We start from the raw sequence: 55,992 nt of genomic DNA, 5'->3' as shown, positions 1-55,992 counted from the left end.
GGTCACCAGGTGTACTCGTTCGACGGTCGGATACTGGAGATCTTCGGCAACTACCCCAAACGCTTCCACATCCGTCACATGCACCTGCGCATCACCGGCCCCGACCGGAAGGGGAAGCGGACCGTGGAGATCGACGCCCCGGGGACGCACAGCACCTGGCACTACACGGCCGCGGAGTGGGAGCAGGCGCCCGGCCTGGCCGCGCTGCTGGAAGCGGTACAAGCGGGCATCGACTCCGCGCCGGGGCAGAGACCCGGGTGACGGCTACTCGGGCAGCGGCCGGTCCTGGGCCCTACCGCGTGCCGGCGGACACCCACACCCTGGCCGGGCCCGGCAAGAGCGATCCGCCGCTCACCGTGCGACGGACCCTGGGCCACTCCACCGCGAACGCCGCCGTCCGGCAAGCCACCCGGGACAACCGTCTGGCCAAGGCCACCGAGGACCTGAACAAGCTCACCGCTGCGGCCGGCGGACGCCACTGCAAGACCCGGGAGAAGACCATCGCCCGGATCGGTGGCATCGCTGCCAAGCGCCGTGTCACTTCTTGTCTGCGCTGGACCGTCACCGAGAACGAGGACGGAACCCCCGGTTCTGGCCTGGCACTTCGACACCGGCGCGCTGAAGGCCGAAGCTGCTGTCGATGGCCGGTACGCACTGCTGATGTCCGTCCCCGCCGACCGTGCGGACGCCGGGTGGGCCCTGATCCACTACAAGGGCCAAGGCGTGGTCGGGCGCCGCTCCCACGGCTCAAGGGCCCGCTCGCGGTCGCACCGCTCTTCGTGCAGCACAACCGGCGCGCGACACGAGCATTACTGATTTCGGCTCGTCAGGGTGCCGTTGTTGTGCCGAGGGGCAGACCGGTGCCGACTATGAAGCCGTCGAAGGTGTCACATGGGTGTCCGCCGGTCCCGCACCCTTGTGTATAGGCGGGCCGCGAGAGCGTACCGGCGGCGGACGGGGCGCCTGGCGGTGCCGTATGAGCACCGGGAGCTGACGCCGAACGGACACTCCGCGCCGTGCGCCGCTGGGCGTCTTCAAGCAGGCGGTGCCCGTGCCGTGCTGGTTCGTCGACGGCACCCGGCTGGGCCGACTCGCCCGGGACAACGGCATCTCCGTGCCGACCGCCTACCGCTACCTGCATGAGGGGCTGACCGCCCTGGCCGACCACGCACCCGATCTGTCCACTGCTCTTGAGCGGGCGGTGGCCGCCAGGTACACCCGCCTCAACCTCGACGGCACCGTCATCCGCACCGACCGTGTAGCCGCCGCCGACCCCGACAAGGCCGACCCTAGTCGAATGCTGAGTTGCCGGACGATCGCCGGTGGATGGCCGAGCACCGGTACCGCGCGGTGATGCAGGTATTCGATGGGGTTCCGCTTTCGGATGCGGCTCGACCAGAGCGGTGCCTCCGCTTCGAGCCAGCCGCCGCGTCGCCTCCAACGGCCGCCGCAAGGGTGAGAGAACGGGGGCGGCCGGCGCGGGCGGTGGCGGGGCCCTCCCAGCGGACCACGCGCTCGCTGTCGGGACCGAGCTGGTCCAGTATGCGGGTGACGATGTGGTCGATCATGCCGTCCACGCTTGCGGGGCGGTTGTGGAAGGTCGGCATGGGAGGTAGCAGCGTGACGCCGATCCTGGACAGGGCCAGCATGTTCTCAGCTGGATGGTCGGCAGGGGGAGTCTCGCGTACGACCAGGACCAGCCTCCGCCGCTCCTTCAGATGGACGTCGGCAGCGGTCTGCGGACCTGGCCGCATGTGACCGTAGCGGCGCTGGCCGCCCGCGAGACGGGCCGTCCGGCGAAGGTCGTACTGAGCCGCGGACAGCAGTACTTCGGGACGGGCTTTCGGCCTGCGTACAAGTACCAGGTGCAGTTGGGCAGCGACAGCAACGGCCGCGTGAGCGCGATGACCCGGGTGAACGGCGCCGACATGGCGAGCACCACCGTTCGGCGTGGATGGGGGCGACGGCCCGGGCCTACATCGCTTTTGCCGTCAGCGCGGTAGCGCCTGCGAGTTGACCCTCACCCGACGGTGCGGGACCACCCTCTGGCCGTACTCCGTGGTCGTACACGGTGACGGGTATCTGCCCGGCAGTTCGTTGTCCCCGCCCGGCTCCGCCTCCGCCACACCGCGGCCGAGAGCCTGCCGGTGTCACCCGCGGACAGGCGCCGGAGGGCGGCGGACGCATTGGATCGGAGACGGCCGGGCCACCGCACTCGGGGCTCCTGCTCCCGTGCGTCGCGTCCGGACTGAGGCGACGAAACCTGGAAGCGGCCGTCCGTGTGCTCGTAGCGGCGGTGGAAATCCGCGGAGTCGGGCACGCCGGTCCGCACAGGCCGACTGCCGGGACAGCTCCCCAGGCCCCGATCACCGGAGGAAGGATCATCCCGCGCGCGGGGAGTGCACTCACTCACCCGCATTCTTCCCGGCCGGAACATCAGCGACGGGGAAATTCTGGTGGAACACGTTGTCGGGATCGATCTGCTTCTTGATATCACGTAGCCGTTGGAGCGTCGTGCCGGGGAATGCCTCGGCAAGTCGTTCCGGCGTGAAAGCCGACTCGAAGCTGAGAGCGTGTCTGAGATCGGCTACGGGATGGTTTTTCGTAGTGGGTGGGGGCCTTGGCGTACGGCGGGTTGGCCTCGGGTGAGCCGGCGGAGTATCACGTCGGTCATGGCCCAGCGGATCATGGTTTCGGAGTGTGCCGGACCGCGTTCGTAGTCGCAGGCCAGGCGGCGTCGCATGGTGATCCACGCGAAGGTGCGCTCCACCGCCCACCGCTTGGGCTGCACCTTGAAGCCCCGTTGCCCGGGATCCTTGCGGACGATGTCCAAGGCGCGGCGCAAGACCGTGCCGCACCACTCGACGAGCCTGCCTGCGAAGCCCTGGTCGGCCCAGATCCTGCTCACGGTGGGGTGGTCCAGGCGGGTCCACAGCAGGGAGCGCCTGGCGCCGTCGCGGTCCTGGACGTTTGCGGCCAGCACGTGCACGGTCAGCAGGAGACCGAGGGTGTCGGTGACGATGAACCGCTTGCGGCCCTTGGTCTTCTTGCCCGCATCGAAGCCGCTGGTGGCCTTGGGTACGGTGTCCGCGGCGCGCACCGACTGGGAGTCGACCAGGCCGGCGGACGGTTCCGGGTTGCGGCCGTCGGCCTGGCGGACCTTGACCCGCAGGGCGTCGTGGACCTTCTCCACCGTGCCGTCGTCGTGCCACCAGGTGAAGTACCAGTACACCGTCGGCCAGGGCGGAAAGTCCTTGGGCAGGTACCGCCACTGGCACCCGGTCCGCGCCAGGTACAAGATCGCCTCCACGATCCGCCGACGCGGGTGCTTCTCCCGCCGCCCGCCCTTCCGGCCCGTCCTCGGCGCGGGAAGCAGCGGCTCGATCAACGCCCACTGCTCATCGGTCAGTTCAGACGGATAGTCGTCCTTGCCAGCACTCACACACCACTCAACGAGCCACCCGGACGGCCGATACGGCAGATCTCAGACACGCTCTCAGAGAAGTACCGGGGCTTGCGGAGCGCCCGTTGCGTTGAGAGGCGCACGGCGGGTGCGGGAAGCGGTCCGGAGAAACGGCTCGGTCGAAAGGCCGGGACCGCGCTCCGGGCCGACTTCACGCCATGGAGCTGGACGACCCCGGGTTCCATCACAGCGTGCTGGCCGATTTCCGCGATCGTCTCGCCGAAGGCGACGGTGCTGACCGCCTCCTCGACCTCGCGCTGGCTCGCCTCAAGGAGGCCGGCCTGGTGCACGAGCGCACCACTCAGCGCACCGACTCCACCCATGTCCTGACCGCAGTGCGTGACCTGACCCGCCTGGAGCTGGTCACCGAGGCGGTCCGCGCCGCACTGGAAGAGGCCGCCGGCACCTCCCCACACCTGCTGGACGAGCTGGTCGATGAGGACTGGGGGCGCCGCTACGGCCGACCGGTCCGCCTGGGCAAGAACCCCACCAAGCCCAAGACCAGGATCCTTGCCACCGGAAACGACGCCGTCCGGCTCCTGGAACACCTCAACCGGCACGGAGCAGACCGCACCTCCGGTCCTCGCATCCAGGCCCTGCGCCAGATCATGGTGCGGAACTACCACGGTGACACCGCAGGACACCTGCGCTGGCGCACCACTGAGACGGAAGACGGACCCGGGCTGCCGCCCTCGTCCCGGGCGGTCGTATCGCCCTATGACACCTCGGCCCGCTACGCACGGCACGGACACATCAAGCTGGAAGGGGTTCTCCGCTCACCTGACCGAGACCTGTGCTCCCGACGACCCCAACGTGATCACGGACGTGGCCACCACCGCGGCCACCACCCACGACAGCAAGGTCCTGCCCGGCATCCACACCCGCCTCTCCCGCCGCGGACTCCCGCCCGCCGAGCACCTGGTCGATGCCGGCTACACCTCCCTGTCCCACCTGGAACAAGCCACCCGTGAACACCAGGTCACCGTCTCTGGACCACTGCGGAGCAACCCCACCCGTCAGCACCGCCGGGACGAGGGCCTCGCCCGGGACGACTTCCACATCGACTACGACCGTCAGCAGGTCACCTGCCCCCAGGGCCAGGTCAGCCAGGGCTGGCACGGCCCCTACCCGACCTCCTCACCCACAGCGGCTCCGCTGATCGTGGCCAGGTTCACCAAAAGCCAGTGCCGGCCCTGCCCGGCGCGCACCCGATGCACCACCTCCCGCGAAAGCACCCGCACCGTGGGCTTTCCCCTACGAGAACTCCGCGACCTGCACCTTCGCGTCCGCACCGAGCAACAGACAGCCGAGTGGAAGACCCGCTACGCGGTCCGCTCCGGAGTGGAGGGCACGGTCAACGAGTTCGCCCACGGGCATGGCATGCGCCGCTGCCGTTACCGAGGACAGAGAAAGGCCCACATCCAGCACGTCCTGATGGCCATCGACGTCAACATCGAGCGCCTCTACGGACTGCCGCCAACCGAGGAGACCCACACGCCGCGCCGACCGACTGCCTTCCAGAACTACCTCGACCAGCGCGAGATACCCCGGCCGAAGTCCTGGCGAACCCTGGGCAGCCGACTTCGGCGGCTCCAAGATCCCCGACAGAGTCAAGCTAGCGGGTGGGCCCCGGCTCGTCCGGGGTGTTGGCCCCCGTCATCGTCGTGGCGCTGTCCGACAGACAGCGGATCAACGTCTGGGCGGCGGGGCTCAGCCAGCGCTTCTTCGACAGCGTCAAGCCGACGCTGTGGCCCACCAGTTCCAGCGGGACGGCCAGCCCAGTGAGACGGGCGTCTTCCCGGGTGATCAGGCTCGGCAGGGCGGCGATGACGTCGGCGTCCAGCAACAGCTGCCGCACGGTGAGGAACGACGTGGTCTCGACGCGATTCGCGGGTAGGGAGATGCCGTGCCGGGCGAAGAATCCCTCGAGTTCGCCGCGCAGGCTCGTTTCCCTCCCCGGCAGGATCCACGGGTACTCGGCCAGCACCGGCACTTCGACGTCCGTCCGGCCGGCCAGCGGATGCGTGGCGCGGACCGCGAGCTCGATGGACTCGTCGTAGAGCTTCTGCCGCTCCCAGCGATCGTCGGACGGCGCGGTGAGCCGGCCGACGATCAGGTCGACGCGACCTGCCTCCATCTCCACCAGCAGCGCCTTGGGAGATGCCTCCCGCACGACGACAGTGAGGTGGGGGCGCTGCTGCTTGAGCATCGCGATCGCGTGCGGCAGCAGCACGTTCGAGCCGGCCAGGTGCGTGCCGACCACGACCGTGCCCCGGGCGGCATCGGCCAGCTCGACGATGTGCCGTCCCGCCTCCGACGCCTGCGCCAGCATCGCACGGGCGTGTTCGGTGAACGCCTCACCGAACACCGTCGGCGTGATTCCGCGTGGGCCGCGCTCGAAGAGCTGGACGCCGAGGATTTCCTCCAGCTCGTGCAGACCGCGGGTGACCACCGGTTGAGTGATGTGCAACTCGGCCGCGGCGCCGACCACGCTGCGTTGCCGCGCCAACGCATCAAGCAGTACCAGATGGCGGAACTTCAACCGTCCGTCCAAGAGCCGCGGAACCTGCATTCGCTCACCTTAACGGCTGGAACCGGTCACTGTTCGGGCCTATGCGGGGACAGGTCGAGGGCGACGTCGGTGATCATGTCCTGCTGCCCGCCGACCATGCGGCGACGGCCGACCTCGACCAGGACGGAGCGGGTGTCCAGGCCGTAGCGGACGGCGGCCGCCTCCGCGTGCCGGAGGAAGCTGGAGTACACGCCCGCGTAGCCGAGGGTGAGCGTCTCCCGGTCTACGCGCACTTCGCGGTCCTGGAGAGGTCGTACGAGGTCGTACGAGGTCGTCGGCGGCGTCCATCAGCGGGAACAGGTCACAACCGTGCTTCCAGCCCATCAGGTCGGCGACGGCGATGAATGCCTCCAGCGGGCAGTTGCCGGCACCCGCGCCCTGGCCCGCGAGCGAGGCGTCCACACGTACGGCGCCGCTCTCGACGGCCACCACCGTGTTGGCGACTCCGAGGGCGAGGTTGTGGTGGGCATGGATGCCCAGCTCCGTGCCGGGGTCGAGGACGTCGCGGTAGGCGCGGAAGCGGTCGCGGACGCCGTCCATGGTGAGCCGGCCGCCGGAGTCGGTGACGTAGACGCAGTGGGCACCATAGGATTCCATCAGCCTGGCCTGCCGGGCCAGTTCCACGGGCTCGGCCATGTGGGACATCATCAGGAAACCGACCACATCCATGCCCAGCTCTCTGGCGGCGGCGATGTGCTGGGCGGCGATGTCGGCCTCGGTGCAGTGGGTGGCGACGCGCACCGACCGGATGCCGAGGCGGTGGGCCTGCTGCAGGCCGGCGAGGGTGCCGATGCCGGGGAGCAGGAGTGTGGTGGGAACGGCGCTACCGACGGCGCCGACGACGGCCTCAATCCACTCCCAGTCGGTGTGGGCCCCGATGCCGTACGTCATGCTGGATCCGGACAGGCCGTCGCCGTGGGCGATCTCGATGGCTCCCGCACCGGCACGGGCCGATGGCGGCGCAGGTGAGGTCGATCACGGTGCGGCCCGCGCCGCGTAGTACCTCGTCATGGCGCCGGTGCGCGCCCGCGGAGGTGGTGTCGAAGACGGTTTCCACGTCTGCGAACTCATCGCGGCCCGTCCAGAGAGTCGGCGCTGCTGCCGGCGGAGACCTTCTCGCCGCCGCGGGTGAGGATCGTCCACACGCTGCGCAGATCGACGGCGGTCAGTGGCACGGGCGCGCCGCCCAGCACGAACAGGCCGCTGGAGGCGTTGTCGGCGACGGTGTCGACGAGGGTGATGTCCCAGTCGGTGATGCGGCTGTCCACATCTCCAGCGCGGGCAGCGCGAAGGACGGCACTCAGCACGTCGGCCACGGTCGGCTCGACGTGCGGCAGGTCGGCGCCGAGCACAAGGGCGACCTCCGCCTCCACCTTGGGCTGCAGCAACTTTCCGGCCGGCACGACGCCACCGTCGGGTACGGCCATGTCCGACAGCAGCGCACCGAAGTCAGGCTGGTCGACGCCGAGTTGCCGCTGGACGGAGGGTGAGGTCAGCCGATCTTGCGGCCGACGACGCGGCGCCCGGGTGCGGCGGCCAGGCGGCGTTCGAAAGGCGATTTCCGTCCTCGGCTGCTTCCGACCCACCGGTGGTCCGTATTGCCTGGCGGAACTCTCTCGGCGCACAGGACTGACCAAGACCACGGTCCACCGCATCGCCGCCGACCTGGTGCGGCTCGGCTACCTGGAGCGCGACGGCGGTGAATTCCGCCTCGGGGGACGGCTGTTCCAGCTCGGGACCCTGGCGCCGCGCCGCCACGGGTTGCGCGAGACCGTCCTGCCGTTCCTGCAAGACCTCTACGAAGCCACCCACGAGACCGTGCACTTCGGCGTCCACGAGGGCCACGAGGTCGTCCATCTGGAGCGCATCCCCGGACACGACACACTGTCGCTTCCCTCCCGGGTCGGCGGCCGACTGCCGCTGACCTGCACCGGCGTCGGCAAGGCGCTGCTGGCCTTCTCCGGCCCCGAGTTGATCGATGAGGTGCTGACCGCTCCACTCCCCGGCTCACCTCCCACTCTCCGACCGGCCCGCGGCGTTTGCGCACCGCCGTCGAGCAGGTGCCGGCCTCCGGGCTCGCCTACGATGAGCAGGAGGCGGCGCCCGACGTCAGCTGCATCGCCGCACCGGTCTTCGACGGCGGCGGCATCGCCGCCTTGTCGGTCGCCGTGCCTCGCATCCGCTTCCACCCCGCCCAGGCCGCGCCTGCCGTGCGCACGACTGCGCTCGGCCTGTCCCGCGCGCTACGCCGTAACAGCTGAGAGGCCAGCCGTCGTCCGCGGCCCCGCGGTGCGCCTACCAGCCCTTCGGCAAGGAGCAGCGTCCGGGCGAGGAGGGGCGCTGCCTCGCGGCGCTCGGCTCCCCCGGACGACCGCGGTGTCGAGGAACGGACACACCGGACGTACGGCGGTGCGTAGAGGAGGGTCTCCTCGCGGGCTGCGGCGCCGTTGAGCCGCAGTGCCGCCCAGTCGTCCCACTCCCCGGCCCGTAAGTCCGGCTTCCGCCGGGCGGAGGCACGCAGCGTCTGCGGCATGAGCGTGCGTCCGTCGGGGGTGCGCCACCCGTCACCTGCGCTCCCAGGCCGGCCGCCGGTTCCAGATGGGTGGCGGCCATTCCCGCGATGGCGGTGGACAGCGTCGGGCTGTCCTCCGCCACCGGTGCGGGCCGCGCGAAGTGCCAGGTCCGCGGCCCGCCCTGGCACACGTGCTGTTCGAGGCCCCCGTGCGCGGCGACCCTGGCGGCGAACGCCGTGTCCTCCGTGCTCGCAGGCTCACTCGCGTAGGTCACCGCGCGGACCGGGCGGCGCCGCGCGGCGAGCAGTACCACCGACGACGAATCGAGCCCCCGGACAGATCCGCCCCGACCTCCTCGTGCGGGCAGGCTTGTCCCCCGGCCGCCTTCCCGGGGAACAGGCCCCGGGCACCGGCCGGATCACCGGCCACGAACGTCCGCTCACCATGGGACGCCACCACCCGGTACGAGCCCGCCCACCGGGCCGGCGGTTACCGGACAACCCTTCAGGTCAGGCCGAGGAAACGCGCCGCGTTCGCATGGCTGATCAGGTGCCGTGCCGTGTCGTCGAGGAAGGCGCTCTTGCGCACGACGTCGCCGACCGGCCGTTCCCCCAAGGGGTAGGGGTAATCGCTGCCGACCAGGACGCGGTGCGCACCCACGGTGTCGACGAGGAGCCGCAGCGCGCGCTCGTCGAAGACCACCGAGTCGACGTGGAAACGCCCGATGTAGTGGGAGGGCGGAAATTCCGATGTGCCGATGACATCGTTCCGCCCGTGCCAGGCGTTCTCCACGCGGCCGAGCCAGAAGGCGAACGAGCCGCCACCGTGGGCGAAGCAGATCTTCAGGCTCTCGTCGATCCGGTCGAAGGCGCCTCCCAGGATCAGCGAGAGGATGGACAGGTGCGTCTCCGCGGGCATCCCCGTGAGCCATTGCGCCATCCATCGGTCCAACCGCGGCGAGCTCGGCATGTCCCAGGGATGTACGAAGACGGGCACACCCAGCGCCGCGCAGTGCTGGAGGAAGGTCACCACCCCCGCATGGTCGAGGTCGTGGTCGCCGATGTGGTTGCCGATCTCCACTCCGCGATGGCCGTTGGCGACGCACCGTTCGAGCTCGCGGCAGGCCAGATCGGGGTCCTGCAGCGGAACCTGGCAGAACGGAAGGAGTCGGTCCGGCGCGTCCGCGACGATGCCGAGCGCCAGGTCGTTGAAGACTCGGGAGATCCGCGATGCCTGTTTGGCCGTGCGCCCGTAGTTGAAGAAGGCCGGGGTGGGTGACACCACCTGGGTCTGCACGCCGTCCGCGTCCATGTCGGCCAGCCGGGCCTCGGCGTCCCAGCAGTTCGCCTGGACGCGCCGGAATTCGCGGGTGCCCATCATGATCACCGCGTCGAGCTCGGATTCGATCTTCAGCCAGGGCGCCTCGGTGCCGGCGTCCGCGGTCAAATCGGGCCAGCCGCGCGGGACATAGTGGGAGTGGACGTCGATCATTCCACCCATCTCATCCGACCCCGGGGTGGAGGGCGCCGCACTTCGGGCAGGTCCGAGCCGACTCATCGGCGTAGAACCGGTTGAACACCGGGGGGAGATCCGCGACGATGTCGCGCACCTGGAGTTCCGTCTCGTAGATCAGCAGATCGCAGGTCTGGCAGTACCACTGGAACTTCTCCAGTGTGCCTTCTTCGCGGACCCGTTCGATGACCAGGCCAATGGATTCCGGGTCGGGGCGCTGCGGGGAGTGCGGGATGTTGCCGGGCAGCAACCAGACCTGCCCCTGCTTGATGTGTACGGCTTTCGGGCCGTTGTCCGTCATCAGGTTGACCTGGATGTCGCCCTTGATCTGGTAGAACCACTCCTCGTAGGGGTCGACATGGTAGTCGGTGCGCTGGTTGGGCCCACCGACGATCTGCACGATGAAGTCCTTGCCCAGTTCCATCGTCCGGTTGTTCACCGGTGGTTTGAGCAGGTGTTCATGCTCCTCGATCCAGCCCTGAAAGTCGATCACTGGAGGGATCTCGGTCATCTGGCATCTCCGGGAGTCGGGCGCGCGGCCGGCTGGCCGGCGCTGCGTCTGTGGTGGTTGGGCCGCAAGCACCGACTACGGCTGGTCGCGCCGTGGCACATGGGCTACCGCCTGGATCTCGATGAGCAGGTGTGGGTGCGGCAGCTGGTGCACCGCGACGGTTGTCCGGGTCGGGCCTGACTCGTCGAAGTACTCGCCGTAGACCTCGTTGTAGCCGCCGAAGTCGTTCATCGACACCAGAAACGTGGTGATCTGGACGAGGTCGCCGAGCTCGGCGCCGACCTCCGCGAGGATCGCGCGGAGGTTCTCGATCACCGCCTGGGTCTGCACCCTGATGTCCAGATTGGTCGTGCCCTGTTCGTCCGCCTCGGCGCCCGCGAGCGTGTCGTCCGGCCGGCGCGAGCTCGTGCCGGAGATGAAGACCAGGTCGCCGACGACCTTTACGTGCGGGAAGCGGCCACGTGGTCGTGCCCGCCCTTCGATGACCCGTGACGTGTGCACTCAGACTCCCTTCAACGACACTGTGCCGAGCCCGGCGACCGCTGCCTCGACGCGCCCAGGCCCCAGCGGGACGGCCTCGGTAGCCGCTCCGGCAAGCACGATCTGCCCGGCACGCAAGGGAATGCGTCGTCGGCCGGCCAGCTCCAGCAGGGCGTGCAGGGCGCGGGCGGGGTCACCCAGGATTGCCGCCGTGGACCCGAACACCTCACGGTCGCCCACCCGCAGGCGCACCTCTCGGTCCGAGACGTCCTCGACCGGTCGCCATGTCCCGATCGCGAATCCGGCGGCCGAGGTGTTGTCGGCGATGACATCGGTGTATGTGAACCGGAAATTCAGGTATCGCGAGTCGATGATCTCGATGGCCGGTGCGACGGCGTCCACAATGGAGGCCACATCCGGCGCCGGCTCGTCCGGGTCGATGTCGCGCACGAGCCGGTAGGCGACCTCCGGCTCGACCTTCGGGTGGATGAACCGGCGCAGGTCGGCCTCGCCGCCGTCGGCGACGCGCATCGCGTCGGTGAGCTGCCCGGCGATCACTTCGGAGACACCCATCTGCGCCATCTTCGCCTCGCTGGTGAACCCCAGCTTGACGCCGACCACGCGCTCACCGCGTCCGGTCCTGCGGGCCAGCAGCTCCTCCTGAACGGAATAGGCGGTGGCTACGTCGAGCGTGGCCGTATCGACGAGACTCGGTGTCTCCGTCCGTTTCCGCTGGGCGTCGTCGAGGCGCCGGGCCAGCGCGTGGATCTCCCCGTGATCGGTCACGACGCGCCGCCAGGGGCGGTCCGCGCCTGCCGCGGGGCGAGATCGAGGGCGATAACGGCGATCAGCTTCACAGGAGCACGCACACATTCGTGGGTTGGGTGTAGAAGTGCAGGGACGATTCGCCGCCCTCCCGGCCGATGCCGGACAGGCCGACGCCGCCGAAGGGCGAACGCAGATCCCGGAGGAACCAGGTGTTCACCCAGGACATTCCGACCTTCATGCGCTGGGCGACCCGGTGGCCCCTGCGCAGGTCGTTGGTCCACACCGAGGAGGCCAGGCCGTACTCGGTGTCATTGGCCAGTGCGATTGCCTCCTCCTCCGTGTCGAAGGGGATCAGCGCCGCGACGGGACCGAAGATCTCCTCACACACCGGGCGGTCCGCATTCGACAGTCCGGTCCACAGGGTCGGCTCGACCCACGAGCCGCCATCGAGCTTCGCTCCGAGCTCCGGTATGTTTCCGCCGGTCAGCACCTTGGCTCCGGCCTCCTCGGCGAGGGTGAAGTGGCCGATGACCTTGTCCCGGTGCGCCTGGGAGATCAGCGGCCCCGTCGTGGTCCGCTCGTCGCACGGGTCGCCGAGCCGCAGTGCCCGCGCCCGGTCGACCAGACCGGCGGCCACGTCCTCGAAGATGCGCCGGTGGACATAGACCCGCTCGGTGCACAGGCACACCTGCCCGGTGTTGGTGAACACCGACCTGCTCAGCCCGGTCAGCGCCTCGTCCAGGTCCACATCCTCGAACACGATCGCCGCGTTCTTGCCGCCCAGTTCGAAGGAGACCGGACGCACCCGCGGCGCCACCGTCGCCATCACCCGGGCGCCGGTCTCGGACGACCCGGTGAAGGTCACCCCGTCGATGCCGGGATGTGAGGTCAGGAACTCGCCGGCGGAGTCGGCACCGAACCCGTGGACCACGTTGTAGGCGCCGGACGGCAGGCCGGCCTCCGCCAGCACCTCGGCCAGCAGAACCGCTGTCGACGGGGTCTCTTCGCTGGGTTTGACCACGACCGCGTTGCCGCAGGCCAGCGCAGGCGCCACCTTCCACGTGAGGAGGAGCAGCGGCAGGTTCCACGGCACGATCACCGCGACCACGCCGAGCGGCTTGCGCACCGCGTAGTTCAGCGCCTGACGGCTGCCGGGGAGATCGGTGACAAAGGACTCCTGGCCCGCGGCGGCGACGACGTCGGCGAAGGTACGGAAGTTGGCCACCGCCCGCGCCACATCCAGCTCCCGTGCCTGGACGACCGGCTTGCCGGTGTCCGCGACCTCGGCGGCCACGAACTCGTCGAAGCGTTCCTCGATGCGGTCCGCCACCCGGCGCAGCAGGGCGGTGCGTTCCCGAACCGGGGCCTCGGCCCAGCCGCCGTGCAGCGCCCGCCGCGCCGATCGCACCGCGCGGTCCACCAGGGACCGGTCGGCCTCACACACATAAGCACATACCTGCCCGGTAGCCGGGTCGATGTTGTCGAAGCCCTTCGTGTCGTCGGGATCGACGAACCGTCCGTCGACGAAGTTGCGGATCCACCGTAGGTCGTGTGTCGCCATGTGCCCGCTTTCCGTTTCTCGACTCGTGTCCCGGTCCGCCGTACGCCGTCCGTGGCCATGTCGCACGGCCGGGCCCAGTCATCGTCACGCCGCCGGCCGAGCCCGTCCAATGCGCACTTCGTCGGCAGCCATGCCTGTTCAGGCATGTGCTGAACGCGTTCACCTCGGTATTGCTCAACCGTGGTTTCGTAGTTCACGCTGTGGCGTAACGACGCCGGTGGCCCGGTGGCCGACCATGCCCATCGGTTCAATCGGCGACTCGAGGAAGGTAATGGTCACGATGACGACCGCCCCCTGGTCGAGCGGCCCAGCGCCGGAAGTCGACGCCCACCCCCGACCCCGCATGATATTGACCCCGTCCAGGGCGGTCCCGTTCCGCAAGGTCGCCACTGGTCAGCTCCAGCAGCGGCCGGCGTATCTGGTCGCCTCGGTCGACAACGCCCTGCGACTGGTGCAACTGCTGCGCGACGAGGGCCGGATACAGCTCAAGGACGCCGCACGAGAACTCGGGGTGGCGCAGTCGACCGCCCACCGGCTGCTGTCCACGCTCGTCTATCGCGGCTTCGCCATCCAGGACGAACACCGCGCCTATCTGCCCGGCCCGGGGATGGGGAACGGGCCCGCCGGACTCAGCTGGGTCAGACAGCTGCGCAACCTGGCCGCGCCGCACCTGGAGAACCTGTCCAGCCAACTGGACGAAACAGTGAATCTCATGATCCGGGGCCGCACCCGAGTCCGGTTCCTCCTGAGCATCGAGGCCGACAACGTCTTCAGGATCGGCGACCGGCAGGGGGCCGTGCTCCCGGCGCGGCACACCGCCGGCGGCAAGGCCCTGCTCGCCGGACTCGATCGCCCCACCCTCCAGGGTCTCTACCGCGGCACCAGCACCGAACTCGCCGGCGAACAACTCGACGAACCGACCTTCCACGCCCTGCTCGCCGAACTCGATCTCATCCGCCGCAACGGACACGCCATCAGCGTCGAGCAAGCCGAGGCCGACGTCGCCGATGTCGGCATGGTGGTCATCGCCCACCGCCCGACGGTGATGGCCGCATTCTCCGTCGCGACTCCCAAGACCCGGTTCCGCGCGCTGTTCGAGAGCAACGCGATCGAGCTCATGCACAACACCCGACGCGAGCTTGAACGCGAACTACGCGCCTGCGGGATCGGCGTCACCGACTGAAACCGGAGCGGGCCAGGCCGACTTTCCCGAGAGCAGAATATTGGTCACCGGCCAGCGGGCGGAGTCGTAGCGTCGCAGACAACGACCCGTGCCACGCTTCGGGCCGGCACCGTTGACGCATCGGGAGGAACTGCCCGGTGAAAGCTGATCGTGACCCACTCGGTGCCGCAGGTTCGCGCGGTCGGGCCCCGAGTTAAGGAGTCACATGACATGGGTTTGCCCATTGACCTGGCCTGCTGGAACTACGACCGCACGCGGGCACTCAGCGACGGGCGCGTCACTGTAGAGGGCGTCGACCTCAACTACCTTTCGATGGAGATGCCCGAGAGCTTTCATCGCATGTTCCGCCATGCCGAGTTCGATGTGTCGGAGATGAGCCTCGCCTGGTACCTCGGGTCGTTCTTCACTCAGCGGCGGCACATGGTCGCGATTCCAGTCTTTCCTTCCCGGATGTTCCGCCACTCCGCGATCTACGTGAACGCTCGCAGCGGCATCAAGGAACCATCCGACCTGGTGGGCAAGCGCGTCGGGGTGCCGGAGTACCAGCAGACGGCCGGCGTATGGATCCGCGGCATGCTCGCCGACGACTACGGCATTCCCCTCGACGCGGTGAGCTATCACCAGGGCGGACTGACCGAACCGGGCCGTCTGGACAGCGCGCCGCGCCGGCCCGAGGGCATCGACCTGTCGCCGATCGGACCGGACGACACGCTCTCCGAACTCCTGGAGCGAGGCGAGATCGACGCGATCTACACCGCGCACGCTCCCGTCGGGTTCGGGGAGGGGGCGGCGCACATCCAGCGTCTGTTCCCGGACTACCGGCACGAGGAGAAGGCGTACTACCAGCGGACCGGGATCTTCCCGATCATGCATACCGTGGTCATCCGCACGGACGTACTGGAAGCCCACCCGTGGCTCGCGCGCTCGCTCATGAAGGGGTTCGAGGAAGCCAAGGCGATCGCCCTTCATGACCTGTTCGAACCGGCGGCCGCCAAGTGCACACTGCCCTGGCTGATGGCCGAGGCCGAGGAGACCGAGCGGGTCTTTGGCACCCGGGACTTCTGGCCGTACGGCGTGGACCGCAATCGCCACACCATCGAGACGTTCGTGCGCTACGCCCACGAGCAGGGGCTCATTCCCGACCGCCCCGCCGCGGAGGACCTGTTCCCGGCCTCGACCATGGCCGTCGCCCGTACCTGATGAGGGGGAAGCGGTTCGTCCCCCGTCACGCCCATCAGTCGCAGCACGACAGGAGAGAAACGATGCCCCCTACTGATTCCAGCGCGTGCCCGTACCACAACGCGGTGACAGACCCCGCGACGATCAACCCGATCACGAGTTTCCGCGATGTTGAGGAGATCTTCCGGTCGCAGGTGATGGCGCCCTTCCTCCACGACGGCACCGAGGGCTTCCGCGGGGAGACGGTGCGGCAGATCGACGGGCCTGAGCATCGCGCCCGGCGACGGGTGATGGGCCGGCTGCTGCGTGGTCAGGGCGAGCGGCGCTTCCGGTCGGAAGTGCTCATGCCGACGGTCGAACGCAACCTTCGGCTCGCCCTCCAGGCCCCGGGCGACGATGGCGTGCCGCGCGCGGACATGGTCCTGTTCGCCCGCGTCGCCTTCTTCCAACTGGCCGCCGCCCTGATCGGGTTGGACGGGGTGGACACGCTTGAGGACGCCGAACGGCTGCGAAAAGCGGCCGACCCGATCCAGGAGGCGATGCGTTCGTGGTACATGCAGGGAGACCGCGGACCGGTTATGGCCCGGGGCATCGAGGCGCAGGAGGACTTCCGCGTCCGGTACTTCGAGCCGGCCTTCGCGCGGCGCGTCGAGCTGGTCAAGGCGGCCACCACGCCGGAGGCGGAAGCTGCCCTGCCCAACGATCTGCTCACCCTCATGGCCCGCGAGCTGGATCCGGCATGGACCGGTGACCAGGGGTTGCAGCTGCGTGAAGCGGTCACCGACTTCATCAACGCCGGAACATTCTCCAGCTCCTTCACGCTCGTCAATGCCCTGGATGAGTGCCTCACCTGGCGCGAGCGGCACGCGGACGGCGCCGACCGTCTCAGCGACGAGAGGTTCCTCGCACAGGCGGTCGCCGAGGGGCTGCGGCTGCACCCCATCGTCCCGCTGTTCTACCGGACGGCGACCGAACCGGTGACGCTCACCTCGGGCAGGAAGCTGTCCGCGGGTGAGCATGTCGCCCTGGACATCGGGGCCGCCAACCGCGATCGGGACGTGTTCGGCCCCGAGGCCGACACCTTCCTCCCGGGCCGGCCGCTTCCCGACGGAGTATCGCCCTATGGAGTCGCTTTCGGTGCCGGACGCCACATGTGTTACGGCATGCCGGTGGTCGTTGGCGGCGACGGGGTGAACGGCAGCCATGTCCAGACCCTCAAGGCACTGTTCTCGGCCGGGGTTCGCCGTGATCGTGACCGCCCCGCGGTCAGGAACGACCGGCTGGGCCGGATGAACGGGCTCTGGGACTCGTATCCGATCGAGTTCGCGCCGACCGGACAGGGGGCCTGAGATGAGCCTGCACCGGGTGCCATTGGGTACAGACCTGCACGCGGGGGGCCTGCGCGGCGTGGTCGTGGCCGGGCGGGCGCTGTGCGTGGCCCGCACGGACGACGGGCGCCTGTTCGCCGTCGATGACCAATGCAGCCACGAGGAGGAGTCGCTCAGCGAGGGTGAGCTGCTCGGCTGCGAGATCGAGTGCCCATGGCACTTCGGCCGATTCGATCTCACCACCGGGGCGGCGGTCGCCCTTCCCGCCATGGAGCCGATCCGTACGTACCGGGTTTTGGCGGACGGCGAGGATCTGCTGATCGACATGCCCGAGGCGTAGCCGCCACCTGACGAGGAGTTCTCGTGCACACAACCCACGACGAGACCGATCTGCGGCTTCGTGTCGTCAGCCGGAAGCAAGGCGCGGAGGGGGTCGTGATCCTTGAGCTGGCGGATCAGCTCGGCGCTCCTCTTCCGTCCTGGTCCCCGGGAGCACACATCGATGTCCTCCTGCCCGGCGGCATGGTGCGGCAGTACTCGCTGTGCGGCGATCCCGCCGAGCGGTCGGCATGGCGGATCGGCGTTCTGCGGGAGCCTGACGGGCGGGGCGGCTCCGTCTTTCTCAACGACCGGGTGCGAGTGGGCGACGAGCTCGACGTCCGCGGCCCGCGCAATAACTTCGAACTCCTCCCGGCCGCGCGCTACGTGTTCATCGCCGGCGGCATCGGCGTAACCCCGCTCCTGCCCATGGCACATGCCGCCCACCGGAGCGGAGCGGAGTGGGAGTTTCATTACGGCGGCCGCAGCCGCGTGTCGATGGCCTTCCTCGACGACCTTGACGCGCTCCAGAGCGGCAACGATCAGCCGGCACGGGTCACCCTTTACGCCCAGGACGAGGTGGGGTTGATCGACCTGGACGGCGTTCTCGCCTCCCCCCAGTCCGGCACGCTCATCTACTGCTGCGGGCCGGAACCCCTGCTGGAGGCGGTGGAGCAGCGTTCCGCGCGGTGGCCTTCCGGCACATCGCATGTGGAACGGTTCGCGCCCAAGGACGTCGGCGAGCCAGTGTTCTCGGACCCATTCAGGGTGGAGCTTGCGGCAAGCGGAATGACCCTCGAAGTGCCCCTGGACAAGTCGATCCTGGAGGTGGTCAGGGAAGCCGGGGTGTCGGTGCCTTCGTCCTGCCAGGAAGGGACTTGCGGGACCTGCGAGACTCCCGTGCTGGAAGGCGCGGTCGACCACCGCGACAGTCTGCTGTCGCCGGAGGAGCAGGCGGCGAACGACACGATGCTCATCTGCGTGTCCCGGGCCGCCTGCCCACGTCTGGTCCTCGACTTGTGACCGGGGCGCCGCTCCGGGCACCGGCTGCCACGACCTGCTGAGCGGAGTCGTCGGCACTGGAACGCCCGCGGGGCGGCGCCCGGCGCCGTCGCGGGGGCGGGGAAGCTGGTTCTGGCACCAACGGGTATTCAGCCTGGCCGACGGCGTGAAATCGCGCTGCGGGAAATCCGGCCGCTTGCCCGCGTGCGGATCCGCGATGGTGGTACGCGTGCAGCGTCTCGGCGGCCGCGCCGACGACAGCCTGCCGAACGGGTCTGTCACTCGAAGCCGGGTGCTGCACCGCCGCGATCTCGCGGTGCATCCCGCCGGAGGCGGTCCGCACCTGGCGGCGCCGTTTCCTGGAGAACAGCCTGGACGGGCTCGGCGACGAGCCGTGGCCGGGGGTCCTGCGGAAGACCGACGCTGATGTCGACCGGCAAACTGTCGACGGATCCGCTGTTCATCGACACGGATCCGCTGTTCACCGACAAGGTCCGCGACGTCGTCGGCTTCTGTCTCGACCCGCAGCGGAAGGCGCTGGTAGGTCCTCGGGGGTCGCCCTGCAGCGGGAGATCCCAAAGGCGGCGCGAGTCTGGCCCGGGCTCTTGCATGGAACGTGGGAACCTGTCGCCCCGATGCTGCTACCGGTCGGAGGTACAGCAATTCCTTACGACCTGACGGGACATTCGAGACGGGTAGTACTCCGCCGACCCAGGGCAGGCCCAAAGTGCTGGTGCCGCTTGGTGAGATGAGACCATCCCTCAAGTCGGTGCCCCGGCCGTCGGTATTGCATGCCGACGGCCAGGGCGTGATGGGGTCAGCGGTGGACCAGTCCGCCGTTGACGCTGATCGTCTGGCCGGTGAGGTAGGCGCTGTCGTCGGAGAGCAGGAACACGGCAAGGCCGACCATGTCCTCGGACACCGCGGGGCGTTGCAGTGCCTGCGCGTCGATCATCGCCTGCTTCTGCTCCGGGCTCACCGTGGCGCGGGCGATCTCGGTGTAGACGGGTCCGGGAGAGAGGGTGTTCACCCGGATCCCGAACTGGCCCAGCTCGTGCGACATGGAGTACGTCATGCCCTGCACCCCGCCTTTGCTCGCGACGTAGTGCAGGTAGCCCGAGCGGCCCATGGGCACCGCGTCAGAGCCGATGTTGATCACGCTCGCCGATTCCGACCTGCGCAGCAGCGGCAGCAGCGCGGAGGTCACCAGCCACGGTCCCTTGAGGTTGACCGTGACTACCTGGTCCCACTCCTGCTGAGTGATCTCCCAGAACGGCTTCTGGACGATTGTGGAGAACACCGCCGCGTTGTTGATCAGCCCGTCGAGCCGGCCGTACTCCGCTTCTACGAGGGCGGACAGCTCGGCGCCGCTGCCCGGGTCGGCGACGTCCAGCACGGCCGCCGTGGCCTTGCCCGGTCCGGCCAGGCTCGCGGCGGTGGCGCGGACGGCGTCCGCGTTGCGGTCCGCGAGCACCACCCGGCAGCCTTCTGCCACCAGGCGGCGGGCGTACCCGGCACCGATCCCCTGGGCGGCGCCGGTCACCACGACGACCTTCCCCGCCAGTGCACGCCTGTCCGTCGGCGCCGTCATCGCAAACTCCACTCTCGGTAGCTGGGTTCGTCAGCAGGCACGATCTCGGTTTGCAGGAGCACCAGGCAGCCCGGACAGAACACCTGGCGCAGCACGATAGAGCGGTCGGTGAACCGTGCGGGGTCGGCGTGTACTCCGGGTCCGGCCTCGCTCGAGGGCCGTTCGGTGCGCAGCGCCCTGTCGAGCGGGGTGGCGGTTGACGTACCGACCAGTGCGCCACAGTGCCGGCAGTCGACACGCCCTCCCGGGCTGACAGTCAGGTTGAGGTCGAGATCCATCGACAGTCTCCGTTCAGGACAGTCCGGCGCGTTCCCGGCGCAGGTGGTGGCGGAGCCGTTCAGTTGCCTCGGCATCGACGTCCGAGCCGGCCGGGTCTGTGAGCTGCACCCCGTAGACCTGCTCGGCGGCCTGCGGGGACACCTTGCCCAGTGCCACGTCGCGGGCGACCGCCTCGGGTTCGCGGAGCAGTGGGTCACCGAGTCCGCCGCCGCCCTGCCAGTGGGTGAAGTAGACGTCGTCGGCGCCGAGGTCGGTCTCCAGGTGGGGCGGCAGGGTGTCCGCGCGTCCGCCCAGGTCCTCGATCCGGCCGGGGATAACGCCCTCGGCGAGCTGGCGGCGCACCGACGAGTCGCGGATCAGCACGTCCCACTGGGTCGCCGCCGGATACCCGCCGGCCAAACCGGGTGCCTGGGGCAGCGCCTTGCCGTTCGCCGACACCACGAGGTGTACTCCCTGTACCGGCGAGTCGTACGGGATGAAGCAGCTGGAACCGCCGACCCCGCCCCGGTAACGGCCCGGCCCGCCGGAATCCACCTCCTCGCGCCGCCACAGGTAAAGCATCGGGAAGCTGAACTCGTTGATCTCCACATCGGCGGTCCGGCCCATCGGGATACAGTTCACCCCGCCGGTGTCGACTCCATCGCCGTCCACCTTGGCGCCGAGCCCGCCCGCCATCGCGTCGCAGAGCATGGTGGCGAAGCCACCGCCGCGCTGGTCGACGCCGGCCAGCAGGGCCAGGTCCCAGGTGCCGCTGCACACGCTCGTCGCGGAGCGGCTCAGCTCCGGATGAGTGGAGAGCATCTGAGCGACCGTCTCGGACACCGCGTTCTGGGTCGACCAGGCGGAGTTCACCGAGGCCTTGCCGATGCCGGCCGGGAAGGTGCAGTTGTTGAGCGTGCCGGATTCGCTGGTGATGTCGATACAGCGGTAGATCCCGCCCGGCGCCCAAGGGATGTCCGGACAGAGCATGGTCAGCAGGATCGGCAGGATGCCGCCGCGCAGCCCGGCCAGGGTGCAGTTGATGACGCCCTCGACCTGCGGGTCGGTTCCGGTGAAGTCGAAGTGCAGCCGGTCGGATTGCTTGGTCATCCGCACCACGATCTTGTGCACCTCGCGGTCGCCGGCCCGGCCCCCGTCCTGGTGGGCGACCGCGGACCACTGGCCCTCGGGGAGCGTACGCAGCTTGGCGCGGAGTCTGGTCTCGGCGTCGTCCATCATCCGTTTCATCACGGCCTTGACGGTGTCCGGGCCGTACTTGTCGATCAGCGTGGTGAGCCGGTCGTGGGCGACGTTGTTCGCGCCGATCTTGGCCCGCAGGTCGAGCCCGACCAGCTTGGGCACCCGCGACCGGCGCAGGTACATGTCCTCGACATCGGCGCGGAGCCGGCCGCCCTCGACGATCGTCACCGGCGGGATGGGCACCGATTCCCAGAACACGTCGCGGCCCTCCACCGACCAGCTGCCCGGCGAGACGCCGCCCAGGTCGACCTGGTGCGCCACCGCGCCGGTCCAGCAGAACAACTGGCCCTCGTAGAACAGCGGGGCCAGCACCGTGACGTCGTTCTGATGCAGTCCGCCGCCGATCCACGGATCGTTGAGCAGGAACTGGTCGCCGGGATGGATGCCGGGGCTGGCCGAACGGTTTTGCAGTGTCCAGCGGCCCGCCATGTCCAGCGACGAACCGAGCTGCATGTTGTAGAGGCCGACCTGGACGGTCTCGCCGAGCTCGTCCATGATCGCGGCGCCGAAGTCGTTGCAGTCGGTCACCACGACCGATCCGGACATTCGCTTGATCGCGTCGCCCATGTCGTCGGTGATCGCCACTAGGCGGTGCCGGATCACCTCGTAGGTCAGCGCGTCGACGCCCGCGATGTCATCGGCCTCCACCCGGTGCAGCACCAGGTCGCCGAAGGATTGATCGGGGTCGAGCGGCGCCGCGGACTGGGCGAATCGCTCGGACCCGGCAATGGGGATGGACGGCATCAGACACTCTCCTTCTTGGGTGCACCTGACGTCACCGGCCTGGCGTGGGGAAGGCCGGACGACTCGGCCGGGGCAAAGGTCAGGACAAGGTTTCCGAGCCGGTCCACCACGCCGTGGGTCCCCGGGGGCAGTGCCACCGTGGTGGTCGGCGCCTCCACGATCGCCGGGCCGGTGATCGAATGCCCGGCGCCGAGCGCCCGGTAGTCGTAGATCGTGGTCGGCTGGACCCCGGCGGTGATGTCCAGTAGTACGTTCCGGGTACCGGACGGGATCGGCTCGCCGTCGCCGGGGAGGTGATCGGGCAGTTCGGGGCGGACGGTCAGGGTGCCGGTGGCGCGGACCCGGTACGTGATCAGTTGCAGCCCGGCGTCGGGAAACCCGGTGCCCTCGCCGTAGAGCTCGTCGTAGCGTCGCTCGAACGCCGCTCCCACGCCCGCGACCTGGGCGGCGTCGAGGTTTCCGTTCGGCACCGGAGTGGACACCTCGGCCAATTGCATGGTGTAGCGCAGGTCGGCCTCCCGCTCGTAGCGCACGGTCTGGAAGGTGAGCTCCTGCTCGGCGAGCCGGGTCGCCAGCTCGGTCTCCAGGGACTCGAACACCTCAGTCACTCGCGCCGGGTCGACCGGCATCTCAGCCGGTTGGGACCGTTCGGCGGTGAGCACGATGTCGGAGGTGGCCAGCCCGTAGGCGGAGAACACCGCGGCCGTGGAACCGAGCGGCACGATGACCTGGCGCGCCCCGAGGTCTCGGGCGTAGCTGGCGCAGTGCATCGGCCCGGCTCCGCCGAACGCGTACAGCGAGAAGTCCCGGGGATCCTGCCCGGAGTTGACCACGACCTTGCGCACCAGGTCGGCGGTCTGGGCATTCTGGATCTCATACACGGCAGCCGCCGCCTCGTCCACGGACATGTCCAGCGGTGTGGCCAGGTGCTCGGCGATGGCCTTGCGGGCCAGCGTCACGTCCAGCTTCTTGCGGCCCCCCAGGAAGTTGTCCGGATTGATGATGCCGAGCACCAGATCGGCATCGGTGACTGTGGGCTCGACGCCGCCCTCGCCATAGCAGGCCGGACCAGGGCGGGCACCGGCACTGCGCGGGCCGACCCGCAGGTTGCCGCCCGGGTCCACCCAGGCGATGGCACCACCGCCGGCGCCGATGGTGTGCACGTCGACCATCGGCGTGCTGATCGTGTACTGGTTGAGCACCGTATTGCTGGTACGTACCGGCGCCCCGTCCACGACCAGGCCGACAAGGAAGGTGGTGCCGCCCATGTCGGTGGAAATGACGTTGCCGCTGTCCAGCGCCTCGGCCATCCGTGTACAGCCGATCACGCCGCCGCTGAGCACCGACCCGATGGTGGTGACCGCGTGCGCCGGTGCGTTGGCGGCGCTCACACACCCGCCGGAGCCCTGCATGACCAGCAGCGCCCCGGTCAGCCCACGCTCGCGCAAGGTGGCCTCAAGCGGCCGCAGATAGGCGGCCAGCCGGGGGCCCACCTGAGTGTTCATGATCGTGGTCACGCTGCGCGAATACTCCCGGATACGCGGGCTGACCTCGCTGGACAGCGCCACGTAGAGTCCCGGCGCCTCGGCGTGGATGAGCTCGCGGATCCGCCGCTCATGAGCGGCGTTACGAAACGACCACAGCAGCGACACCGCGATGGCCTCGGCCCCGTCGGCCAGCAACTCCCGGACCGTCCGCCGCACTCCGTCCTCGTCGAGCGGGACCACGACCGCGCCCTTGTAGTCGATCCGCTCGTCGACCTCCTTGACCAGGTGGCGGGGCACCAGTGCGGACGGCTTGGCGGTGCGGGCCATGTGCTGGATCGCCTCACTGTCCAGCCCGGCGTAGCGGCCCTCCAGGTTCATGATGCTGATCGAGTCGGCATGGCCCCGGGTGGTCAGGAAACCGACCCGGGCCACGTCGCCGGTGACCAGCGAGTTCAGTGTCGACGTGGTGCCATGCACGATGTAGTCGGTCTCACCGAGCAGCTGGCCGACCGGAATGTCGAGCTCACGGGCCAGTTCATCGATGGCGTTGAGAAACCCGTCGGCGAAATCCGGCGGGGTGGACGGCGTTTTCGCGGCGGCCAGCCGACCGTCCTGATCAGCGACGAAGGCGTCGGTGAAGGTGCCGCCGATATCAATTCCAATAACATATGCCACGGCAACCTCCGTTGGTTAAATGTGGCAGTAAGTGGTGTGCGAGGGCCCGGATCAGCGTCGGAACATGACGTTGATCGCTTTGATGTCGGTGTAGCCCAAGAGCTCTTCGAGGCTTTCCTCGCGGCCGACGCCGGAGCCCTTGACACCTCCGAACGGCACGTTCGGGAAATGCAACGAGGATCCGTTGATCCAGGTGTGACCGGCTTCGAAATCCCGGACGACGCGATGCGCCCGGTCCAGGTCACGGGTCCACACGCTTGCGGTCAGCCCGTACTCGACGCTGTTGGCGATCTGGACTGCCTCGTCCTCGGTGTCGAACGGGATGACCGCGAGGACCGGGCCGAAGACCTCTTCGCGCGCGATGCGCGCGTCCGGGGTGACGTCCGTCAGGACGGTCGGGGCCACGTACAGGCCGCGCTCGAACTCCGGGCCGCTCGGTCGGCTGCCGCCGGTGGCGACCTTGGCGCCCTCGTTCACCGCGATCTCCACGTAACGCAGTGACTTCTCGTACTGCGTCCGGTTGATCACCGTGCCTTGCTCGGACCATTCGGCCAGCGGATCGCCGATCCGGCGCGCCTCGATCAGCTCCACGACGCGTGCGACCACCTCGTCGTGCACCTCACGCTGTACCAGCAGCCGGGAGTTGGAGCCGCAGGACTGCCCGGACGAACCGAAGTTCATGCCGAAGACCGCTCCCTCGGCCGCCGCGTCCAGGTCGGCGTCGGCGAAGACGACCATCGCGTTCTTGCCGCCCAGCTCGAGCGTCACATCCTTGATCCCGCTCTCGGCGGCCGCCTGCTGGATGGCCCGCCCCGTCGGGCCGGAACCGATGAACCCGATGCGGCGCACCTGGGGATGGCGCACCAGCGTGTCGGGCACCACCGGGCCGTCGCCCACCACCACCGAGAGCACGCCCGGCGGGAAGACCTCGGCGGCCAGCTCCGCCAGCCGCAGTGCTGACAGCGGCGCCGCCTCCGGCGGCTTGAGAATCGTGGGATTGCCGGCGACCAGCGGCGCACCGACCTTGCAGGCGAACATCAGGGGGTGGTTGAACGGCACGATCCGCGCCACTACGCCCACCGGCTCCCGCACGGTGACGTGCAGTGCGTTGCTGGCAGGGATCGAGGCGCCTTTGAGCTCCAGCGCAAGCCCGGCGAACAGCCGTAGCTGGGAGACCGCCACCTTCACGTCCAGCCGCGAGGCGGCGATCGGCGCGCCGGCGTCGATGGTGTCCAGCAGCGCCAGTTCCTCGCCGTGCTCCTCGACGAGATCGGCCAGCCGACGCACCAGCGCCGCCCGCTCCACGGCGGTAGTGTCCCGCCACACCGGGCGGGCCGCATACGCCGCCGAGACGGCCTCGTCCACATCGGCCGCGTCGGCGTCCGGCACTTCGGCGATCACCGTCTCGGTCACCGGGCTGACCCGCTGGAACGTCCGCCCGGTCCGGGCGGTGCGCCGCTCTCCGGCGATCAGCAACCGCCAGTCACGATCGAGTATTCGCCTCACCGAGGCCGGCAACGCGTCGGGCTTGCTCATGGCTGCTCCTGGGCGAGTTCACACGTGTCAGCGACCGTGTCGACAGCGCGCGCCTCGTAGGCGCGAGTTACCGCGTCGGGCCGGTCGCCCGGCTGCCCAGACAGGGGGAAATGATGGCGCGTTCGGTGGCCGGGTTGGCGGCCGGGGGGTGATACACGGGTTGTCATGGAGTCTCCCGTCAGTAGGCTCGTCCGGAGATGTCCAAGAGACTCCCTGTGACCTGTGCCACGCTCCATGAAATTCCGTCGTGCAGAAGATCCTGCCCCTGAAATCGACCGACCTGGCAGTACTGCTCGGCGGGCAGCGGACGTACCGCAGCTGCCGTTTGACGGAGAAATGCGGTCGGGGCAGCACACCGCTTGAATGTCGCCCAGTCGCTTGGCGCGCTGTCGCTATGGCACCCGAACAGGAACCTGCCGGTTCAACATCCGCCGCAGACATGGCGAACGGTCCTTGCTCAACGACGAGACCACTGTCCGTGGATGCTACCCGGTCGGCCACCTCCTGGCGAGGCCGGTCTCAAAGCCGGGTTGGCGCGGATTGGATCGCGGTCCAGGTGGCGCAGCGCTGCCCCCGTAGCGGTGCGTGCTCCCTTGTGGGCCTGGGACAGTTCGGCGTCGACCGCGTCGATGAGGATGGGGCCGCGGCCCGAGGCCGGCCCTGGAGAGAACGGCAGGCCGACAGGGGGCACGCAGGCTCGCGTCCGGCACAGCGCAGCGAATGGGCCTGGGGAGGATCCAGTGAGCATCCGGACGCGTTGGCCACGCGGTTGGCCACGGAGGCAACCGCAATGCGGTACATCACCGCGGCCCACCCCGAACGCACCGCGAAGCTCCCGCGATGAGGCGAGCAACGACCACCCACCTCCTGTGCCGCTACGCCTTCTTCCGCCTCCAAGCCCCCCGACCGACGCCCGCTGCGAGGCCCGGCAGATACCGAGAGCCCGTAGGAGTAGCCGGGGGTGGGGAGGTGGCGGCCGGGCCGGGCGAGGGCTCCGGCGACGGCCGCCGGGTGTTGCGGGAACAGGGGTCGGGCTACTTGAGGATGGTCACGGTGAGACGCTCGACAACAGGGCCTCCTGGACCGCTCTTGGCTTCGACAACCCCGAGCTACTCAGGAGGCCTTGCTCTCATGTGCCCTGCCTGCCAAGACCACCCGACCAGGCACCCTGTTCGATCAAACCGCCCTCATGATCGATAGAAATACGCTTCTCAAGTCAAATGAGACGTTTTGAGGCTATGCGTTCTGCCGGGCGGGTTCTGTTTCCTGTTCGGTTCGTTGATCCAGACCTGCTGCCGGAGCGTCGGCCTTCGCCGGATCAGGCCGGATCGTCTGATCGCGGCCGTTTCCCGGCCGTCTCCTGGCGCATCCTTGTGGCGAGGGCCAGGAAGACCGACAGATTCTGGACCATCTCTACGGGGAGCCTGGCCCACGGCTTTCCGTCGCCGTGCCGATGGATCTCCAGCCAGCCCTGTTTCACCGTGACCCGGTCGACCTCGCGCCAGTCGAGCCGGTGGTCGAGGTACCCGACACCGGCGGGATCGAGGTGGGCCCCGAAGAAGTCGACCCGTTCGCCCGCCTTCAGCCGGTCGCTGTCCTGCGGCAGCCGTACGCGCGTGAATGTCTTGTCCAGTTCGTCGGTGAACCGGGCGGCCCCCTTGTACGCGTCGGTCACCGCGATCTCGGCGCCCGCACGGGGACACACCCAGAGTTCGTGTGTGGTGGCGCTGGTGATCCCGTTCGTCACTTTGGTGCTGCGCCGCCGGATGCCGTCGATCTCGTCCCAGGAGTATGCCTCCGGCACCTGCCCGGCGACCTCCCGGACGATGCCGTGCTGGTAGTGGCCCACCCAGACCTGCGCCTGCCGTCTCGTAAGCGCGAGGAAGAGGAAGTACCCGGCCGCAGCGACCATGGCGGCCCCCAAAATGAGCAGCGGCAGCCCGTAGTACCAGGCGCCATGGCTCCGCTGGCCCTTCACCGCGGCCGAAATCCCCAGCCAGACCACCGGCAGCCCAACCAGCGCCGGCAGCAACACCACGATCCACGGGAAGCGCTTGGGCTCGGTCCACACCAGCCCCTGGCGTGACCCGAGTTCGAAGTCCCGCGCGACTCTGCGCATGGCGGGCGGAACAGGAGTGGAACCACGATCCGACACAAGCCCCCCAAGGCCAGACAGCTGAGGGCCATTATCGGGGAGAGGAGCCCGTACGGGAAGCCCTATCATTCGGTCACGCCGGTGCGGGTTCCGGTCTCCTGCCGTCCGAGATTCCTGGAACCTGCGCGCCTTCGCAAGGTGCAGGAAGAAGAACACCGGGTCCGGATGGAGGAATGGCGCAAGCAGCGGGCTGAGGAGGAAGCCCGCCGTGCGCGCGAACAGGCTGAGCAGGAGGAGAAGGAGCGCCAGGCCCTGGAGACGGCGAAGGCGTGGTGGGGCCGGCTGTCCCGGAAGCAGATGGAGGAGCTGTTCGCCGCGGTGGCCGAACGGGCCTGGCGTGAGGAGCAGCTGCGGGTGGAGATTCCCGAGAAGCCGGGCATGGCCGTCCACTTCGCGTACGGAGTGCCCGTGTACTCCCGCGGCCGGCATCACGCGCTGTACGGAATCGTGCGCCCGTGCCCTGAACTGGTCTCCCTCTCACCACAGCTGGCGTACCAACGCGTCCTTGTCCGCAACGCCCAGGGATGAGGGAGTTCGATGAGACGCTGGCTGGCCGCATCACCCATTACGAACTGCCTGATCACGAGCAGCTCAGCATGTACTGAGACTATTCGCCGTCGCCGAAGCTGTGGTCGAACCCCTTGAGCATGGGATCGAGTTCGGCGGCGGCGCTGCACAGGGAGCACAGCCGGATGCCCGGGTGCTCCGCGGCATTCAGCGCCTTGTCCAGGGTCAGCAGCGGCCCCCCAGCGGGCGCTTCCTCGCAGTCGACGGCGTGGACGACGCCCCGGCCGGGACCGCGGCCGCCGTCCATCTTCTGCAGAACCCACCCCGAGGGCCGGCGCGGCCCCAGGATGTCGCGCACCGCAGACGGCTTCTCCAGGCGCTCGGTGGGCACGGCGTCGTACAAGACGCCGTCGACCGGTTTCACATGGGCGGGAGCCTGCACCCACACCGTGTACCAGGCGGGTTCCACCCGACCGTCGGTGTTCGTCCAGGCCGGGACCGAGACCTTGTAGAGCCAGCCCTCCGGCGTCTGCTGGCGTTCGTGGAGACGGCCGGTGACCTCCTGGCCGTCCGGGAGGACCACGGTGATGGGCGGCGGCTCGGGCGGGGTGTCCGCCACGGCTAAGCGGCCTCCTGGCCCTCGCCGTCCCCACGTTCGAGGGCGTGCCTGAGCTGGGAGCGGGCATCGGGCCGCTGAGGTTCGGCGACCTCGTTCCAGAACGCGTGCGTGACGATAGCCGCGGCGAGGTCACGTTCACGCTCGCGCAGTGCCGCGACGTCCTGCTGCTCCTGCTCCGACCAGCCCGGCGGGTCCGGGTACGCGGGGGATGCGGCGAGCCAGTAGCCCACGGGACGCTGCCAGGCGTCCAGCGGTTCGACGGAGTACGGCAGCCGCTCGTACAGGCCGGTGAGGTCGGCCCGCACCTGGTTGAGGTCCTGCTGCGAGGTGAGGAGATCGTCGGGTTCTCTAGGGTTTTGGTGGCTGTGGTGTGACATTGCGCCTCTTGCTGTCGTTTGGTGTGTTACGACGGTTCTTCGGGGGTGTGGCTCTTGTAGTGGATCGTTGCGATCAACAAGCGGAGCATGGGAACGAATGTATGAAACATTTCTCGTCTCGATGCCGTCGGGGACCCGGTACTGGACCGTGGTGGACGACGCACTGGAGGTCGTCCAAGAGGCAGACCGCTTCCTGAGGGAGGTACGTCTGGCCCGGGGCCGGGCAGAGACGACAACGAAGGCGTACGCCGAGGCGGTGACCTTGTTCCTGCGCTGGTGCGCGGGTACAGGGCGGGACTGGTCGACCGCGGCCCGGGACATAGGGCTGTTCATGGTGTGGCTGAGGTGGGCGCCGGGCAACGGTGGCCAGCGGCAGGCCGTGGTATCGGGGCCGGGAGGAACGCCGGTCCGTGGGGACGCGCGAATCAACAAGGTGCTGACCGCGGTACGGATGTTCCTGCTTCACGCGGTGGTCAACAAGGCCGCGCCGGCCTGGGTCCTTGAGCAGCTCTACGAGCTGCGGGATGACCGTGACCTGCCGCTGGAGGCACGGGGCGAGAGCGGTGGGATGCGGTATCGGTTGCGGGCCCGCCACCGGCTGCAGGAGCCGGAGGCGGAAGTGGACCGGGCCAGTGACGAGGAAATCGTGGCGATGCTGCGGGCCTGTCGATCAGCCCGGGACAGGTTGATCGTGCTGCTGCTGTCGCGGGTGGGGTTGCGTCCGGGACAGGTCGCGGGGCTGCACCGCTGTGATGTCCACCTGCTGATGGATTCGCGCTCGCTGGGGTGCGATGTCGAGGGGGCCCATCTGCACGTGATCCGGCGGCAGAACGTGAACGGCGCCTGGTCGAAGTCGAGGAAGTCGTGGGTTATGCCGGTGGACTTCCTGGTGGTGCAGGCCGCCGACCAGTACGCGCTGGAGCGTTACGAGATCCTCGGAGAGGGCGGAAGTGACTTCTTGCTGGTCAACCTCTCCGCCCGCCCTATGGCTCTCCGGTGACCACCGGCGCGATCGGAGAGCTGTGCGAGTCTCTGTCGGGACGGGCGGGACTGGGCCGCCAGGTCGGTCCGCGGATGTGCCGGCATGCGATGGCCAGCAACGTCGTGGATGCCGGCGGCACGCTGGATGAGGTTCAGGCCCTGCTGGGCCAGAAGAACCCGGCCTCACCCCGTGCCTACCTTCATCCGGACCGAGCTCGCCTGCGCGCAGCCGTTGACCGCGTGGCTTCGCCCCGCCTGACTGAGGGGGAGCCCGGTGAACCTGGCTGTCGCAGCGCCCCAACGCGGGACAGGGGAAGGCACGGTCACCGCAGGGCTCATGGGCGCGGTCCAACCGGAGTTCCTGCGGCTGCTCAGTTGGGATCCTCACGTCCGGGTTCTGGTGCTGCCCCGCTCGCACCCGCAGTTCAGCGGTGAGGAGTGCCTGGTGGCTGGCTGCGACAGATTTCCTACTACGCCCACCAGAAGGGAATGTGCACCGGTTGCACCGAGCGGTGGAAGAAGAGCGGCCTGCCCTTCGACGAGTTCGTCACCATCCAGCGCCCCAGCCGGATGGTCGGGTTCTTCCCTTGTCAGGTCGCGCACTGTGAGCGGCCGGGCAGACGCGCGACACTCCTGTGCTCGTCGCATGACTACCAGAGGCGCAACGTCTACGGGCTCCCGCTGGAGGACTTCCTCGCTCACCCCGAGGTGCAACCGCTGCCAGCCCTGGGGCCTTGCCAGGTCGCTGCCTGTGACCGGCAAGGCGAGACCAGGGACGGGTACTGCACGCCCCACGCCGACCAGTGCCGTGACCTCCGTCAAGAAGGTGTCTTGGAGGACGAGGATCTTTGGCGGCTGACCACCCCGGCCATCGCGGAGCTCCGCAAGGTCAGCCTGCGCGGACTGCCCGACCGTGTGGTCGCCGAGATCATCTATGGCCTCCAGGAACGGATCGCCCAGGGACTCCTGCACAAGGACTACCTGCTGCGCAATTTGTCCAACAACGCCCGTGCTCAGCAAGTCGCTTCACTCGACGATCTCGACCTGGACGTCTGACAGTGGACGGTACTGCCCGGATCTGCGTCACGTGCGATCGACGACGCAGGGGCGAGGCGAACCCGTGCAGTGTCTGCGGCCGACCCGAGTGCTGTACCCGAGACCGTGAGGGACGCCCCCGCTGCCGGATCCACCCGCCCGACGACGGCGCCAACCCGGTGGAGGGACTCTGCCGGCTGATCAAGCAGATCAGCCCCGCCTTGACCGACCAGACGATCGCCGAGGCTGTCCGCAACGTGGAACCGACCCAAGTCCGACAGCGCCGCGTGCTGTGGGCCCTGGAGGAACAACCCAGCCTTCTCACCGGTGAAGGAGCCCGTGGCCCGAGCAAAGTCCTCGACCTGATCACTGCCCTCCGCGAGCGCGGAGCCGACAACCTGGTCGTCCCACCGTGCCCCTGGTGCGGTCGAACTGTGCCGCTCCCGACCACTCGTAACGGGCTCCGATGCTGCTACGAGTGCCGCAGCGCCCTGCGCACGGCACCGTGCATCCGGTGCGGATACGCGACCGACCGGTAATGGGCCGCACGCACGACGGCCAGCCTCTGTGCCAGTCCTGTCGGCACAGCAACCCCGCTGTCTACCAGGTGTGTTCGAAGTGCGGCCAGCGTCGCTACGTCCAAGCCCGGGATGGCGGCCGACCGCTGTGTGAACGCTGCCACCAGCTTCCGACCGCGATGTGCAGTACCTGCGGCGCGCAGCGCCCCTGCTTCTACGCCTCGACCACAGCCCCGATGTGCGAGCCGTGCACTCGAAAAGACGCACACGTGAGGTGTGCGCCGGCTGCTCCCGCGAACACCTCGTCAGCTACCGGACGACGAACGGCGATCCGTTGTGCTCCACGTGCGGCGCTACGCCCCGACCATGCGCGGACTGCGGGCGAACCCTTCGTATCCAGGCCCGGACCCCAGACGGAGACGAGCTGTGCCAGACCTGCTGGCGTAAGCACCCCGCCCGCCGACAACCCTGCGGTGAATGCGGCACCACCACACACCTGCACCACCGCGGCATGTGCCCCGAGTGCGCGGCCCGCCACCAACTCCATGACGCTCTCAGCGTCGACGGCCGCATGCGGCCCGGCATCGAGCCGGTCTTCCGCGCCCTCCTTCGACAGCCGGGCGCCAGCCTCCTGGCCTGGCTCACTCGCCGCCCGGCCCGCCTCGATGTGCTGAACGCCTTGGCCGCCGGAAATGGACCCATCACCCACGACACGCTGGATAGCCTTCGCCCGACCAAGATCGTCGCAAACCTCCGCATGCACCTGGTCGCCGGCGGCGCCCTCCCAGCACGCGACGAGCGGCTCGCCGCCCTCGAACGCTGGCTGCCCACCAGGACCGCGCAGGTCCACGACCCGGAGAGCCGCAAGGTTCTCCACGCATACGGCACCTGGCACCTGCTGCGTCGGCTGCGCAACAGCTCGCGCCGCCGTCCGGTCACCGACGGACAGGCGAACGGAGTTCGCGCGTACGTCACGCAGGTGGTCCGGCTGCTCAACTGGCTTCAGCACCAGGACATCGCGCTCAGCGCCTGCCCCCGGGACCTCTTGGATGCCTGGCTGGATGAGCACCCCGCCCGCGGCCCGCGCGTCCACGGCTTCCTCGTGTGGACAAGTCGCAAGGGACACACTCGCCCGCTGACCGTCGATCTCGCACCTTCGACGTTCACCGGGCACCTCATCGCCCAGGACGTCCGCTGGGGCTTGGTCAACAGACTCATCCACGAGGGCGAGATCCCGGTCGCCGACAGGGCGGCCGGACTTCTCGTACTCCTCTTCGCCCAGGCGCCCTTCCAGATCACCGCCCTCACCACCAGCCACGCGGAGATCAGCCAGAACGCGGTAGTGCTCCGGCTCGGGAAGATCCCGGCCCAGATGCCCCCGCCCCTGGACGACTACATCCGCACACTCCACACCGCGGCGATGGCCACGGACACGGCCGGTGACCGCTGGTTGTTCCCCGGCCGCTTTCCGGGCCAGCCCCTCAGCCTCAACCAGCTGATCCGCCGCCTCCAAGCACTCGGTATCCAACCGCGGATGGCGCGCAATACCGCCCTCGTCGAGCTCGCCTCTGAGTTGCCGCCCGTCGTGGTCAGCCGTCTGCTCGGCATCCACCAGAGCACGGCCGACGTTTGGCAGCGCATCGTCGGCCACGGCAACACCTACGCCGCCGATGTTGCCCGCCGCTGACCTCCCCTCCAGGCGGATCAGCCGCTCGGAGCCGCCGTTATGGCACCCATTCCGCAACTTCCTAGCCGGAACTACCGACAGACTCCGCGGGGAGGTTCAGGAGGTGCAGTTGCCGTCAGCCACCGTCGGGCGGAGCGTCCGTCCAGCGGGCAGTGGAAAACCGCTCGACGGATCTATCCGGAGGGCAGCCGGAATACGCCGCTGAACCGGTCGCTGGGCGGGGATCGCCCGCCCAGGCCGTGGCTGTCGCGAGGCTGGGGGCGGTGCCGACTGGAATGACCGCGTTCTACGCCGGCTCGAAGGTGCCAGGAGCTGATCGAGTTGCGGCTTGTCGGGCTGCTGCGGGTGTGGGGCGGAAGGTGCGGCGGTATGCATGGGGTGTGACCCCGATGGCGGCATGAAGGTGCTGGCGCAGGGAGACACCGGTGCCGAATCCGGCGCGGTCGGCGACCAGGTCGACGGGCCAGTCAGTGGTCTCCAGCAGGTGCCGGGCCAGGTCGACGCGCTGGCGGACGAGCCACTGGCCGGGGCTGGTGCCGACCTCGTCGCGGAAGCGACGGGTGAAGGTACGCACGCTGACGTTGGCGTGGGCGGCCATGTCAGCCAGGGCGACGGGTTCGGCGAGGTGTTCCATGATCCACGCCTGTGTGGGGGCGGTGCCGGGGGCGGTGGGGTCGGGGACGGGGCGCTGGATGTACTGGGCCTGGCCGCCGTCGCGCCAGGGCGGTACGACGCAGGAGCGGGCGACCTCGTTGGCGATGTCGCTGCCGTGGTCGCGGCGGACGATGTGCAGGCACAGGTCGATGCCGGCGGCGACCCCGGCAGAGGTGAGGATCTCGCCGTCGTCGATGAAGAGAACGTCGGGGTTGATGCGCGCGGTGGTGAACATGCGCTGCAGGTGGTCGGCTTCGCGCCAGTGGGTGGTGGCGGGGCGGCCGTCGAGCAGTCCCGCGGCGGCCAGCACATAGGTGCCAGTGCAGATCGCAACGATCCGGGTTCCGGGGCGGATCGTGGCCAGGGCCTCGCGCAGGGTGTCGGGCAGGCGGCCCTCCTCGCGGATGGGGCCCAGCGCGTGGGAGGGCGGGATGACGACGGTGTCGACGGTGGCCAGCAGGGAGGCGTCGTGGGAGACGGTGAGCTGGTAGTCGGCCTCGGTGCGGACAGGGCGGCCGTCCAGGCTGCACGTGGTCACGGAGTAGAGCCGGTTGCCCGTGCCGTCGCGGGCGGCGCCGAAGATTCGCGCGGGGATGCCGAGCTCGAAGGGGACGACGCCTTCCAGGGCCAGAACGCCAACGTGGTGCATGACCCGATCCTTTCATTCCATGGCCATCGGGCCACTACTGGGGGTCCTTCCGCCCAGGCAGTCTGAGGACGTGCCCAGGAGAAACGGCACGAACGACAAGAAACGCACTGCTGAAAAGAGCACGTCATCATGGACCAGGCCACTCGCCCCTCGACCATGCGCGCCGTCTCCCAGGACTCCGCCGGAGCCCCGGAAGTCCTCAAGGTCGTCGAGACGCAGCGTCCCGTCCCAGGCCTGGGCGAGATCCTGGTCCGGGTGCACGCGGCAGGCGTGAACCCGACCGACTGGAAGACCCGCGAGCGCGGCGTGTTCGCCACCGGGGCCAGGCCGCCGTTCACCCTGGGCTTCGACGTCGCTGGGGTGGTCGAGGCGGTCGGCGGCGGGGTGACACTCTTCGAGGTCGGCGACGAGGTGTTCGGGATGCCGCGCTTCCCGCACCCGGCGGGCGCCTATGCCGAGTACGTCGCCGCGCCGACCCGGCACTTCGCCCCGCGCCCCAAGGGCCTGGACCACATCCAGGCCGGCGCCCTGCCACTGGCCTCGCTGACCGCTTGGCAGGCCCTGGTGGACACCGCGAACGTCCAGCCCGGCCAGCGCGTCCTGATCCACGCGGCCGCCGGAGGCGTCGGCCACCTGGCCGTACAGATCGCCAAGGCCCGCGGCGCATACGTCATCGGCACGGCCAGCGCCGCCAAGCACGAGCTGCTGCGCTCGCTGGGCGCCGACGAGCTGATCGACTACCGCACCCAGGACTTCACCGAGACCCTCCGCGACGTCGATGTCGTCCTGGACACCCTCGGCGGCCCCAACTGGGCCCGGTCCCTGCAAACACTGCGGCTGGGCGGCACGCTGATCTCGATCCTGCCGCTGGACGACACCTTCCCCGCCAAGGAGGCCGAGGCGGCCGGTATCCGGGCGGTGTTCATGCTCGTCGAGCCCGACCATGCAGGGTTGCGCGAGGTTACCTCCCTGGTCGAGGGCGGCCGCCTGCGCGTGATTGTCGACGAGGTCTTCCCCCTCGAAGAAGCCGTCCGGGCCCACACGCTGGGTGAGACCGGCCGCACCACCGGCAAGATCGTCCTCTCCATCACCCCCTGACCCACCCCACTGCTTCTGCCCTGCGGCAGCCATGCCGCCAGCTCCCCGACCTGCGACAGGCAGGACCCATCCCACCCGCACCACACACCACACACCACACACCACACAGAACGGAACCACCATGAGCACCATCACCACCCCGGCCAGCACCCGTGACGTAGTCGACGCGTTCTTCGCCCGCTTCGGCGAAGGCGACATGCCCACCCTGCTGGACCTGTTTGCCGACGGTGTCGCCTTCCACGTCGGCGGCGCTCCCAACGTCCCCTGGGCCGGCAGCCGCACCAGTAAGGACGACATCGCCGCGTTCTTCGCCTCCTTCGGCCAGCACCTCACCCCCGCAAAGGAGTACGTCGTCGCCACGACCGTCGTCGATGGCGACCACGCCGTGGTGATCGGCCACAACCGCTTCGAGGTCCTGGCCACCGGCAAGACCTTCACCAACCACTTCGCCCTCCACATCACCGCAGCCGAAGGCAAGATCGCCGGCTACCGCATGTACGAGGACAGCCACGCCATCAGCGAAGCCTTCACCATCTGACCTGACCACGTGGCACCACCATCCCGCGGCCGGAAGGCGGCCCTGACGCGGCCTGGCCGGTCGTGCTGGACGCGGTGCACCGACTATTTCCCGGCCTGCCCGTGGTCGGCTATGAGCACGGGCAGGATCTGGCGGTCGCCGTCCGCCACGGCTTCCAGCCGGTCGCTCCGCTGCGGATCTGGCTGCCGGGCTGAACCGGGCCCAGGGCCCCGATGGACACCACTGGCGGTGCCGTGGCAAACGTCCGTCCCAGCCCCACCCCCGGCCAGCGGAACCACCCGATCGAGGTGGGGCCAAAACAACTTGCTACAGGGGCGCGAAGCACCCTTCCGCACGCCCCCACCAGCCCCGAAGTGGAGCCAAAAGAACTTGCTCCGCTGTCCCAAAACAAGTGCTTACAGACAGCCGTCCGTGTCCGTCTCGGAGAGCTCCCCTCGCCAGTGACGCGGGCTGGCATTCCGCAAGTTCTGGTAGCCCGGGTTACCAGCATCGGCGAGAAACGCCGCCGCGAAGCGGTCGAGCGGGTCACCGCCATGCAGTTCGACCGGCACGGCACACGCATCTGGCGCCAGGCCAAAACCCTGCTCGACTCCGAACACGCCCGCCGCGCCATCGGTTCCGTCCAAGTCCCCTACGGCACCTGCACTGAGCCTTCCAACGTTGCGGCCGGCGGCCACGACTGCCCCGTGCGCTTCCGCTGCGTGGGCTGCGGACACTTCCGCACCGACGTCTCCTACCTCCCCGATCTTGAGGCATACCTGGCCGACCTGCTGCGCAACCGTGAGCGTCTTGCCGCCTTCGCCAACGCCGACCCCTGGGCCAAGGCCGAGGCCACACCATCGGACGACGAGATTGCCCGTGTCCGCCGCCTGATTCAGCGGGTGCGCCAGGACCTCGACGAGCTCACCGACGAGGACCGGGCCCAGATTCGCGAGGCAGTCGCACTGGTCCGCCGCAGCCGCGGCGTGTCCCTGGGGATGCCGCGCGTCCGCCAGCCCTTACCCGACCTTCGCCCGGAGAGAACCGGATGACCAGCATGACCGACGGGCGGCGGGCCGACTCGGCCCGCCGCCGCGAACGCGTTCTCAAAGCCCTCGATGTCCTGCTGCGAAGCGACCAGGACATCACGGTCTCCGGCCTGGCTCGCGTCGCACGAGTGGACCGCACCTACCTCTACCGGCACCGCGACCTCCTCGAACGCATCCACACCGCCGCAGCCGTCCCACCAGAAGAAGGGCGGATCGCGGCCGTCAGCCGGGCCTTGCTGCGGGCAGACCTGACCAACGCGCTGGAGCGGAACAGACGGCTGGCAGTCCGGGTCCGGCAGTTGGAGAAGCGTCTGTCCGAGAACCTCGGTGAAACCGCATGGCAGGAATCCGGCCTCGGTTCGTCCGCCGACATCGACCAGCTTCAACGTCGCATCACGTTGCTCGAACAAGACCTGGCCGACATAAGAGGCCAGCTCGATGAGCGGACCGAGGAACTCGACGCTGCGCGAGCGGCTAACCGGGAACTGACCCGGGCACTGAACCAGGCCCGCTGAGGCCAGCGCGGCGGCGTCCCGCTCGCCCCCGTCACCCTTAGTGATCGATGGCGCGCAGGGCGTTTGTGGCGTAGGGGATCCCGGTCTGCCGGGCTGCCTCGGTCCGGCAGCCGTACACGTGCACGGTGGCTCCGGCGCCTGGTGCTGTCGGGGTGGAAGGGTTTCGGCCAGGGTCGAGCCAGTCGATCTCGCGTAAGTCCGCATCGCCGTGGGCGAGCGATCCGGACGGCGATGCCGCCCCCTGATGCACGGGCGGATAGTTGTCGGTCGCTCGTGCGATCGGTCCTGTGTGTACGCTTGCCGTGCAGCTGGTTCGCCCCGTCCGCCAGGCGGGATGCGTCGTAAGAGGGAACCCGGTGGGAATCCGGGACTGCCCCGCAGCGGTGAGCGGGAACGACCGCCGTCATACGCACTGGGCCCGGAAGTGACGGGTCTGGGAAGCGACGGCCAGTAGGTGCCTCGTTGGAGAACGAGGTGTGCCCGTGAGTCCGAAGACCTGCCACTGCCCGCGCGCGGACCGCCGTGCGCGGAGATCCCGGTGACCTCGTGGGCGGGTCGGCGTACATATCAGGCGGGCACGCATGTCGTGGCTCGTCCGGTCTGTCATCCCTTCGCGCTCGCGTTCCCCAGTCTCCGGGGTCGCTCTCGTCCAGAGCTCGCGAAGGAGAGTTTCGTGACAGCCAAGTCCGCAGCCGCGGCAGTACGGGCCACCGTCCACGGTTACCCCCGCCAGGGACCGAACCGGGAACTGAAGAAGGCGATCGAGGGCTACTGGAAGGGCCGCGTCAGCGCCGATGCCCTCCGGGAAACGGCCGCCGGCATCCGCCGCGCCAACTGGCAGCAACTGGCAGCCGCCGGCGTCCACGAGGTCCCGACCGGTGACTTCTCGTACTACGACCACGTCCTCGACACCAGCGTCATGGTCGGCGCGATCCCCGCGCGGCACCGCGCCGACGTCGACGCCGACGCCCTCGACGGATACTTCGCCATGGCCCGCGGCACCCAGGACACCGCCCCGCTGGAGATGACGAAGTGGTTCGACACCAACTACCACTACCTCGTACCGGAGCTGGGCCCGGACACCGTGTTCGCGGCCGACTCGACACGGCAGGTCAATGAGCTGAAGGAAGCCCTGGAGCTGAGCCTTTCAGCCAGGCCCGTCCTCGTCGGGCCCGTCACCTACCTGCTGCTCGCCAAGCCCGCCCCCGGCGCGCCCGCCGACTTCGATCCGCTGACCCTCCTCGACCGGCTGCTCCCGGTCTACGCCGAGGTGCTCGCTGATCTGCGGGCGGCCGGCGCCGAGTGGGTCCAGCTCGACGAGCCCGCCCTAGTCCAGGACCGCACCCCGGCCGAACTGAACGCCGCCGCGCGGACCTACCGCGACCTCGGCGCACTCGCCGACCGCCCGAAACTGCTGGTCGCCTCCTACTTCGACCGGCTCGGCGAGGCACTCCCCGTGCTGGCCAAGACCCCCGTCGAGGGGCTCGCCCTCGACTTCACCGGACCGGCAGCCGCCAACCTGGACGCCCTGGCCGCCGTCGGCGGACTGCCCGGCAAGCGCCTGGTCGCCGGAGTCGTCAACGGCCGCAACATCTGGGTCAACGACCTGTCCGCGTCCCTCGCCACGCTCGGCACTCTGCTCGGCCTGGCCGACCGGGTCGACGTCGCCGCCTCCTGCTCCCTCCTCCACGTCCCGCTCGACACGGCCGCCGACCGGGACATCGAATCGCAGATCCTGCGCTGGCTGGCCTTCGCGAGGCAGAAGACAACCGAGATCGTCACCCTCGCCAGGGGCCTCGCCCAGGGCACCGACATCATCGCCGCCGAACTGGCCGCCAACCGCGCCGATCTGGCCTCCCGCGCCAGGTCACCGATCACCCACGACCCTGCCGTCCGAACACGCGCGGCAGCCGTCACCACGTTCGACGCCCGACGCTCCTATCCGTACCGACAACGCGCTGCCGCCCAACGCGCCCACCTGAAGCTGCCATTGCTGCCCACGACGACCATCGGTTCCTTCCCGCAGACCGGCGAACTGCGCACCGCCCGCGCCGACCTGCGCGCGGGCCGGATCGACACGGCCGGCTACGAGGAACGCATCAGGACCGAGATCCAGGAGGTGATCGCCTTCCAGGAGAAGACGGGCCTCGACGTCCTCGTGCACGGCGAGGCCGAACGCAACGACATGGTCCAGCACTTCGCCGAGCAGCTCACCGGCTACGTCGCCACCCAGCACGGCTGGGTCCAGTCCTACGGCACCCGCTACGTCCGCCCGCCCATCCTGGCCGGCGACATCTCCCGCCCCGAGCCGATGACCGTGCGGTGGACGATGTACGCCCAGTCCCTCACCGACCGCCCCGTCAAGGGCATGCTCACCGGCCCGGTCACCATGCTCGCCTGGTCCTTCGTCCGCGACGACCAGGCCCTGGGCGAGACCGCCCGCCAGGTGGCCCTCGCCCTGCGCGACGAGGTGAATGACCTGGAGACGGCCGGGACGTCGGTCATCCAGGTCGACGAGCCCGCGCTGCGCGAGACCCTGCCGCTGCGGACCGCCGACCGCCCGGACTACCTGGCCTGGGCCACAGAGGCGTTCCGCCTCACCACCTCCGGCGTGCGGCCAGACACCCAGATCCACACGCACATGTGCTACGCCGAGTTCGGCGACATCGTCCAGGCCATCGACGACCTCGACGCCGACGTCATCAGCCTGGAAGCGGCCCGCTCGCACATGCAGGTCGCCCGGGAGCTGGCGGCGCACGGCTATCCGCGTGAGGCCGGGCCCGGCGTGTACGACATTCACTCCCCGCGCGTGCCGAGCACGCAGGAGGCCGCCGACCTGCTGCGCACCGGCCTCAAGGCCATTCCCGCCGAACGCCTGTGGGTCAACCCCGACTGCGGCCTGAAGACCCGTGGTTGGCCCGAGGTCCGAGATTCCCTCGAGCACCTGGTCGCAGCCGCGCGGGAGGTACGCCGGGAGCTGTCCACAGACTGATCACGGCGTCGGACTGTTCTCCAACCGATCCGGGTAGCCCTTATTGCAATTAACATGCAACAGCTTGAGATCATCAATAAGGGTGTGAGTTCCATGACGGTCCGACGGATACGGACAGCCGCCGCCACGGCGGCGATACTCACGGGTGTCGCCGCCTGCTCGGCCCCCGGCAGCAGCACAGGCAGCGGCGACGCAGCCGACTCCGTCGTGATCGGAGTGGCCTCCGAGCCGGACACGCTCAGTCCGTTGCTCGGGTACGGCAAGGACGGCAACTCGAAGATCTTCGACGGCCTGCTCGCCCGGGACGCCGGCCTGAAGCTGAGACCGGCACTGGCGAAGGCCCTGCCCGAGGTCGCCGCCAACGGCCTCACCTACACCTACACCCTGCGCGACGGCGTGACGTTCAGCGACGGCGAGCCACTGACCTCAGCCGACGTCGTCTTCACATACGACACGATCCTCGACGCCAAGACCAACAACACCAACCGCAGCGAACTGGACGCCATCAAGGACGTGCGGGCGGACGGCGACGACAAGGTGATCTTCACCCTCAAGTACCCCTACGCGCCCTTCGCAGGGCGCACGGTGCTGCCCATCGTCCCCGAGCACGTCGCGGGCAAGCAGGACCCCAACACCGGCTCCTTCAACACCAAGCCGATCGGCACCGGCCCCTACCTGCTCGCCTCCTGGAGCAAGGGCGAGAAGCTCACCTTCAAGGCAAACCCCGACTACTGGGGCGGTGCGCCGAAGGTGAAGAAGGTGACCATGGCGGTCATCGAGGACGACAACGTACGGGCCACCCGGCTGCGTTCCGGCGACCTCGACGGCGCGATCCTGCCGCCCAACCTCGCCGCCACCTTCAAGAACGACAAGGCGAAGAAGACGTACGACGCGAAGACGTACGACTTCCGCACGGTCACCCTTCCTCAGGAGAACAAGGTCACCGGCGACCGCGTCATCCGCCAGGCCCTGGACGCCGCCGTGGACCGGCAGGCCATGGTCGACAAGATCCTCGACGGCGCCGGACGCCCGGCGAACGGGCCTCTGCCCCTCGACGACCCCTGGTTCGCCAATGGCATCGAGCGCAAGCAGGACCTCACCAAGGCCAGGCAGATCCTGGACCAGGCGGGCTGGAAGAGCGACCAGGGCGGCATCCGCGCCAAGGACGGACTGCGAGCCTCGTTCACCCTCCTCTACCCCTCCGGCGACAAGGTCCGCCAGGACCACGCCCTCGCCTACGCCTCCGACGCCAAGAAGGCCGGCATCGAGGTGAAGGTGGAGAGCGCCACCTGGGAGGTCATCGAGCCGCGCATGAAGGACGACGCCGTCCTGGCCGGCTTCGGCAGCAACGGCGACCCCGACTACGGCCTCTACACGCTGCTGCACTCCTCGCTCGCCGGCGACGGCTTGAACAACATGGCCCGCTACGACGACCCGGTCGTGGACAAGGCCCTCGACACCGGCCGCCGCACCTCGGACCAGGCGACCCGCAAGGCAGCCTACGACCGCCTCCAGAGGGAGCTGGTGAAGAACCCCGGCTACACCTTCCTCACCCACATCGACCACGTGTACGTCCTCGCCGACCGCTGGACCGGTCTGACCACGCAGGTCGAGCCGCACGAGCACGGCTTCGCCTCCGGGCCGTGGTGGAACCTCGAAGCCTGGCAGCCGAAGAAGTGAGGCCCTCCCTTCCCTGGGGAGCGATGGCGCGACTGGCGGGGCGGCGGCTTCTGTTCGCCGCCCCGGTCCTGCTCGTCGTGACCTTCGGCGTCTTCGCGATCGCCGCCGCCTCCCCCTTCGACCCGGTCAAGGCGTACGCCGGCACAGCAGCCCTCGGCGCCGACGCGGAGACGCTGGCGCGGCTGCGGGAGAACCTGGGCGTGGACCAGCCGTTCGCCTCCCGCTGGTGGAACTGGCTGACCGCAGCCGTCACGGGCGATCTCGGGCAGTCCAGCGTGATGCGGCAGCCGGTTGCCCAGGTCATCGGTGAACGCCTCGTCTGGTCAACGCTGTTGTGCGCGGCGGCATTCGTCGTGGCCGTGCTGACGGGGACGGTGCTGGGCGTGCTGGCAGCCCGGCGCCCGGGATCGGTATTGGATCGAGCCGTGACCTCCCTGGCCTACTCGCTGGAGGCGGCGCCCGTCTTCTGGCTCGCCCTGCTGGCCGTCTGGCTGTTCGCCCTCCAGCTCGGCGTGCTCCCGGCCGGCGGTCTTACGGACACGGCCAGTGAGCAGGTCACGGCTGGGCAGGTGACAAGCCACCTCGTGCTGCCGGCCGGGGTGCTCGCCGTCTCCCAGCTGCCCTGGTTCACCCTGTACGTCCGCCAGGGCGTCGGCGACGCGCTCGCCGAGGACCCCGTACGCGGCGCCCGCGCGCGAGGCTTGAGCGAGCGTACCGTTCTGCTCGGCCACGCCCTGCGCTCCGGCCTGCTGCCGGTCCTCACCCTGGTCGGCTCCCGGGTGCCCGAACTCATCACCGGCGCGCTGCTGGTGGAGAGCGTCTTCAGCTGGCCCGGTATCGCGGCGGCCACCGTGGAGGCGGCCACCGCCGTCGACTTCCCGCTCCTCGCCGCCCTGACAACCTTGGCCACCGCCGCAGTGCTGGTCGGCAATCTCCTCGCCGACCTGCTCTACGGCCTCTTCGACGCGAGGGTGAAGTTCAGTGACATGTGAAGCCACCGGTGACGGGATGGGTGAGTCGCCGACCGAGCCCGTCTGGCGGTCGTACGGCACAAGCCACCGCTCCACCAGGACCGTACGCATCCGCGTCTCGGTGACCCTGGTCACCGCCACCGTCCTAGCCGTGCTCCTCGTCCCGCCGCTGGTGCAGCTCGACCAGCAGGCCGTCGACCTGTCCTCGAAGCTGCTCCTGCCGAGCTGGTCGCATCCCTTCGGCACCGACGACCTCGGCCGGGACCTGCTCCTGCGCTGTGTCTACGGCCTACGGGTGTCCCTGCTGGTCGGGGTGGCGGCGGCGCTCACGGCGACCGTGATCGGCACGGCCGTCGGGGCGAGTGCCGGCGCGCTGGGCGGCTGGGCCGACCGGGGGCTCATGCGGGTCATCGACACCGTCTCCTCCGTGCCGCACCTGCTGCTGGGCATCTTCATCGTGGCCATGTTCCGGCCCGGCGTGTGGCCGGTGGTCGTGTCCGTCGCGCTCACCCACTGGCTGTCCACCGCCCGGATCGTGCGCGCCGAGGTACTGTCCCTGCGGGCGCGGCCGTACATCGACGCCGCCGTCTCCGGGGGCGCCTCCCGGTGGCGGGTGACGGTACGGCACCTGCTGCCCGCCGTACTGCCGCGGGCCGCGCTCGCCGCCGTCCTGATGGTGCCGCACGCCATGTGGCACGAGTCGGCGCTGTCCTTCCTCGGCCTCGGACTGCCCACCCACCTGGCCAGCCTCGGCAACCTCATCCAGGGCGCCCGGGGCTCGCTGCTGGCCGGGCAGTGGTGGCCGACCCTCTTCCCGGGCCTGTTCATCATTGTGCCCACGCTCGCCATTGCCGGGCTCGCGGGAGCCTGGCGGGAGCGGATCAACCCGCGCCGCCGATCGGAGCTGATGCTGTGACCGATCCAACCCCGGTCCTCTCGGTACGCGGGCTGTCCGTGCGCTTCCTCATGCCGGGTGGGCGGCGGATCGCCGCCGTCACCGACGCGCACTTCGACGTCGCGGCCGGCGAGTGCCTCGCCCTAATCGGCGAGAGCGGCTGCGGCAAGTCGGTCCTCGCCTCCGCCCTCCTCGGCCTGCTGCCCGCCAACGCCCAGGCCGCGGGCGAGGCCCGCCTCGGCGACCTCGACCTGATCGCCGCCGACGAACGGACCCTCGCCCGCACAGTACGCGGCCGTCTGATCGGCCTCATCCCGCAGAGCCCCGCCGCGCACCTCGCCCCCGTACGCACGGTCCGTTCGCAACTGGAGGAAACGGTCCGCGCGTTGACCGACGTACGAGGGCGGGTGGCCGTACGGCAGGCGGCCGAGGCCGCCGCCGAACGTGCCGCCTTCCCCGCCGGCCACCTCGACCGCCACCCGCACGAACTCTCCGGCGGCCTCGCCCAGCGGGCCGCCACCGCCCTCGCCCTCGTCGGCGACGCACCCCTGCTGCTGGCCGACGAACCCACCACCGGCCTCGACCGCGACCTGGTCGACCACACCGTCGACGAACTGCGCCGCCACGTCGACACCGGCCGACGCGCCCTGCTCGTCATCACCCACGACCTCGCCGCCGCCGAACGCATCGCCGACCGCGTGGCCGTGATGTACGCGGGCCGAATCGTCGAACTCACCGACGCGAAAGCTTTCTTCGGCACTCCAGGCCCCCGCCATCCCTACAGCCGCGGCCTCCTCCAGGCCCTCCCCGACCGCGCCTTCACCCCGATCCCCGGCATGCCGCCCGAACTCGGCGCCCTCCCCGAGGGCTGCGCCTTCGCCCCCCGCTGCGAACGCGCCACCGACACCTGCACCGCACTTCCCCAGCCAGCCGACGGCATCGCCTGCCACCACCCGCACATACCGGAGGACCTCCGTGCTTGAACTGCACGACATCACCGCCGGATATGACAAGAACGCCCCCGTAGTCCGCAACGCCACCCTGGCCATCGCCCCCGGCGAGGCTGTCGGCCTGCTGGGCCCCAGCGGCTGCGGTAAGTCCACCCTCGCCCGGGTTGCAGCTCTGCTGCACCGCCCCGAGGCCGGCACGGTGACGCTCGACGGCGAACCCGTACGAGGCTGGCGCCACCGCGCTCCACGCGCCCAGCGCACCGCCTTCGGCGTCGTCTTCCAGCAACCCCGCCTCTCCGCCGACCCCCGGCTACGGCTCACCGACCTGATCGCCGAGCCCCTGCGCGCAGGCGGCCGCACCGCCGAGATCCATGACCGCCTAGCCGAATTGGCGCCCGCTGTCGGTCTCACCCCCGACCTCCTGGACCGCCGCCCACACGAGGTCAGCGACGGCCAGCTCCAACGCGCCTGCCTGGCCCGCGCCCTGATCCTGCGCCCTCGCTGGCTGATCTGCGACGAGATGACCGCGATGCTCGACGCCTCCACCGCCGCCGTGCTGGTGGCGGCCGTCGAGGACTACCGCGCCGCCACCGGCGCCGGAATGATCGCTGTCGGCCACGACCAAATGCTCCTGGACCGCTGGTGCGACCGCACCGTCCACTGGGACAGCCTCGCCGCGATGCCGGACCAAGTGCTCGTGTGAAACTGAGCGGATGTTCGAACACGCGGGTTGGTCAGAGTTCTTCGGGCTAATCGCGGGGCTGCTGATAGCGCTGTTCACCGCCCCCGTAGGGGTGTCCGGCGCGGTGTTTCTGCTGCCCGTGCAGCTGAGCGTGCTCGCCGTTCCCAGCCCCTCGGTCACCCCGACCAACCTGCTGTTCAACGTCGTCGCCGGGCCCGGGGCCCTGCTACGCCATCACCGTGACGGGCGCCTGCTGAGCCCGCTCGCCCGGCTGTTGGTGGCCGGCACACTGCCGGGCGTGGTGATCGGCGCCGGCATCCGAGTGTTCGCCGTGCCCGGACCGACCGTCTTCCGTCTCCTCGTGGCCTTGCTGCTGACACCCCTCGGGCTCTGGCTCATCACCCGCACCCTGAGCCCCGACAAGGAAGCCAGCCCGCTACCGCCTTCTCGGCGCACGGTCACCGGACTCGCCCTGGCGGTCGGCATCATCGGCGGCGTCTACGGGATCGGCGGCGGTTCCCTCCTCGGCCCGGTCCTTGCCGGCCGCGGCGTACCAATGGCGCAGGTGGCTCCAGCTGCGCTCGCCTCAACCTTCGCAACCTCCCTGGTCGGCGCGGGGACGTTCTCGCTGCTGTCCCTGACCGGCTCGGGCGACATCGCCCCCGACTGGTCGCTCGGCCTGTCCTGCGGAGTCGGCGGACTCATCGGCGGCTACCTCGGCGCCCGCCTCCAGCCCCGGCTGCCCGAGATCGCCCTCCGCCTCCTGCTCGGCTTCCTCGCCGCCGCCCTGGGGGGATGTACGCCGTCCAGTCCCTGAACTGAACAGAAAGGCTCCCGCAAGTATCGGACCTGCAGGAGCCTCCCTTGTACCGCCTGCCTAAGCGAAGGTTGAGAAGACGATCACGAGGCAGGACGCTTCATGCGGCAGCCAACGCCCTCAGGGTGCGAGCAGCAGCACGTCCGCGCGGGACTTCGCGGCCTCGTATCGGCGGGCCACATCCTGCCAGTTGACGACGGCCCACATCGCGTCGATGAAGTCGACCTTCTGGTTCTTGTACTGCAGGTAGAAGGCGTGCTCCCAGGCGTCGAAGACCAGGACCGGCACAGAACCCTGACCGACGTTGCCCTGGTGGTCGTAGACCTGCTCGACGACGAGACGGCCGCTGAGGGGCTCGTAGGCCAGGACGCCCCAGCCCGAACCCTGGGTGGTCGCGGCGGCCTTGGTGAGCTGCGCCTTGAACCCGGCGAACGACCCGAAGGACTCGGTGATCGCGTCGGCGAGGTCACCCACGCCGTCGGCGGCCAGGGGCTCGCCGCCGCCGTCATTCGGACCGGTCATGTTCTGCCAGTAGATGCTGTGCAGGATGTGGCCGGACAGGTGGAAGGCCAGGTTCTTCTCCAGGCCGTTGATCGAGCCCCAGGTCTCCTTGTCCCGCGCCTCCGCCAGCTGCTCCAACGTGTCGTTGGCGCCTTTGACGTAGGCGGCGTGGTGCTTGTCGTGGTGCAGCTCGATGATCTCGGGGCTGATGACCGGAGCGAGCGCCGAGTATTCGTACGGAAGTTCCGGGAGCGTGTACACCGGCATGTCCAACGTCCTCCGACATAATTGCGAATAATATGCAGTTGCACGCTAGCAGCAAGAAGTGCTTCTGCCGATCAGGCATTGGACCTAGGACTCGGGGCCGTGTCGGGGCAGTTGCAACCAAGTCTTTGCCGATGGGTAACGGTCGCGGGAGGGAGTGGAGACTGAGGGTGGTCCAGCAGCGGGCGCATGACGTGGCGACAGCGCGGTCGGAGGCCCGCGCGAGGCTGAAGCGGCACGGGTTGCGCTGCACTCCGGGCCGGCTTGGTTTGCTGGCGCTGCTGTCCTCGTCGGAGCGCCATCTCTCCCTGGCCGAAGCCTTCGAGGAACTGGTCCAGTCCGGGCATGCCGTGAACCCCACCACCGTCTACCGCGCGCTGGATGCGCTGACGGCCGTGGGCCTCACCCACGCGGTCCACGGTCCCGGGCCGGCGCGGTACGGCGTCACGGGAGAACCACACCACCACACCGTGTGCCGGGAGTGCGGCAGCGTCGCGGGCCTCGCGAACCAGCACTTGTCCGAGGTGGTGGGCAAGATCGGGGAGCTGACGGGTCTGCGGCCCGACTCCGAGGGGGCGCTACTCATCTACGGGCGGGGCACTAGCTGCAATACCTGACCGGCAGAGAGCATGGGGGCTGCCCTGGCGGGACGCCGCCACAGGCTGCCCTACTCGGCGGCCTGCTCTGCCGTCGCGGGCTGGGCCAGGCCCGCGGTCCACTTCTCCTCGATCCGGCCGACCTTCCACACCAGCAGGGCCACGGCCCAGGTGGCGAAGAACAGGCCGACGATGACGTACCCGATGATGTTCAGGTCCAGGCTGGAAACCCAGTCCCAGAACGGGCCGTGCAGGTCCGCCTTCTCGGCGATCAGGCCCAGCAGTTCGACCGTGCCGATGATGAGGGCGACGGCGACGGACAGGCCGGTGATGGTGAGGTTGTAGTAGACCTTGCGGACCGGCTTGGAGAAGGCCCAGCCGTAGGCGAAGTTCATGAACGAGCCGTCGATGGTGTCCAGCAGGGACATGCCTGCTGCGAAGAGGACCGGCAGGCACAGGATCGCGTACCAGGGCAGGCCGGAGGCCGCGCCCGAGCCAGCCAGGACAAGCAGGGCGATCTCGGTGGCGGTGTCGAAGCCGAGTCCGAAGAGCAGGCCCAGGGGGTACATCTGCCAGGGCTTGGTGATCGACTTCATCAGGCGGCCCAGGAGACGGTTCATGAAGCCGCGGTTGTTGAGCTGCTCCTCCAGGGCGGCCTCGTCGAAGTGGCCGGAACGCATTTGCCGGAAGACCTTCCAGATCCCGACCATGATCAGCAGGTTGATGATCGCGATGACGTAGAGGAAGGTGCCGGAGACGGTCGTGCCGATCCAGCCGGTGACGCTGTGCAGTTCGGAGTCGTCGTTCTCGACGGGGCCGGCCAGTTCCTTCACGCCCAGGGAGAGCAGGAATGCGAGCGCGAAGACGATCGAGGAGTGGCCGAGGGAGAACCAGAAGCCGACCGACAGCGGCCGCTGGCCCTCGTTCATCAGTTTCCGGGTGGTGTTGTCGATCGCGGCGATGTGGTCGGCGTCGAAGGCGTGCCGCATGCCCAGGGTGTACGCGGTGATGCCGATACCGATGCCGAAGGTCTTGGTGCCCAGGCTGTAGTGCTCGGGCGCGACGACCGCGACCAGAGTGAACCAGCCGATGACGTGCAGCGCCAGGATGAAGGCGGCCATCCCGCCGACACTGGCCCACTCCTTGCGGGTCATCGACGTGCGGATGCGGTGCCACGAGAATCCGCGGCCCGCGCCGGTGGCGGCGGGGCGGGGGAAGCGGATCCGGGAGCGGTGGTCATGGGGACGAGGGCCTTACTGCTCGGCGATCGGCTGGTTTCAGCCGCGCCTTCCAGGTTTCTGCGAGTCAGTTGCAATTACAAGATAGATGCGGTAAAGCCCCGGTCGGCATTCGGCCAGCGGCGCGGAAAGGCGCCAGGTCAAGCTGCTCGCACTTCGAAGCCGTTAGGCCACGGGCACGGCACTTGAGCTGTTACTGCGGGTTGGTCAGACCGTTGACGACTTCTCGGGAGGAGCAGACTGCGTCTGCCGACCGTGCTGATGGTGTTGCGCCCAGCGGACGGCGGGCGGTGCCGCCAGGCCTGTCAGGGCGAACATGGCTCCCACGGCGTACCAACCGGGGCGGCCCCAGGTGATGCAGAGCGCGATGAGCAGACCTGGACCGAGAGCCTCGGCGAGTCCGGCACCCAGGCCGAAGACGCCCAGGTACTGGCCGGTGGCGTGCCGCGGGGCGAGGGCGAAGGAGATCTCGAAGCCGGCGGCGGAGTGCCAGAGTTCGCCGACGGTGTGGATCACCACGGCGGCCAGGAGCAGCGTGGCGGCGGCCCACGCCGGTATGCCCGCCGACAGCGAGATCAGCGAGCAGGCGACGAGAAAGGCCACGCCTGCCCGGCGGTAGGCGCTTGCGCCGACTGCGGGGGAGTCGACATGGCGGCTGGCCCTGACCTGGAAGGCGACGACGATGACGGTGCCGGTGAGCATGGTGCCCGAGATGAGCCAGTGAGGGGCCGTGGTGGCACCCACCAGCCAGAGCGGGATGGCCACGGTGAGCGCCTTGAACTGGATGGCCATGACGCCGTCGAGAGCGGTCAGCAGCAGATAGGGCCCGTCTCGTAAGGCGCTCCAGCGAGGACCCCCGTTGCCCGGGATGGGGGCGACCGGCGGAAGGAAGACGAGGAGCGCCGCGGAGACGGCGAAGGCGATGGCGTTGCCGACAGCCATCAGCTGGTAGGCGGTCAGCGTCCCCACCTGGACGACTCAGCCGGCCAGTACGGCTCCGAAGGAAATGCCAACGTTGGTCACGGCGCGGAGGTAGGCCCGGAACTCCTGCGGCCGGTCGCCTCCGAAGTGCCGTATGAGCGGGGAACGGGCGGCGATTCCGGCCGCCTTCGCCCCCGCAGCCGCGCAGACCACGACCACGAACGGCCAGAAGCTCTCGATCGGCACGAAACCGGCCATGGCCAGCGCCTGGACGACCAGGGTGAGCGCGTAGACGCCGCGCGCTCCGTACCGGTCCGCCAGGTGACCGACCGCGACACCGAGGGCCAGCGCGACGCTCCCGGCGATGCCGAGCCCGATTCCCACCCGGTTCGCCGGGAGGTGGACGGCCTCGGTGAAGTACAGCACCCCGGCAGTCAGATAGAGCCCGCTGCCGACGGTGTAGACGAAGTTGGAGACGGCGAGGACGCGCTGTGGTCCTGCCTCAGGCAGCAGACGGTGCATGGCGGGGCTCCACGTCACGGGTGGGTGGGACGCCCCATCGATGAAGGTGGATGCGGGGCGCTGTCCATGGGACGGACGCTGTCAGGCGGAACAGCACCCCACATCCGGTACGGGATGGCGGCACGGATCGGTGTCCGGGCCTCCGGTCCTCCTCCAGAGCAGTGGATCAGCTCTCGTGCACCGGGGTACACATCCGAGGATGCTTATTGCACACTACTCGCAATAACAAAAGTTTGGCTACAAGGAGCGGGTGTGGACTCTCCCATGACTCTCGGCATCACCTCATGCGCAGTCCTGCGCCCGGCGGCGAGCACATCGGCAGGTGCCGCCTGATGGCACCGGACATCCGCGTCTTCCACGGCAAGGACCTGCTGGAGCACACGGAGCCCCTGCACTCCGTCTACGTAGAAGCCTTCTGTGCCCCACCCTGGAACGAGGACGAGGAGCAGGCGGTCGAGTTCGTCGGCAGGCTGGTGGCCAACGTCCGGCGTCCCGGCTTCACCGCAGCGCTCGCCTTCGCCGGGGCGGATGTCATCGGCTTCGCCACCGCCTGGACGACCGTGGCCCCCTTCCCCACCGACCGCTGCTATCCGCAGGCCGCCGCCGGCCTGGGGCCGGAGCGCACGGTGAAGTGGCTGTGCGGCGCCTGCGAGATCGACGAACTCGCCGTCCGCCCGGCCGCCCACGGCACGGGCCTGGCCGCCCAACTACTGGAAGCGGTCACCCAGGACGCCCCCGAAGGCCGCTCCTGGCTGCTCACGTCCGTCCGCTCGCCGCGCGCCGTCGCCTTCTACCGCCGACAGGGCTGGACCCAGGCCACGCACCCCTCGCCCGAGGGAACGGGCATCGTCGTCTTCCTCAGTCCGCGCCACCCGGCGCGCGCTCTCGCCGCCCTCCCGCTCTGCCAGTAGGGGGGTATTCGAGCTGTTCATGCTGGCCAACGGCTCCGGGATGATGTCCAATCGAAGGAGTGAACTTCTGCCAGTAACTGCGAACGAACCCGTCGGCACTCCACTTTCCTCCATCCCGTCCCGGTACGCCTGATGTATGGTGCCGCGCTTGCCGTGACACACGTCCCTCGCGAGTTTGTGGCGGGATTCCTGGACGGTGAGCTGCCGGTTCATCTGACGGCGGTAGGTCGTCGACGGGGTCGACCACGCGCAGCAGGTGCTCGGTCTTGGCGATCCGCCCGTACTCGGCGAAGGCCGGTCCCAGCGGGGTGGGGCGCCCGTCGCGGCCGAACATGCGTGTCAAGTCGTAGGCGCGGACCTGGTTGGTGACCAGGGAACCGGCGACCTTCAGCATGTCCGGCCAGTGCGTGAGTACCTTGTTCAGGTTCACACGGTTGCGGGTCAGGTTCTCCAACGTGTCGTACGTGCCCGCCTCGACGCCGGGCATCGTGGCCCGCCGGAACCGCTGGTCGTCCAGGTCGCGGAACCGCGGGCTGAAGCTGTAGCCCAAGATCTTGAACAGCCTGAACACCATGTCGGAGTACGAGGCGTTGTCGGTCGCCACCATCTCCGGCTTCACTCCGCCGTCCAGGTTCAGCAGCGCGTCCAGGATGTGCAGGGAGTCACGCGGGGGCGCGGGGTGCCCGGGACGACCATCTGCCCGATGCCCGCGATGCTCCTCAAGGCCGTAGGCCATCGGGTCCTGCGCAGAGCGTCGCGGATCACTCAGTTGCCATCAGCGACGCCCCAACCAGCGATAGCACCACAGCTGTTGCACTAGCCAGAGTTCGACCACGAGTGGCTGAGCTGCACAAACCGAGGTGCACACCACTACGACAGCCTCACTCCCCGAGAGAAGTCGGGAAAGTCGTACGCCACGGCCCAACAGTAGTTCGATCCGGCGGCCGCGCCGCCGACCGGCGGCTCAGGCCTGGTCGGGCGGCGTCTGCTGCCAGTACCAGCCGTGCGCGGCCATGCACTCCTTCGTCCACTCCATCAGCAGGTGGGCACCCTCCTGCACGCGGCTCGCGTCATGACCGCCGTCGTTCGCGAACCACCGGACGAGAAGGCCGGCCGCCGGGCGGTCGACGTCGCCGGTGTCGCAGGCCGGGAACAGCTCCAGATGGATGGGTCGCCCGTGTTCGTCGTCCTGCGGCGCCACAGCGCTCATGATGAGATCGCCCCGGCAGCGTGAACACTGCGGCAGTCGGTCGGAGAACCTGAGCAGTTCCATGGCCAGCCCTCTTGCTCTGGACGTGGCCCTCCACCCAAACCCCGCTGACCTGCGCCGTCAACCCTGTGACGACGATCGATAGATGGTCTCGCAACGTTCAGTAGCCGGTGGTCAGCAGCTTGCGAAGAAGGGTTGTTGGCCCCGATGGCGGACGACAGGTGGCCCCGAAGCGCATCGGCTGGTCCTGCTCATGGGGGCCGGTCGCAGCCCGACCGCCGGTAAGGCTATGCGGCCACGGTTACCGGTCAGAACGGTCAAGGCCGGCTCGCCCGCTGATCTGCTCTGTGGCTGGGGTTCGGCGAAACGGCGCGGGGCAGGGTCGAGTCCTGACTACGGTCTGGCCGTGCCGGTGGAGTTTCCGGAGGGACAGGTGACGGCCCAGGCCGCCTCGATCATCTGAAAGATCTCGCCCACCGCAGCCTGCGGATCGGTCGCCTCACGGGCCAGCGAATAGGCATCGATCACGAACCTCGCGATCGCCCGGGAGGCCGTTGGGGTCCCTGACAGGTCGGGATCGGCAGCGATGGCCGTTGCCAGCGACTCCGCGTGGCGCAGCCGCATCGACTCTTCGTACTCCCGCAGGGCGGGTGATGCGTCGATCATGCGCCAGATTGGGGCGGCGCTGTCCGCCGTACAGTGCCGCACCAAGGCCTGGATCTCGCGGCGCAGCGCGGGGATGAGCGGCTCGTGCGGCGCCCGGTCGGTGACCGCCCGCGTGAGGCGCTGCTCGAAGTCTTCGTCCTGCTCGAATACCAGGGCCTCTTTCGAGGCGAAGTGGGAGAAGAGCGTGGTGACGGCCACGTCGGCCTCGGCGGCCACGTCACGGATGCCCACCGCGTCGTACCCGCGCTCCAGGAAGAGCCGCAGGGCGGCGTCAGCGATCTTCTGGCGGGTCGCGGCCTTCTTGCGCTCACGACGTCCGGTCGGCACGGTCATGCTCTCACGCTATCAGGTACAAATCCATAACGGATTCAAAATCCTAACCGTTAGTGTTACGGTCGCCGGATGAAGAAGGTGAGCTTCGCCGAGTTCGGCGGTCCGGACGTTCTGCAACTCATAGATGCCGAGGATCCCCACGCGGGCCCCGGCCAGATACGCATCGCCGTACGGGCGGCAGGCGTGAACCCCGTCGACTGGAGGCTCCGTGAAGGCCAGGTCCTGGGGGCCCATCCGATCGAGTTGCCCGCCGGAGTCGGGCTGGACGCCGCCGGGGTGGTGGACGAGGTCGGTGAAGGCGTCGAAGGGGTCGAGGTCGGCGACCGCGTCTTCGGCGAAGGCGCGAGCACGTATGCCGAGTTCGCCGTGCTGTCGGCCTGGGCCCGTATGCCCGAGGGCCTGACGTTCGAAGAGGCGGCCGGCTACCCCTCCGTGGTGGAGACCGCGCTGCGCATCATCCGCGAGGTCGGTGTGCGGTCCGGGCAGACGCTGCTGGTCAGCGGCGCGTCCGGGGGAGTCGGATCGGCGGTGCTGCAGATTGCCCGCGACCGCGGCATCACGGCGATCGGGACCGCTGGGGCAGCGAACCAGGACTATCTGCGCAGCCTGGGCGCCCTCGCCACGACATACGGCGAGGGCTGGGTCGAGCGGGTGCGGCAGCTCGGCCATGTCGACACAGCCCTCGACCTGGCCGGCTCGGGCGTGATCCGCGAGCTCGTCGAACTGACCGGGGACCCGCAGAAGGTGGTCTCCATCGCCGATCTCGGTGCGCCGGAGTTCGGTGTCCGATTCTCTGGCGTGGCCGGGAGCATGCCGGAAGCGCTCGCCGAAGCCGTCGGCCTCATCTCGCGGGGAAAGCTCCACATCCCGGTCGAGAAGTCGTACACGCTCGCCGAGGCCGCGGCGGCGCACATCGACAGCCAAGCCGGTCACACACGCGGGCGCCGGGTCCTGGTTATCTGAAAACCGGCTGCGCGTCGTCCTCAAGCAGAAATTGAGGACGACGCCGGCCAGGATCCCGCTACTCGATCGGAAGACACCGGGCCCAAGTCGCAGCGGGGCCAACAACCGATCGGAAGGGCCAACTATCGGTCGACGTCACACAACCCCTGGTGACGACGCAGCCTTGTTGGCAAATAGGGGCGGGGGTTTTCGCTGGTCCAAAGGTTGTGTCGCTGCGTAGTTGGCAGGGTTGCGGCAGGTTGGTTGGCAAGCCGTCATCACGGGCTGTGATCTGGCTGCTCAAGGACCTTGCTGACGTGGACCGGCAGGAGGTCTTTCAGGTGCATGTAGAAGGGGTGCTCCGGTCGTGCGAGCTCGAGTACGGAGATTACTGAGGCGTCGGTTGCGGCGTGCTCGTCCTTCGGCGCTGTGGGTGGCTTGATGCCGGGGGCCAGCCGCCACTCACTGCCTGTGAGGCGGGACCAGATCAGGGGTTAGCCCTTGATCGGGGACACCCTGATCATTGGATCGTGAGGATCCGAAGAACAGGAGTTCCCGTTGGGGACGTCGAAGTACTCGCCTGAGTTCCGGGCTGATGC

At 69.1% G+C, this 55,992-nt stretch carries 50 protein-coding genes, 9 pseudogenes and 1 riboswitch (1 of these 60 only partly in view); of the genes and pseudogenes, 30 read left to right on the top strand and 29 right to left on the bottom strand.

Annotated elements, in window-relative coordinates:
* Together ACWEKM_RS04400 and ACWEKM_RS04395 are read left to right on the top strand one after the other, a co-directional pair.
* Window positions 1-261, top strand: partial view of a hypothetical protein gene (locus tag ACWEKM_RS04400; RefSeq protein ID WP_451619643.1) — the 3' portion only. It extends 27 nt beyond the left edge of the window; only the last 261 of its 288 coding nucleotides appear in the window; its start codon lies off the left edge, out of view; its stop codon occupies window positions 259-261.
* Between the two features lie 736 nt (window positions 262-997).
* Window positions 998-1,288 (top strand): annotated as a pseudogene (locus ACWEKM_RS04395) (IS5/IS1182 family transposase); the annotation flags it as partial.
* Window position 1,289: 1 nt separating this feature from the next.
* On the opposite strand, the gene ACWEKM_RS04390 reads toward ACWEKM_RS04395, so the two are convergent.
* Window positions 1,290-1,754, bottom strand: coding sequence for a flavoprotein (locus tag ACWEKM_RS04390; protein ID WP_451619642.1), 465 nt, complete (start codon window positions 1,752-1,754; stop codon window positions 1,290-1,292).
* On the opposite strand from ACWEKM_RS04390, the gene ACWEKM_RS04385 reads away from it, so the two are divergent.
* Window positions 1,662-2,003, top strand: coding sequence for a molybdopterin cofactor-binding domain-containing protein (locus tag ACWEKM_RS04385; protein WP_451619641.1), 342 nt, complete (start codon window positions 1,662-1,664; stop codon window positions 2,001-2,003). The two genes, ACWEKM_RS04390 and ACWEKM_RS04385, sit on opposite strands and share 93 nt — an antisense overlap.
* Before the next feature lie 402 nt (window positions 2,004-2,405).
* Here the strand turns inward: ACWEKM_RS04385 and ACWEKM_RS04380 are convergent.
* Both ACWEKM_RS04380 and ACWEKM_RS04375 read right to left on the bottom strand, forming a co-directional pair.
* Window positions 2,406-2,513 (bottom strand): annotated as a pseudogene (locus tag ACWEKM_RS04380) (BBE domain-containing protein); the annotation flags it as partial.
* A pseudogene (locus ACWEKM_RS04375) lies at window positions 2,494-3,481 on the bottom strand (IS5 family transposase). The pseudogenes ACWEKM_RS04380 and ACWEKM_RS04375, both read right to left, overlap by 20 nt.
* Window positions 3,482-3,621: 140 nt before the next feature.
* Between ACWEKM_RS04375 and ACWEKM_RS04370 the strand changes: the two are divergent.
* Window positions 3,622-4,434 carry a hypothetical protein gene (locus ACWEKM_RS04370; RefSeq protein ID WP_451619640.1) on the top strand — a complete coding sequence of 271 codons (813 nt, stop codon included), beginning with the start codon at window positions 3,622-3,624 and terminating at the stop codon, window positions 4,432-4,434.
* Window positions 4,328-4,867, top strand: a pseudogene (locus ACWEKM_RS04365) (transposase); the annotation flags it as partial. The gene ACWEKM_RS04370 and the pseudogene ACWEKM_RS04365, both read left to right, overlap by 107 nt.
* A gap of 211 nt (window positions 4,868-5,078) precedes the next feature.
* Here the strand turns inward: ACWEKM_RS04365 and ACWEKM_RS04360 are convergent.
* The 4 genes and pseudogenes from ACWEKM_RS04360 to ACWEKM_RS04345 form a co-directional block, all read right to left on the bottom strand.
* A complete protein-coding gene (locus ACWEKM_RS04360) occupies window positions 5,079-6,035 on the bottom strand; it encodes a LysR substrate-binding domain-containing protein (protein WP_451619639.1) in 957 nt (318 codons plus the stop codon).
* Between the two features lie 26 nt (window positions 6,036-6,061).
* Window positions 6,062-6,980: pseudogene (dmpG, locus tag ACWEKM_RS04355) on the bottom strand (4-hydroxy-2-oxovalerate aldolase); the annotation flags it as partial.
* Between the two features lies 1 nt (window position 6,981).
* A pseudogene (locus ACWEKM_RS04350) lies at window positions 6,982-7,113 on the bottom strand (acetaldehyde dehydrogenase (acetylating)); the annotation flags it as partial.
* Window positions 7,103-7,462 (bottom strand): 2-keto-4-pentenoate hydratase, encoded by a 360-nt coding sequence (locus ACWEKM_RS04345; protein ID WP_451619638.1) that lies wholly within the window; start codon window positions 7,460-7,462, stop codon window positions 7,103-7,105. The gene ACWEKM_RS04345 and the pseudogene ACWEKM_RS04350, both read right to left, overlap by 11 nt.
* A 100-nt stretch (window positions 7,463-7,562) precedes the next feature.
* On the opposite strand from ACWEKM_RS04345, the pseudogene ACWEKM_RS04340 reads away from it, so the two are divergent.
* Window positions 7,563-8,296 (top strand): annotated as a pseudogene (locus tag ACWEKM_RS04340) (IclR family transcriptional regulator).
* A 34-nt stretch (window positions 8,297-8,330) separates the two neighbouring features.
* Here ACWEKM_RS04340 and ACWEKM_RS04335 read toward each other — a convergent pair.
* The 6 genes from ACWEKM_RS04335 to ACWEKM_RS04310 all read right to left on the bottom strand — a co-directional run bounded on the left by ACWEKM_RS04335 (window position 8,331) and on the right by ACWEKM_RS04310 (window position 13,380).
* Complete coding sequence (locus ACWEKM_RS04335) at window positions 8,331-8,915, bottom strand: asparagine synthase-related protein (protein WP_451619709.1); 585 nt, start codon at window positions 8,913-8,915, stop codon at window positions 8,331-8,333.
* A 137-nt stretch (window positions 8,916-9,052) separates the two neighbouring features.
* A complete protein-coding gene (locus tag ACWEKM_RS04330; protein WP_451619637.1) occupies window positions 9,053-10,048 on the bottom strand; it encodes an amidohydrolase family protein in 996 nt (331 codons plus the stop codon).
* Between the two features lies 1 nt (window position 10,049).
* Window positions 10,050-10,571, bottom strand: a complete 522-nt coding sequence (locus tag ACWEKM_RS04325) for a 3-hydroxyanthranilate 3,4-dioxygenase (RefSeq protein WP_451619636.1) — start codon at window positions 10,569-10,571, stop codon at window positions 10,050-10,052.
* Window positions 10,572-10,646: 75 nt separating this feature from the next.
* Window positions 10,647-11,072: a RidA family protein gene (locus ACWEKM_RS04320; RefSeq protein WP_451619635.1), complete on the bottom strand. Its 426-nt coding sequence runs from the start codon at window positions 11,070-11,072 to the stop codon at window positions 10,647-10,649.
* Complete coding sequence (locus tag ACWEKM_RS04315) at window positions 11,073-11,837, bottom strand: 2-keto-4-pentenoate hydratase (protein WP_451619634.1); 765 nt, start codon at window positions 11,835-11,837, stop codon at window positions 11,073-11,075.
* Window positions 11,838-11,904: 67 nt separating this feature from the next.
* On the bottom strand, window positions 11,905-13,380 hold the full coding sequence (locus ACWEKM_RS04310; protein ID WP_451619633.1) for a 2-hydroxymuconic semialdehyde dehydrogenase: 1,476 nt from the start codon (window positions 13,378-13,380) through the stop codon (window positions 11,905-11,907).
* 343 nt (window positions 13,381-13,723) lie between these two features.
* On the opposite strand from ACWEKM_RS04310, the gene ACWEKM_RS04305 reads away from it, so the two are divergent.
* From ACWEKM_RS04305 to ACWEKM_RS04285, 5 genes are all read left to right on the top strand, one after another.
* Window positions 13,724-14,563, top strand: coding sequence for an IclR family transcriptional regulator (locus tag ACWEKM_RS04305; protein WP_451619632.1), 840 nt, complete (start codon window positions 13,724-13,726; stop codon window positions 14,561-14,563).
* Between the two features lie 210 nt (window positions 14,564-14,773).
* Window positions 14,774-15,763, top strand: coding sequence for an ABC transporter substrate-binding protein (locus ACWEKM_RS04300; RefSeq protein WP_451619631.1), 990 nt, complete (start codon window positions 14,774-14,776; stop codon window positions 15,761-15,763).
* Window positions 15,764-15,867: 104 nt separating this feature from the next.
* Window positions 15,868-17,091 (top strand): cytochrome P450, encoded by a 1,224-nt coding sequence (locus ACWEKM_RS04295; RefSeq protein WP_451619630.1) that lies wholly within the window; start codon window positions 15,868-15,870, stop codon window positions 17,089-17,091.
* A gap of 1 nt (window position 17,092) precedes the next feature.
* On the top strand, window positions 17,093-17,410 hold the full coding sequence (locus tag ACWEKM_RS04290) for a Rieske (2Fe-2S) protein (RefSeq protein ID WP_451619629.1): 318 nt from the start codon (window positions 17,093-17,095) through the stop codon (window positions 17,408-17,410).
* Between the two features lie 23 nt (window positions 17,411-17,433).
* A complete protein-coding gene (locus ACWEKM_RS04285; protein ID WP_451619628.1) occupies window positions 17,434-18,411 on the top strand; it encodes a PDR/VanB family oxidoreductase in 978 nt (325 codons plus the stop codon).
* Window positions 18,412-19,207: 796 nt separating this feature from the next.
* Here ACWEKM_RS04285 and ACWEKM_RS04280 read toward each other — a convergent pair.
* The 6 genes from ACWEKM_RS04280 to ACWEKM_RS04255 all read right to left on the bottom strand — a co-directional run bounded on the left by ACWEKM_RS04280 (window position 19,208) and on the right by ACWEKM_RS04255 (window position 28,060).
* Window positions 19,208-19,981 carry an SDR family NAD(P)-dependent oxidoreductase gene (locus ACWEKM_RS04280; RefSeq protein WP_451619627.1) on the bottom strand — a complete coding sequence of 258 codons (774 nt, stop codon included), beginning with the start codon at window positions 19,979-19,981 and terminating at the stop codon, window positions 19,208-19,210.
* Window positions 19,978-20,259 (bottom strand): hypothetical protein, encoded by a 282-nt coding sequence (locus ACWEKM_RS04275; RefSeq protein ID WP_451619626.1) that lies wholly within the window; start codon window positions 20,257-20,259, stop codon window positions 19,978-19,980. Before ACWEKM_RS04275 ends, ACWEKM_RS04280 begins: the two co-directional genes overlap by 4 nt.
* A gap of 13 nt (window positions 20,260-20,272) precedes the next feature.
* The gene (locus tag ACWEKM_RS04270; RefSeq protein ID WP_451619625.1) at window positions 20,273-22,243 is read right to left on the bottom strand and encodes a hydantoinase B/oxoprolinase family protein; all 1,971 of its coding nucleotides are present in this window, start codon (window positions 22,241-22,243) and stop codon (window positions 20,273-20,275) included.
* Entirely contained in the window at window positions 22,243-24,405 is a 2,163-nt protein-coding gene (locus ACWEKM_RS04265) for a hydantoinase/oxoprolinase family protein (protein WP_451619624.1), read from the bottom strand. The genes ACWEKM_RS04270 and ACWEKM_RS04265 overlap by 1 nt, the downstream gene beginning before the upstream one ends.
* A gap of 51 nt (window positions 24,406-24,456) precedes the next feature.
* On the bottom strand, window positions 24,457-25,941 hold the full coding sequence (locus tag ACWEKM_RS04260) for an aldehyde dehydrogenase family protein (RefSeq protein ID WP_451619623.1): 1,485 nt from the start codon (window positions 25,939-25,941) through the stop codon (window positions 24,457-24,459).
* Between the two features lie 1,318 nt (window positions 25,942-27,259).
* A complete protein-coding gene (locus tag ACWEKM_RS04255) occupies window positions 27,260-28,060 on the bottom strand; it encodes a DUF6585 family protein (RefSeq protein WP_451619622.1) in 801 nt (266 codons plus the stop codon).
* A 174-nt stretch (window positions 28,061-28,234) separates the two neighbouring features.
* Here ACWEKM_RS04255 and ACWEKM_RS04250 point away from each other — a divergent pair, with 174 nt between their 5' ends.
* Window positions 28,235-28,624, top strand: coding sequence for a hypothetical protein (locus ACWEKM_RS04250; RefSeq protein ID WP_451619621.1), 390 nt, complete (start codon window positions 28,235-28,237; stop codon window positions 28,622-28,624).
* 79 nt (window positions 28,625-28,703) lie between these two features.
* On the opposite strand, the gene ACWEKM_RS04245 is transcribed toward ACWEKM_RS04250, so the two are convergent.
* Together ACWEKM_RS04245 and ACWEKM_RS04240 are read right to left on the bottom strand one after the other, a co-directional pair.
* Window positions 28,704-29,222: a DUF6233 domain-containing protein gene (locus ACWEKM_RS04245; protein ID WP_451619620.1), complete on the bottom strand. Its 519-nt coding sequence runs from the start codon at window positions 29,220-29,222 to the stop codon at window positions 28,704-28,706.
* 2 nt (window positions 29,223-29,224) lie between these two features.
* Window positions 29,225-29,599, bottom strand: coding sequence for a nucleic acid-binding protein (locus tag ACWEKM_RS04240; RefSeq protein ID WP_451619619.1), 375 nt, complete (start codon window positions 29,597-29,599; stop codon window positions 29,225-29,227).
* A 97-nt stretch (window positions 29,600-29,696) separates the two neighbouring features.
* Between ACWEKM_RS04240 and ACWEKM_RS04235 the strand changes: the two genes are divergently transcribed.
* The 3 genes from ACWEKM_RS04235 (at window position 29,697) to ACWEKM_RS04225 (ending at window position 33,820) form a co-directional block, all read left to right on the top strand.
* The gene (locus ACWEKM_RS04235; protein WP_451619618.1) at window positions 29,697-30,599 is read left to right on the top strand and encodes a tyrosine-type recombinase/integrase; all 903 of its coding nucleotides are present in this window, start codon (window positions 29,697-29,699) and stop codon (window positions 30,597-30,599) included.
* Between the two features lie 470 nt (window positions 30,600-31,069).
* Window positions 31,070-31,636: a hypothetical protein gene (locus ACWEKM_RS04230; protein WP_451619617.1), complete on the top strand. Its 567-nt coding sequence runs from the start codon at window positions 31,070-31,072 to the stop codon at window positions 31,634-31,636.
* Between the two features lie 1,008 nt (window positions 31,637-32,644).
* Entirely contained in the window at window positions 32,645-33,820 is a 1,176-nt protein-coding gene (locus ACWEKM_RS04225) for a hypothetical protein (RefSeq protein WP_451619616.1), read from the top strand.
* A gap of 286 nt (window positions 33,821-34,106) precedes the next feature.
* Here ACWEKM_RS04225 and ACWEKM_RS04220 read toward each other — a convergent pair whose 3' ends face one another.
* Entirely contained in the window at window positions 34,107-35,123 is a 1,017-nt protein-coding gene (locus ACWEKM_RS04220; protein WP_451619615.1) for a GlxA family transcriptional regulator, read from the bottom strand.
* Between the two features lie 129 nt (window positions 35,124-35,252).
* Here ACWEKM_RS04220 and ACWEKM_RS04215 point away from each other — a divergent pair, with 129 nt between their 5' ends.
* The 12 genes and pseudogenes from ACWEKM_RS04215 to ACWEKM_RS04160 all read left to right on the top strand — a co-directional run bounded on the left by ACWEKM_RS04215 (window position 35,253) and on the right by ACWEKM_RS04160 (window position 47,294).
* Entirely contained in the window at window positions 35,253-36,221 is a 969-nt protein-coding gene (locus ACWEKM_RS04215) for an NADP-dependent oxidoreductase (protein ID WP_451619614.1), read from the top strand.
* Window positions 36,222-36,342: 121 nt separating this feature from the next.
* Window positions 36,343-36,759 carry a nuclear transport factor 2 family protein gene (locus tag ACWEKM_RS04210; RefSeq protein WP_451619613.1) on the top strand — a complete coding sequence of 139 codons (417 nt, stop codon included), beginning with the start codon at window positions 36,343-36,345 and terminating at the stop codon, window positions 36,757-36,759.
* A gap of 62 nt (window positions 36,760-36,821) precedes the next feature.
* Window positions 36,822-36,953 carry a hypothetical protein gene (locus ACWEKM_RS04205; RefSeq protein WP_451619612.1) on the top strand — a complete coding sequence of 44 codons (132 nt, stop codon included), beginning with the start codon at window positions 36,822-36,824 and terminating at the stop codon, window positions 36,951-36,953.
* Window positions 36,954-37,199: 246 nt separating this feature from the next.
* Window positions 37,200-37,790 (top strand): hypothetical protein, encoded by a 591-nt coding sequence (locus ACWEKM_RS04200; RefSeq protein ID WP_451619611.1) that lies wholly within the window; start codon window positions 37,200-37,202, stop codon window positions 37,788-37,790.
* Complete coding sequence (locus ACWEKM_RS04195) at window positions 37,787-38,302, top strand: DUF6262 family protein (protein WP_451619610.1); 516 nt, start codon at window positions 37,787-37,789, stop codon at window positions 38,300-38,302. Before ACWEKM_RS04200 ends, ACWEKM_RS04195 begins: the two co-directional genes overlap by 4 nt.
* 291 nt (window positions 38,303-38,593) lie before the next feature.
* A riboswitch (cobalamin riboswitch) is annotated at window positions 38,594-38,820 on the top strand.
* Window positions 38,821-38,975: 155 nt separating this feature from the next.
* Window positions 38,976-41,294: a 5-methyltetrahydropteroyltriglutamate--homocysteine S-methyltransferase gene (gene metE, locus ACWEKM_RS04190; RefSeq protein WP_451619609.1), complete on the top strand. Its 2,319-nt coding sequence runs from the start codon at window positions 38,976-38,978 to the stop codon at window positions 41,292-41,294.
* Window positions 41,295-41,387: 93 nt separating this feature from the next.
* A complete protein-coding gene (locus ACWEKM_RS04185; protein ID WP_451619608.1) occupies window positions 41,388-42,974 on the top strand; it encodes an ABC transporter substrate-binding protein in 1,587 nt (528 codons plus the stop codon).
* Window positions 42,975-42,997: 23 nt separating this feature from the next.
* The gene (locus ACWEKM_RS04180) at window positions 42,998-43,966 is read left to right on the top strand and encodes an ABC transporter permease (protein WP_451619607.1); all 969 of its coding nucleotides are present in this window, start codon (window positions 42,998-43,000) and stop codon (window positions 43,964-43,966) included.
* Between the two features lie 16 nt (window positions 43,967-43,982).
* Window positions 43,983-44,861, top strand: a complete 879-nt coding sequence (locus tag ACWEKM_RS04175; protein WP_451619606.1) for an ABC transporter permease — start codon at window positions 43,983-43,985, stop codon at window positions 44,859-44,861.
* On the top strand, window positions 44,858-45,823 hold the full coding sequence (locus tag ACWEKM_RS04170) for an ABC transporter ATP-binding protein (protein ID WP_451619605.1): 966 nt from the start codon (window positions 44,858-44,860) through the stop codon (window positions 45,821-45,823). Before ACWEKM_RS04175 ends, ACWEKM_RS04170 begins: the two co-directional genes overlap by 4 nt.
* Complete coding sequence (locus ACWEKM_RS04165; RefSeq protein ID WP_451619604.1) at window positions 45,816-46,493, top strand: ABC transporter ATP-binding protein; 678 nt, start codon at window positions 45,816-45,818, stop codon at window positions 46,491-46,493. The genes ACWEKM_RS04170 and ACWEKM_RS04165 overlap by 8 nt, the downstream gene beginning before the upstream one ends.
* A 10-nt stretch (window positions 46,494-46,503) precedes the next feature.
* Window positions 46,504-47,294: pseudogene (locus ACWEKM_RS04160) on the top strand (sulfite exporter TauE/SafE family protein).
* Window positions 47,295-47,409: 115 nt separating this feature from the next.
* Here the strand turns inward: ACWEKM_RS04160 and ACWEKM_RS04155 are convergent.
* Complete coding sequence (locus tag ACWEKM_RS04155) at window positions 47,410-48,057, bottom strand: superoxide dismutase (RefSeq protein ID WP_451619603.1); 648 nt, start codon at window positions 48,055-48,057, stop codon at window positions 47,410-47,412.
* Between the two features lie 167 nt (window positions 48,058-48,224).
* Here ACWEKM_RS04155 and ACWEKM_RS04150 point away from each other — a divergent pair, with 167 nt between their 5' ends.
* On the top strand, window positions 48,225-48,671 hold the full coding sequence (locus tag ACWEKM_RS04150; protein WP_451619602.1) for a Fur family transcriptional regulator: 447 nt from the start codon (window positions 48,225-48,227) through the stop codon (window positions 48,669-48,671).
* A 50-nt stretch (window positions 48,672-48,721) separates the two neighbouring features.
* Here ACWEKM_RS04150 and ACWEKM_RS04145 read toward each other — a convergent pair whose 3' ends face one another.
* From ACWEKM_RS04145 to ACWEKM_RS04135, 3 genes are all read right to left on the bottom strand, one after another.
* Window positions 48,722-49,804 carry a HoxN/HupN/NixA family nickel/cobalt transporter gene (locus ACWEKM_RS04145; protein WP_451619601.1) on the bottom strand — a complete coding sequence of 361 codons (1,083 nt, stop codon included), beginning with the start codon at window positions 49,802-49,804 and terminating at the stop codon, window positions 48,722-48,724.
* 291 nt (window positions 49,805-50,095) lie between these two features.
* On the bottom strand, window positions 50,096-50,857 hold the full coding sequence (locus ACWEKM_RS04140) for a hypothetical protein (protein WP_451619600.1): 762 nt from the start codon (window positions 50,855-50,857) through the stop codon (window positions 50,096-50,098).
* Window positions 50,858-50,866: 9 nt separating this feature from the next.
* Window positions 50,867-51,331 (bottom strand): MFS transporter, encoded by a 465-nt coding sequence (locus ACWEKM_RS04135; RefSeq protein WP_451619599.1) that lies wholly within the window; start codon window positions 51,329-51,331, stop codon window positions 50,867-50,869.
* 332 nt (window positions 51,332-51,663) lie between these two features.
* Between ACWEKM_RS04135 and ACWEKM_RS04130 the strand changes: the two genes are divergently transcribed.
* Entirely contained in the window at window positions 51,664-52,242 is a 579-nt protein-coding gene (locus tag ACWEKM_RS04130) for a GNAT family N-acetyltransferase (RefSeq protein ID WP_451619708.1), read from the top strand.
* A 105-nt stretch (window positions 52,243-52,347) separates the two neighbouring features.
* Here the strand turns inward: ACWEKM_RS04130 and ACWEKM_RS04125 are convergent.
* The 3 genes and pseudogenes from ACWEKM_RS04125 to ACWEKM_RS04115 form a co-directional block, all read right to left on the bottom strand.
* Window positions 52,348-52,953 (bottom strand): annotated as a pseudogene (locus ACWEKM_RS04125) (Tn3 family transposase); the annotation flags it as partial.
* A gap of 253 nt (window positions 52,954-53,206) precedes the next feature.
* A complete protein-coding gene (locus ACWEKM_RS04120; RefSeq protein WP_451619598.1) occupies window positions 53,207-53,515 on the bottom strand; it encodes a DUF6300 family protein in 309 nt (102 codons plus the stop codon).
* 330 nt (window positions 53,516-53,845) lie between these two features.
* Window positions 53,846-54,451, bottom strand: a complete 606-nt coding sequence (locus ACWEKM_RS04115) for a TetR/AcrR family transcriptional regulator (protein WP_451619597.1) — start codon at window positions 54,449-54,451, stop codon at window positions 53,846-53,848.
* 69 nt (window positions 54,452-54,520) lie between these two features.
* On the opposite strand from ACWEKM_RS04115, the gene ACWEKM_RS04110 reads away from it, so the two are divergent.
* Window positions 54,521-55,414 carry an NADP-dependent oxidoreductase gene (locus tag ACWEKM_RS04110; RefSeq protein WP_451619596.1) on the top strand — a complete coding sequence of 298 codons (894 nt, stop codon included), beginning with the start codon at window positions 54,521-54,523 and terminating at the stop codon, window positions 55,412-55,414.
* Window positions 55,415-55,992 lie beyond the last annotated feature (578 nt).

The sequence above is a fragment of the Streptomyces sp. NPDC004752 genome, assembly GCF_053601275.1.
Note: the sequence above shows the minus strand (reverse complement) of the source record. Positions and strands in the feature narration are given on the sequence as shown.

Bases quoted from the DNA above. Each gene is read 5' to 3' on its own strand.
- ACWEKM_RS04130 (WP_451619708.1), top strand. From the start codon at position 51,664: ATGGCACCGGACATCCGCGTCTTCCACGGCAAGGACCTGCTGGAGCAC.
- ACWEKM_RS04305 (WP_451619632.1), top strand. From the start codon at position 13,724: ATGATATTGACCCCGTCCAGGGCGGTCCCGTTCCGCAAGGTCGCCACT.
- ACWEKM_RS04115 (WP_451619597.1), bottom strand. From the start codon at position 54,451: ATGACCGTGCCGACCGGACGTCGTGAGCGCAAGAAGGCCGCGACCCGC.
- ACWEKM_RS04310 (WP_451619633.1), bottom strand. From the start codon at position 13,380: ATGGCGACACACGACCTACGGTGGATCCGCAACTTCGTCGACGGACGG.
- ACWEKM_RS04230 (WP_451619617.1), top strand. From the start codon at position 31,070: ATGTGCACCGGTTGCACCGAGCGGTGGAAGAAGAGCGGCCTGCCCTTC.
- ACWEKM_RS04240 (WP_451619619.1), bottom strand. From the start codon at position 29,599: ATGTCACACCACAGCCACCAAAACCCTAGAGAACCCGACGATCTCCTC.
- ACWEKM_RS04255 (WP_451619622.1), bottom strand. From the start codon at position 28,060: ATGCGCAGAGTCGCGCGGGACTTCGAACTCGGGTCACGCCAGGGGCTG.
- ACWEKM_RS04270 (WP_451619625.1), bottom strand. From the start codon at position 22,243: ATGCCGTCCATCCCCATTGCCGGGTCCGAGCGATTCGCCCAGTCCGCG.
- ACWEKM_RS04330 (WP_451619637.1), bottom strand. From the start codon at position 10,048: ATGGGTGGAATGATCGACGTCCACTCCCACTATGTCCCGCGCGGCTGG.
- ACWEKM_RS04275 (WP_451619626.1), bottom strand. From the start codon at position 20,259: ATGGATCTCGACCTCAACCTGACTGTCAGCCCGGGAGGGCGTGTCGAC.
- ACWEKM_RS04280 (WP_451619627.1), bottom strand. From the start codon at position 19,981: ATGACGGCGCCGACGGACAGGCGTGCACTGGCGGGGAAGGTCGTCGTG.
- ACWEKM_RS04360 (WP_451619639.1), bottom strand. From the start codon at position 6,035: ATGCAGGTTCCGCGGCTCTTGGACGGACGGTTGAAGTTCCGCCATCTG.
- ACWEKM_RS04155 (WP_451619603.1), bottom strand. From the start codon at position 48,057: ATGCCGGTGTACACGCTCCCGGAACTTCCGTACGAATACTCGGCGCTC.
- ACWEKM_RS04110 (WP_451619596.1), top strand. From the start codon at position 54,521: ATGAAGAAGGTGAGCTTCGCCGAGTTCGGCGGTCCGGACGTTCTGCAA.
- ACWEKM_RS04325 (WP_451619636.1), bottom strand. From the start codon at position 10,571: ATGACCGAGATCCCTCCAGTGATCGACTTTCAGGGCTGGATCGAGGAG.
- ACWEKM_RS04235 (WP_451619618.1), top strand. From the start codon at position 29,697: ATGTATGAAACATTTCTCGTCTCGATGCCGTCGGGGACCCGGTACTGG.
- ACWEKM_RS04220 (WP_451619615.1), bottom strand. From the start codon at position 35,123: ATGCACCACGTTGGCGTTCTGGCCCTGGAAGGCGTCGTCCCCTTCGAG.
- ACWEKM_RS04185 (WP_451619608.1), top strand. From the start codon at position 41,388: ATGACGGTCCGACGGATACGGACAGCCGCCGCCACGGCGGCGATACTC.
- ACWEKM_RS04215 (WP_451619614.1), top strand. From the start codon at position 35,253: ATGGACCAGGCCACTCGCCCCTCGACCATGCGCGCCGTCTCCCAGGAC.
- ACWEKM_RS04370 (WP_451619640.1), top strand. From the start codon at position 3,622: ATGGAGCTGGACGACCCCGGGTTCCATCACAGCGTGCTGGCCGATTTC.
- ACWEKM_RS04135 (WP_451619599.1), bottom strand. From the start codon at position 51,331: ATGCACCGTCTGCTGCCTGAGGCAGGACCACAGCGCGTCCTCGCCGTC.
- ACWEKM_RS04385 (WP_451619641.1), top strand. From the start codon at position 1,662: ATGGTCGGCAGGGGGAGTCTCGCGTACGACCAGGACCAGCCTCCGCCG.
- ACWEKM_RS04390 (WP_451619642.1), bottom strand. From the start codon at position 1,754: ATGCGGCCAGGTCCGCAGACCGCTGCCGACGTCCATCTGAAGGAGCGG.
- ACWEKM_RS04175 (WP_451619606.1), top strand. From the start codon at position 43,983: ATGGGTGAGTCGCCGACCGAGCCCGTCTGGCGGTCGTACGGCACAAGC.
- ACWEKM_RS04145 (WP_451619601.1), bottom strand. From the start codon at position 49,804: ATGACCCGCAAGGAGTGGGCCAGTGTCGGCGGGATGGCCGCCTTCATC.
- ACWEKM_RS04225 (WP_451619616.1), top strand. From the start codon at position 32,645: ATGTGCCCCGAGTGCGCGGCCCGCCACCAACTCCATGACGCTCTCAGC.
- ACWEKM_RS04300 (WP_451619631.1), top strand. From the start codon at position 14,774: ATGGGTTTGCCCATTGACCTGGCCTGCTGGAACTACGACCGCACGCGG.
- ACWEKM_RS04290 (WP_451619629.1), top strand. From the start codon at position 17,093: ATGAGCCTGCACCGGGTGCCATTGGGTACAGACCTGCACGCGGGGGGC.
- ACWEKM_RS04260 (WP_451619623.1), bottom strand. From the start codon at position 25,941: ATGAGCAAGCCCGACGCGTTGCCGGCCTCGGTGAGGCGAATACTCGAT.
- ACWEKM_RS04210 (WP_451619613.1), top strand. From the start codon at position 36,343: ATGAGCACCATCACCACCCCGGCCAGCACCCGTGACGTAGTCGACGCG.
- ACWEKM_RS04345 (WP_451619638.1), bottom strand. From the start codon at position 7,462: ATGGCCGTACCCGACGGTGGCGTCGTGCCGGCCGGAAAGTTGCTGCAG.
- ACWEKM_RS04195 (WP_451619610.1), top strand. From the start codon at position 37,787: ATGACCAGCATGACCGACGGGCGGCGGGCCGACTCGGCCCGCCGCCGC.
- ACWEKM_RS04180 (WP_451619607.1), top strand. From the start codon at position 42,998: ATGGCGCGACTGGCGGGGCGGCGGCTTCTGTTCGCCGCCCCGGTCCTG.
- ACWEKM_RS04120 (WP_451619598.1), bottom strand. From the start codon at position 53,515: ATGGAACTGCTCAGGTTCTCCGACCGACTGCCGCAGTGTTCACGCTGC.